We start from the raw sequence: 57,671 nt of genomic DNA, 5'->3' as shown, positions 1-57,671 counted from the left end.
GAACCATAACAATTTATCGGAGATAGCCCCAGAATTGAAAGCTGCTTATTACGAGCAGTTTTCTATTTTTTTGGCAGTGCTTAAACAAGCGAGGATAGAGCCTTTTTTAGTGCGCGCGTCGCGTTACCCTATTAGGAAGAGTGAGGACCGTATTTAATATAGTTCCAGAGTTCGTGGGTGGCCCCGGTGCGATGGATGCTTTTTACAACAATGAGGGTGACAGGCCCAAGCAGTAAACCTAAAAACCCGGCCAGCTGGAAACCACTGAACATGGCGATTAACAAAAATAAGGGGTGTAAACCAATTTGCTGGGAAAGCAGCTTGGGCTCGAGTAGTTGTCTCATGATTACGATGGTAAGATACAGAATGGCAATGCCGATGCAAAGCTCTTGCTCCCCGCTGAGAAACAGATAGCCGATCCAAGGTATAAAAATGATACCTGTCCCCAGATAAGGAATAATATCTACAACACCGGTCAACAATGCGATGGTTAAGCCATGGTTGACGTCTAATATCCATAACCCGATGACGACGAGACAAGCCGTAATCATTATGAGCAGAAACTGGGCCTTAGCATACCCTGAGGCTGTTTTTTTAAGGTCATTCACGACATGCTCAAGCGTCACAATCAGCTTCCCTGGAAAAAGAGACGTCATCCGGCTGTTGAATGTGTCCCAATCCTTGCTGATAAAAAATACGCCTAGCAACACAAACATGATAAATGTAAAGGAGGCGGGGAGCTGACTTAACAAAACAGGGATTTGTTCCAATACGTTCTTTAAGAAATTGGTGCCGGTTTCAGTCAAGCTCATGCCGAGTTGATCCATTTGTTTGAGGAATTGGGGGCTTTCTGTCCCGTTAAATCCGCCTAATTTTTGCGTGACTGAATTGATTAAATCTGTTACATGGGTCGATACAACCTGTCGTACAAAGTCAAGTGCCTGTCCAAAATGAGACGGGACGTAATGGGCTAAATAAGTGGTTCCGTTTATGATTTCGAGCATAGCGACCATGGAGAGACTGAACAAGAAAACAATGCATAAGCTTAGTGCGGTTATAACGGCTGTCCACCGTGGAAAATTCCACTTCCATTGCATTGTTTTCACAAGCGGATTAATAATCCACGCGATGAAAAATGCCCATAAAAAAGGATGAAGCAAGGGAAGTAAGGCATATATGGTCAAGCTGGCAACGACAGTCACCGTACATACGATAAATAAACGGGCCCACATCAACTCGTGTCGCAAAGTATCCCTTCTCCCTCTTTTAATAGTGAACGCGCCCTAACCCATTGTTTTAGGAGACAATTAATAACTCAATTATGTTTTAAAACAATCTAACTGGGATATTATTTTTGCAATATAGTTAAAAGAAGGGTGTTCCATTAGTCGTCAATTTTTTAATAGGATAGGGAGTTACTTACGGCAGAATGAAGCAAGGTAAAATAGACAACCGCTTAATGAGTCAATTGAATAAAAAAACGGGTCTTCAAGGTAGGTATGCGAAAGGTTATCAGACTACAGACAGTTCAACTTTGAGTGTCTTTCGTTATCGATTCATGCCAACGTGCATGTAAAAGGTACTTATGGGGTATGGTTATAGGTGGCCTCTTAAAGTATGAATGTTTTATGACCCGTCAGTGTGGTGTAAATATTAAGAAAAATATTTCACATTCTGTCAGTAATACTTTATAATTGTCGGTGGGGATGAATTCCTATGTAGAAAAAACATATATAATGTAAAGCGTTTACTTGGATTGGAAAAAGTTAACCTTGCAATTTTTTGGAAAAAGGAGAGAATTTACATGGCATCAACTAAAGGGTTGGAAGGCATTACAGCGACGGAATCATCAATCAGTTCAATCATTGATGATCAACTGACATACGTTGGTTATGACATTGATGACCTTGCTGAAAATTCAAGCTTTGAAGAAGTAATATACTTACTATGGAATAAGAGACTTCCTAAGTTGGACGAGTTGAATGAATTTAAACAAGAACTTGTTTCAAACATGGATATTCCAACTGAAGTGATCGATCATCTTAAATCCTATGATCTTTCCACGGTACATCCTATGGCTGCGCTCCGTACAACCGTATCGATGCTGGGTCTATACGATCCTGAATCAGATGTTATGGAAGAAACGGCAAATAAACGTAAAGCATTACGTCTGCAAGCCAAGATACCAACAGTTGTTACAGCCTTTGCCCGTATCCGCAAAGGAAAAGAACCTGTTTCTCCTAAGCGGGAATTGAGTTTCGCTGCTAATTTCCTCTATATGTTAAACGGTAAGGATCCGGAAGATATTGAAGTTGAAGCATTCAATAAAGCGCTTGTCCTTCATGCTGACCATGAACTTAACGCATCTACCTTTACAGCACGTGTATGTGTTGCGACTCTCTCTGATATTTATTCTGGTGTAACCGCTGCGATCGGTGCCTTGAAAGGGCCGCTGCATGGAGGTGCCAATGAACGCGTGATGGCGATGCTCACTGAAATTGGTGATGTTGAGAACGCTATTCCAGAAATCAAGAAAAAGCTTGAAAATAAAGAAAAGATTATGGGGATGGGCCACCGTGTTTACCAAAAAGGCGATCCTCGTGCCAAACATTTACGCGAAATGTCACGTGAACTGACTGAACTGACGGGACATTCCAAATATTATGATATGTCAATCAAAATAGAAGAGTTCATTAAAGAGAATAAAGGGCTCCCGGCAAATGTTGATTTTTATTCCGCTTCAGTTTACCACAGCCTCGGCATTGATCATGATATTTTTACGCCTATCTTTGCTGTAAGCCGCGTTTCCGGCTGGCTCGCTCATATTCTTGAGCAGTACGATGACAATCGGTTGATCAGACCGCGTGCGGAGTATGTGGGACCGAAAAATCAATCGTATACACCAATAGATGAACGCTGAAGCTCGAAGGCAGCTTCTTTGTAATTCATGCTTTTTATGACTGATAAATTAAAGTATGATGATAAGTGGACAAATATACCAACATGAATTAGGAGGTTTTACTTTGACACAATCAGCAAAAATTACAGAAGAAAACGGAAATTTGAATGTACCTAATCGTCCAATCATTCCTTACATTGAAGGCGATGGAATCGGACCGGACATTTGGGCTGCTGCCAGCCGCGTTATTGAAGCAGCAGTAGACAAAGCATACAATGGCGAGAAAAGCATTGAATGGAAAGAAGTATACGCTGGTCAGAAATCCTACGATAAGTTTGGAGAATGGCTTCCTAATGCTACCCTTGATACGATTCGTGATTACAAGATTGCGATAAAAGGACCTTTGACCACTCCAATCGGTGGAGGCATCCGTTCCTTGAATGTGGCTCTCCGCCAAGAGTTGGATTTATTCACATGCCTGCGTCCTGTGCGTTGGTTCGAAGGCGTACCTTCTCCGGTTAAACACCCTGAAGATACAGATATGGCTATCTTCCGTGAGAATACTGAAGATATCTACGCGGGAATCGAATGGCAAAAAGGGACGCCGGAAGTGAAGAAGGTCATTGATTTCCTTCAGGATGAAATGGGCGTGACCAATATCCGTTTCCCTGAAACGTCTGGGATTGGCATTAAGCCCGTTTCAGAAGAAGGGACAAAGCGCCTCGTACGCGCAGCAATCGACTATGCACTGAACGAAGGACGCAAAAACGTCACCCTCGTACACAAAGGAAATATCATGAAGTTTACAGAAGGTTCCTTTAAATCCTGGGGCTATGAAGTGGCGCAAGAAGAATACGGTGATAAAGTCTTCACATGGCTGGAGTATGATCGTATCGTTGAAGAACAAGGTAAAGATGCTGCGAATAAAGCTCAGGACGAAGCTGAAAACGCCGGCAAATTGATTGTGAAAGATGCTATTGCCGATATCTTCTTGCAGCAAATTCTTACGCGTCCAAAAGAATTTGATGTGGTAGCCACAATGAACTTGAACGGTGATTACATTTCAGATGCGCTTGCAGCCCAGGTCGGCGGCATTGGAATCGCTCCAGGTGCCAACATCAACTCTGAATCTGGCCATGCTATTTTTGAAGCGACGCATGGTACGGCTCCAAAATATGCAGGCATGGATAAAGTGAACCCATCTTCTGTTATCCTTTCAGGTGTCCTTATGCTTGAGCACTTGGGATGGAGAGAAGCCGCTAACCTTATTACACAATCCATGGATAAAACCATCGGCAGCAAAGTCGTGACGTATGACTTCGCCCGTATGATGGATGGAGCAACAGAAGTGAAATGCTCTGAATTTGGAGACGAACTGATCAAAAACATGGGTTGATGCACCGAAAGGAGAATAGGAATGGCGATCAAGCGTAAAAAGATTTCAGTAATTGGCGCTGGCTTTACGGGTGCAACGACTGCCTTGATGACAGCTCAAAAAGAGCTTGGTGATGTTGTACTTGTTGATGTGCCTGATATGGAAGATCCTACGAAAGGGAAAGCGCTGGATATGCAAGAAGCTGGACCTGTCCAAGGGTTTGATGCCAATGTTACCGGAACTTCTGATTATAAAGATACGGAAGGATCTGACCTTGTCATCATTACCGCAGGGATTGCCAGAAAGCCTGGGATGAGTCGTGATGATCTCGTCAGTACAAATTCAAAGATTATGAAATCTGTTACGAAAGAAATTGTAAAATATTCTCCGGATTGCTATGTTATTGTGCTGACCAACCCTGTTGACGCTATGACTTATAGTGTTTTCCAGGAAGCTGGCTTGCCGAAGAACCGTGTGATTGGTCAGTCCGGTATATTGGATACGTCTCGTTTCCGTACCTTTGTGGCTCAAGAGCTTAATCTTTCAGTGAAAGATATAACCGGATTTGTGCTAGGTGGTCACGGAGATGATATGGTGCCACTTATCCGCTATTCTTATGCAGGTGGCATTCCATTGGAGAAGCTTATCTCAAAAGAACGTTTAGACGCCATCGTTGAACGCACCCGTAAAGGCGGGGGAGAAATCGTAGGATTGCTTGGAAATGGCAGTGCCTATTACGCCCCGGCCGCTTCAATTGTCCAAATGGCTGAAGCGATTTTGAAGGATCAGCGCCGTGTTATTCCTTCAATTGCCTATCTTGAAGGAGAGTACGGTTATGAAGGTATTTATTTAGGTGTCCCTACCATTCTTGGCGGGGACGGTATTGAAGAGATCATTGAGCTTGACTTGACGGAAGAAGAACGCAAAGATTTAGATAAATCTGCTGATTCCGTAAAAGATGTACTCAACGTATTGAACTAAACGATGAGGATTCGGGGTTTTTCCTCGAATCCTCTTTCTTCACGGTTAGGAAATCGTTTTCAAAGAGGTGATCGTATGTTAGGAAAGCGCAGAAAACTGGGAAAGAAAGTCCATGAATTGGAAGTCGGTTCGAGCTACACGGCGTCAAATGTAATTGAAGATCGGGACTTACTGATGTATCTTGGATTGACGGACGATGCAAATCCGCTGTATATTCAGCATGATTATGCTTCCCAAACCCCTTATAAACAGCCTGTGGTGCCAGCAGTTATGTTGTTTGGAATGGTATCGTCCATCATTTCAATGCACCTGCCGGGTCCGGGGAGTCATATTCTTCAATCTCATATTCATTACCCCAAACCCGTTCACCATTACGATGAAGTCAAATTTACCGTTGAAATCACAGACATACAACATGAGGAGCACACCGTTTTGTGTGAGGCAACAGGGTTCGATACAGAAGGAGACGTCATTTTACAAGGCACTTTAACTGTTGCGCCTCCCTATGAGCCCCGTTCCATGACCGCAAGTTCACTGGAAAATTTCTATTAAAGTATGAGCATCTCTTCATTTTTTATATAGTGGGCTAATTCAACTAAAACCTCCCTATTGTGGAAGACTCAGTTGCGAGATTTTTGTGTATGCGGATGCTGGCTGGGAAAACGAATCGCTTTCCGTGGGCATGGGGTGAGCTTCCTCAGGCTACGCCTTGCGGGATCTCACCGCTCATGTTATTCCCACAGGCGTCTCACCGTTTTCCCATTCACCATACAATCATAAGGTGCTCGAAACGACCTTCCGTAACAGGAAGCTTTGACTGAAAAAGCTTTCATACGCGTGATTATATGTGCTATCGGTTCCCTATAGGTAGATGCGCAACCAAGTGATGTCGAGAGGCCTATATGGCAAGGGCCGATGGGGAAGGGTGAGACTCCCCTCTGAAAGCGGAGGTGTCTTGGTCAGCGGCGTATGGACTGGACTGAGCTGTAGGAGATAAAGGAAACACGAAGAACGACGTGATTCGATGTTGACTTATCGTACAGAAGCGAGGGAAGTCTCACTAGCCGCTAGACGCCGTAGCTGGATAGGTCAAATAAGGCAACCCTTTGATCTAGAGGGCAACCCCCTATAATTTAGAAGGAGCAAGGCAAGATCCCGGAAGGCGAATCCTGAAGAAGCTTGGCAGTTCCCCCGCAGGAAAGCGAATCCTTCCCCAACGGCCCTACACGCCTACAAACATCTCGAAATCGAGTCTTATAGAATTTTACCCTGTAGCGAAAGACTCCGTTTCGAGCTAACTATCCACTTCAAATATCAACAACAAACTTTACTGAGCCTTTCTTTATAATATGAGATGATAATATGGTTATTATTGGTTATGTTAAATGAGAGAGTCAACCCTCATTAAAATGCAGCAATGAGGGTTTGAGTCGCAATGTTTCAAGTTAGTAAGGTTTAATGGAAATCAGTAAATGTTTCAAATAATATGTCACGAAGGGCATGGCAATTGGATATCAAGACATTTATTAACATTGTGTAAAGATTTTAAGGAGCCGTGTTCAAATGTGCCGCTTCATTGTATGATGGAGATAACGCAAATTAGAGGTGATGGTTATGAAGCAGAACGTGCTGATTGTCGACGATGAAGAGTCCATAGTGACCTTATTAAAATACAATATTGAACAAGCTGGATTTGAAAGTGATGTGGCTTATACAGGAGCAGATGCCTTATCCAAGGCAGAAGTGACTAAATTTGATATGATCGTTCTTGATGTGATGCTTCCTGAAATGGATGGTATGGAAGTATGCAAACGTTTAAGGCAAAAACAAATCCACACCCCCATTTTGATGCTGACCGCAAAAGATGAAGAATTCGATAAAGTGCTCGGGTTAGAACTTGGCGCTGACGATTATTTGACTAAGCCCTTCAGTCCAAGGGAGGTTGTCGCGCGAATAAAAGCTATTTTGCGGAGAATCGATCGCGATCCTGAAGATACACATGATACTAAATTGACCATCGCAGATTTAGAGATTTACCCCGAACAGTATGAAGCATCCATTAAGCAAATTCCCTTAACGTTTACGCCAAAAGAATTCGAATTACTATGGTATCTGGCTAAGAACAAAGGGAGAGTCCTTTCCCGTGACCTTCTTCTTCAGAAGGTTTGGAATTATGATTTTGCCGGGGATACCCGAATTGTAGATGTTCATATCAGTCATTTGCGTGAAAAAATCGAGCCGGATACGAAGAAACCAGTGTACATCAAAACGATACGTGGACTTGGGTATAAAATGGAGGAGCCAAAGTAAATGAGGTCAAATACCCGACCACTGCTCATCTATACCATTCTAATCGTTGTGGTCATGGTCAGCTTAGGCATCTTATTAGCGCAATTGACACGAACCTACTTCATCAGTTTCTTTGAAGAACGGATTGAGCATGAGCATGCGTATTTTGTTGACTATCTGCAGGATTATGACTCACATGAACAATTGGATGAAGCCGAATTCTCCGACTTGAGTGAACAATTTAATTCTGCGATGTTCATTTTCAACCAAGACAATCAATTGGTGCTGGATACTTCAGATGTTTTGGATGAAGTGACCGAAGAGGAAAAGAATCAGATTACAGAGCAGGTGACAAATCAAAGTCACAATCAACGCGGTACTTTAATAGATGATGTGTTCTACTATCCTTCATCTATACAAATAGGTAATGAGACGGCTACTTTAGTACTCGCCTCACCCGTTCATTCGCTTGGGAATATTACAAAGAATATTTGGTTGTTGATCGGGGTGACCCTATTTTTCGGCATCCTTCTCATATATTTTATCGGCTATAATATATTTTCCAAATATATCAAACCGATTCGTTCAGCTTCTAGTGTGGCAAGTCGGCTTGCGCAAGGGGATTATAAAGCCCGTACATATGAAGGCTACTTTGGTGAAGCGGGCGAATTAAGTCAGTCAATTAATATTCTGGCTCGTAATTTGCAGGAAATGACCAGTGCTCAAGGTATGCAGGAGAACAGGTTGGAAGCGGTCATCAATAACATGGGGAGCGGACTTGTTCTAATTGATGAAAGAGGCTACATCTTATTAGTGAACCGGGCTTTTCTTGATAGCCTGGGTGGGGAAGAGCATGAGTACGTCAGTTATATATATTATGACGTAATCCCCTATGATGCGGTGCATCAAACTGTTCAAGATGTGTACATGTTTGAGGAAACGATCAGCCATACGTTTGTCGCACCCTTCCATATTCAACGGAAGCATTTAAATGTGACAGGTGCTCCTATATTCAGTGAGTCTCACAAATGGAAAGGCGTCGTACTCGTTTTTCATGACATTACAGAATTAAAACAGTTAGAACAAATGAGAAAAGATTTTGTGGCCAATGTCTCTCATGAATTGAAGACCCCCATCACTTCAATCAGAGGGTTTTCGGAAACGTTATTGGATGGGGCCATGAAAGATGAACAGATGCTGGATCAGTTCTTACGTATCATATTAAAGGAAAGCGGTCGTCTGCAATCATTGATCCAGGATTTATTAGAGCTCTCCAGGTTAGAGAAAGAGGATTTTCAACTTGATATCGAACGCTTCGATTTTGTGGAACTCGTAGAGGAAACGGTTCCCCTTATTGAGCAGCATGCCAAGCAGAAATCACTCAAGATTCAAAAGGACATTTCAGCAAGCGCCATGATTGAAGGAGATTCTGGCCGGTTAAAACAAGTCATTCTCAATCTGTTGACTAACGCTGTCAATTATACTCCTGAGCATGGAGAGATTGGCATACGTATTGTAGACGGTGAAGCAGATGTGACGTTATCGATTACAGATACAGGAGTTGGCATGCCTCAAGAAGAAATTTCCCGTATTTTCGAACGATTTTATCGCGTTGATAAAGCAAGAAGCCGAAATTCAGGCGGTACTGGACTGGGCTTGGCTATTGTTAAACATATCGTCGAGGCGCATCAAGGTTCTATTGAGGTGGTCAGTGCACCGGACGCTGGTACTACATTTCACATCACATTACCAAAGAAATTTACAGAACATTAATAATCCATTAATACCCTTTTTAAACATGGTTGGTAAACTATCTTTGAAACCCTTTCATCCAAGGTGTTTTCTTATGGGCGAGAGTTCTAGTAACTCTCGTCTTTTTTTGTCTGGGAAATGATAAAATTTGGGACCCCGTGGATAACACATACCTAATAAGCCACGCCGTCTCCAGCGCCTTTGTTCGTTGGCATGATCTCCTTTATTTCCCGTCATGTAATGAAGACTACGCTTTTTCCTTCTTGAGCTTAAACATGGTAGAATAAATGACAGACCAAGACGTTTTTTATTATGAAGGAGTGGAATCATGTCCGAAAAATTAGTGTTGATTGATGGAAACAGTATCGCATATCGCGCTTTTTTTGCGTTACCGCTATTAAATAATGATAAAGGCGTATATACCAACGCCATTTATGGTTTCACGACCATGCTGTTAAAGATTTTAGAGGAAGATCGCCCAACCCACATGCTGGTGGCTTTTGATGCTGGTAAAACGACATTCAGACATGAGACATATAAAGAATATAAAGGGGGGCGTCAAAAAACGCCGCCAGAATTATCAGAGCAGCTTCCATTACTAAAAGAACTTTTGGACGCCTTCAGTATACCCCATTATCAATTGGAACAATATGAAGCAGATGATATTATCGGTACGCTTGTTAAACAGGCCGAAGCATCAGGAATGGACACCAATGTCATTTCAGGGGATAAAGACTTGCTGCAGCTGGTTTCGGACAAAACGAGCGTCACGCTGACCAAAAAAGGAATAACGAACGTAGAGGCTTATGACCCTGCTTTCATGATGGAAAAAATGGAACTGCGGCCTGATCAGATTATTGATCTCAAGGCGCTAATGGGCGACAGTTCGGACAACATCCCTGGAATCCCTGGCGTAGGAGAAAAAACCGCCGTTAAATTACTTAAACAGTACGATACCATTGAAGCTATATTTGAACACATTGATCAGGTAAGCGGCAAGAAATTGAAAGAAAAACTTGAAAATCATCAAGGCGATGCTTACATGAGCAAAGAATTGGTGACGATTCAAACTCAGTCGCCCCTGGAGATTGGTTTGTCCGACTTAGAATTTAAAGGTTACGAAAGCTATAAAGTGAGCCACCATTTCAAAGATTTGGGCTTCCAATCCCTTTTAGGTCGTATTTCGTCGGATGAACAAGAAGCTGAGTCAGCTGAATCGCCTCATTTGCAAGAGCTAACGGTGGATTATCCTGAAGAGTTGCAGCAGCATCATTTTACTGGGGAGGATTCCTTAGTGATTGAAATGTTAGACGATAATTACCATTATGCACCGATTGAAGGGTTGGCCATTGTAAATGATACGGGGAAATACTTCATCCCGATCGAAAAGGCAGCTGCGTCTCCAGCCTTTAAACAATGGGCTGAGGATCGTGATCAGAAGAAGTCTGTTTTTGATGCGAAAGGAACGATTGTCGCTTTGCTCCGGAATGGAATCGAGATTCAGGGGATCGATTTCGATTTATTATTGGCCTCTTATCTTGTCAATCCTTCCGAAAATAACCATGACATCCCAGCTATCAGTCATCGACTGGGGGTTACGGGGGTTCAGTATGACGAAGAAGTGTATGGAAAAGGAGCTAAACTGAAGCGTCCGGATGATGAAACGCTCGCCCAGCACGTGGTGCGGAAGGCTTCGCTTTTGTATGAATTGAAACAGCAAATTGAAGAGCAGCTCAAGCAAAACGAACAATTTACCCTTTACGAAGAGCTTGAAATGCCGCTGGCAGTCATCCTTGGGAAAATGGAACATCTTGGTGTTAAAGTAGATGTTCAGAGACTACAGGAGATGCAGCAGGAGCTTCATGATCGATTAGAAGCTATTAAAGAAGACATCTATAAAATGGCCGGCACACAATTCAATTTGAATTCGCCTAAACAGCTCGGACCTATTTTATTTGAACAGCTCGGCTTACCTGTCATCAAAAAAACAAAGACGGGGTATTCGACGTCGGCGGATGTATTAGAGCAGTTGACAGACAAACACGAGATCATTCCCCACATCCTATTATACAGACAGCTGAGCAAGCTGCAGTCGACCTATATCGAAGGGTTGCTTAAAGTGGTCAATGAGGAAACGGGAAAAATACACACGCGATTCAATCAAGCCTTAACTCAAACCGGCCGTCTCAGTTCAACGGATCCGAATCTGCAGAATATACCGATCCGTCTAAAAGAAGGGCGGAAAATAAGGCAAGCGTTCATTCCTTCTCAACCGGGATGGGTGATCTTTGCAAGTGACTATTCACAGATTGAATTGCGCGTTTTAGCGCATATGTCGCAGGATGTAAAACTGATTGAAGCATTTAATTCAGGGCGGGATATTCACACCCAGACGGCAATGGAAGTATTCGGCGTCAAGGAAGATGAAATTGATGGGAACATGAGACGTCAAGCCAAAGCGGTCAACTTTGGAATTGTCTACGGCATCAGTGATTATGGGCTGTCTCAAAGTCTGTCCATTTCGCGTAAGGATGCCCAGGCTTTCATTGATCGGTATTTTGAAAGCTATCCGCAAGTCAAAGCCTACATGGATAACACGGTAAGAGAAGCAAAAGAAAAGGGTTTTGTGACTACCTTTATGAATCGCAGGCGTTATCTTCCGGATGTAACGAGCCGGAACTTTAATCGCCGGAGTGCAGCAGAACGGACTGCCATGAACACGCCGATTCAAGGTAGTGCAGCCGATATCATCAAAAAAGCGATGATTGATTTGAATGCGAAACTTGAAGCGGAAAATATGCAAGCGAATTTACTCTTGCAAGTCCATGACGAACTGATCCTGGAAGCCCCTGAAGACGAGATCGATCAATTGAAAACAATGGTCCAGTCTGTCATGGAGGGCACCATTTCTCTGGATGTGCCCTTAGAGGTCGATTACTCTTACGGCTCTACCTGGTTCGATGCTAAATAAGTAAGGAGAATGTCATCATGCCGGAGCTACCGGAAGTAGAAACAGTCAGACAAACGTTACGGGAACGGGTTATTGGCCAAACCATAGATGAGACCACAATCCTTTGGGACAATATCATTAAACGGCCAGGTGATCCGGATGAATTCAAAATGCTGCTGCAAGGGCAGACGATTCACGAGATCAACCGCAAAGGTAAATTTTTATTGTTTGACATGGATGATGTCACGCTGGTGTCCCACCTTCGTATGGAAGGTAAATATGCCGTCTATCCCAAGGAGGAAGTGGCGCTCCCCCACACCCACATTTTATTCCATTTTGCCAGCGGCACAGATCTCCGGTATCAAGACGTGCGAAAATTTGGGACGATGCACGTTTTTAATAAGGGAGATGCCTATGACAATAAACCGCTTAATACCTTAGGACCCGATCCTTTTGATCCAACGTTCACAGCATCTTATTTATTTGAGAAATTAAAGCATACTACGCGCCAAATAAAATCGGTGCTCTTAGATCAGACAGTAGTGGCAGGACTCGGCAATATTTATGTAGATGAAACATTATTCCGGTCTTACATCCACCCCGAAAGAACCGCACATACACTTACTTATTTGGAAGCTGAACGCGTGAGACAAGCTGCTATAGATACGTTGCAGGAAGCCTTGGCTCAAGGAGGCACAACGATCCGCAGCTATGTGAACAGTGAAGGTGCCAGCGGGTCGTTCCAAAAGGAATTGTTTGTCTACGGGCAGGAAGCATCACCTTGTAAACAGTGCGGAGAAGAAATCATTAAGATAAAGGTGAGTAATCGAGGGACTCATCTTTGCCCTGTGTGTCAGCAGTAACACACACCGACTGCCCATTCCCATATACTATCTCAAAACGTTACGGATAAAGGTGATGAGGTATGGGGATGGTGTTGTTTGCAGCTCTGCTTGTAATAGCTGTCAGTATAGACAGCTTTGGTGTGGGCATTGTGTTTGGGTTGAAGAACATTCAAATTTCTGCTTGGAACCTCTTTATTATTGCAACCTTATCAGGCTTTGTGTTTTATAGCTCTATGTTTGCTGCTTCATTTTTAAAAGGGATGTTCCCTGCTCATTTAAGTGAGAGCATTGGGGCTTACATTCTCATTGCTGTAGGTGTCTATTTACTCGTCCAAATCGTCATTCCATTAAAAGGCAATGAGGAAAGCTACAAGGAAAAATCTCAGGAAGTCCCTCATTTAGCTCATATTCTAAAAGATCCGCAAAAAGCCGATATGGATGACTCGGGAGCGATACGGGGGAAAGAGGTCATCGTGCTCGCACTGGCTCTATCTTTAGATACTGTCGGGGCTGGCATCAGTGCTGCATTCATAGGAATTCATCACTTTGCTACCTCTGTTTGTATCGGCGCAGCAACAAGCGGTATGCTGTTTATCGGGGCACATCTAGGTCGTCGACTACGGCACGTCAAGTGGATCGATAATATGAGCCTATTGCCGGCCATTTTGCTTATCACGATTGGCATTTTAAAATTGGTATAAATAAGGGGGATTCGTATGACAGTTGTAATCGGATTAACAGGAAGCATTGCCACAGGTAAAAGCACCATCTCTCACATGTTCAGCGAATTCGATATCCCCGTGATCGATGCGGATCAGCTTTCTAGAGAAGTGGTCGAACCTGGAGAGAAGGCTTACGAGTCGATTATCGACACGTTTGGCAACCACATTCTGCATGAGGATGGGACACTCGACCGTAAAGCACTGGGGAGTATCGTGTTTAAAGACGAGAGCAAACGAGAAACCTTGAATGGCATTGTTCACCCGGCTGTGCGTGAGCGGATGATTGCAAAACGAGATCAGTATAAAGCTGAACACTATCCTGCTGTCGTATTGGACATCCCACTACTCTTTGAAAGCAAGCTATCTCATTATGTCGATAAAATTATTGTCGTATATGTAGATGAGACGATTCAGCTTGAACGTTTGATGCACCGCGACAAGTCGTCACAAGCAGAAGCGATGGAGCGTATTCAGGCGCAAATTCCAGTGAAGGAAAAAGCTGAGATGGCCCACGAAATCATTGATAATTCCCAAAGCAGAGAATCGTCCTATCATCAATTGAAACATATTTTATCGAAATGGAATATCCTGTAATGTCATCTAATGTCTTGTATATCAATGCAAGGCATTTTTTGATGCACGAGCCGGGTTCAGACTTTTTGGGCGATAAGCTTGTAGGGATAAGCCTGAATTCGTTTTTTTGCAACTCTTATACACCAAAAGCGCTTCCAATGTGTTATACTATTTACACCTACTTATATAAAAGTATATCATAATTGGGGGTTATTCCTTATGTCAAAATCACGTATTGCGATTAATGGGCTGGGACGAATCGGGCGAATGGTGTTTAGAAAAGCTGTAACTGAAGAAGATGTTGAGATTGTAGCAATCAATGCGAGTTATCCAGCTGAAACGTTAGCCCACATGCTCAAGTATGACAGCGTCCACGGTCAATTCAAATATGATATTAAACCGATAGAAGACAGCCTTGAAGTAAATGGTAAACGAATTAAAGTGTGTTCAACTCGGAATCCCGAAGAACTGCCGTGGGATGAGTTGGACGTTGATATTGTGATTGAAGCAACTGGGAAATTCCGCACGAAAGAGGAAGCGGGACTTCACATCGAAGCGGGCGCTAAAAAAGTGATCATTACCGCCCCGGGCAAGCAAGTAGACGCCACGATCGTCATGGGAGTAAACGAAGCAGATTATGATCCGGAAGACCACCACGTTATTTCGAATGCTTCGTGTACAACAAATTGCCTGGCTCCGGTGGTGAAAGTGATAGATGAGCAGTTTGGCATCGAGAATGGGTTGATGACCACGGTCCATGCGTTTACAAATGATCAGCAGAATCTCGATAATCCGCATAAGGATTTACGCCGGGCCCGTGGGTGTACGCAATCTATTATCCCGACGTCCACTGGCGCCGCTAAAGCGTTAGGAGAAGTCCTTCCGAATATGCAAGGTAAACTACATGGTATGGCGCTCAGAGTGCCAACGCCGAATGTATCGTTGGTGGATTTGGTCGTTGACTTGAAAACTGACGTTACTGCTGAACAAATAAATGAAGCTTTCAGACGAGCTGAAGAAGATAAGATGAAAGGCATCATTCAATACAGTGATGAACCTTTAGTTTCAGTCGATTATACAACATCTGAATACTCAGCGATTGTTGATGGATTATCCACCATTGTTATGGAAGATCGTAAGGTGAAAGTATTAGCCTGGTATGATAATGAATGGGGTTATTCCTGCCGTGTAGTCGATCTAGCCAAGTATGTGGGAAGCAAGTTATTGGAAACCGAAGAAATGAGAGTGTCTTAATGAGTAGCCACTTGACCATCTTGTATCCTATAATAGATATACGGTTGCCATCCTTTGACAATTATTTGCAGCTGATGCTTGCCAAAACGGGGTAAAACGTATATACTTTTTTTAGCTTTAGAATTCTAGCAAGCCATAGGCTACTCAAAGGGTTAGGACCTCTCAGGACTAACTTTCCCCCGTGGTAGTTATGACAACGTAGTGAGAGGTTTTATTGCACCTGTTAAAGGGGGATATTTTGTATTGGATACGATGGGCAGACACGTTATTGCAGAACTTTGGAACTGTAATGAAGCTAAGTTGAACGATATAAATTTTATTGAAAAGGTATTTGTAGATGCTGCTCTTAAATCAGGAGCCGAAGTCCGGGAAGTAGCTTTCCATAAATTTGCTCCACATGGTGTCAGTGGTGTGGTCATTATTTCAGAATCACATTTGACCATTCATAGTTTCCCTGAACATGGTTATGCCAGTATTGATGTATACACGTGTGGCGACCGGATCGATCCGAATATTGCAGCTGGCTTTATTGTTGAAGCTTTAGAAGCGCAAACGAATGAAACGGTCGAAGTTCCGCGTGGAATGGGACCGGTTGAAATTAAAGCATCACGGGCATTATAAATTTTACTGAATTGAATGCAGGATGAAGAGGTCGAATCGAACTATGATTTGGCCTCTTTTTGTATGATAATTGAATCGGATAGGAACACTAACGCCCATGCATCCCATTCGTTTCCGGTCAGTTTTTTTGATTTCCTTTATGTTCATGACGAAAAACATGTTAAAATGACAAGTAGTATATGTACATAGCGAAGGAGTTAACCTAGTGAAGAAATTTATTTCGACATATTTAAGCAACCACTCTGAAACTGCCGAGAACCACTGGGATCCGAAGCTTGAAACCCACTATTTTAAAACGACGAAAGATAAAGCGTTCAGTGCAGTGGAAACGATGCTTAATCGTTCCCCTTCCCGCGTGATTTCTGTTTCCAAAGAACATGGCGAGATTAACGTTCATTATCAAGGGAAACGAAAGGCTTTCATTGTCGCGAGTGTCATAATGGTACGTCCTTTTCGTACTGCAGTAGATTTTTCTGTAACGACTGAATCTGGTGGGCCTGTTGATTTTGGCTTCAGTAAGAAGCTGATCAGCCAGTTTTACGAGCAGTTAAATAAAGAGCTTCCTCGCGTCGAGTATAAAAATGACCCTCTCGAGTGAAAGATGACTATTATGTGGAGATGATTGACAGTGAAATGTCCAAATTGCCAATATAAGAGCACCAGAGTGTTGGATTCACGCCCGATCGAAGAAGGACGTGCTATTCGTCGGAGACGTGAATGTGAGGCGTGTGATTTTCGCTTCACGACATTTGAGCGCATTGAAGAAGTGCCCTTGATTGTGGTGAAAAAAGAAGGGACCAGAGAAGAATTCAGTCGCGAAAAGCTGATGCGCGGGTTGATCAAGGCGTGTGAAAAACGTCCTGTGGCACTTGAGGAGTTAGAAACGATTACGCTTGAGGTTGAAAAAGAACTGCGCAATCGAGGTGTTTCAGAAGTCCAGAGTGAAGATATCGGAGAAATGGTGATGCAGCATCTTTCGAAAGTCGATGAGGTTGCCTATGTTCGTTTTGCTTCAGTCTATCGTCAATTTAAAGATATTAATGTATTCATAGACGAATTGAAGGATTTAATAAAACGAGAGGATTAATGCTTGAATGAGCTCCCTTGAGCTCATTTTCTATTTAATAGCCTCTGTTAAAGGGAAGTGTGGGTTAGGCAAGTGGATGGAGCGCTTCAATCTCCCTAATCATCCAAAATTGAGGTTTAACCGCGCTTATTACTACACGGAAAGGGGGAAATGGAATGGAACCATTTATTGGGAAACTGTTGCCGGTAGATGGATTTTATATTCATTTGAACGGTTCTGTGCCACGCGACTATCACCAGTCGTTAACGCATCTCTATCAACCGCTTATCGGTGTCTTAAGCATGTCTCTGTATCAGACATTGCTGAGCGATTGTGAAGGACCCTCAAACGCTGAATTGCAATCCCACCATGCGCTAATGAATTACTTATCTTCCCCTCTGGACCAAATATATAAATCTCGTATCAAACTTGAAGCGATCGGCTTGTTGCAAACGTATCGATCGAAACAAGATGACCACACCATTTATCTTTACGAGCTTCAGCCACCTTTTTCCCCTAAGCAGTTTTTTCGAGATGACATGCTTGCCTTAATGCTTCATCATGAGATAGGTGAGGACAAGTATCGCAAGCTGCAGAACCGATTCGACTCCAACAAGTGGGAAATGAATGCGTATCATAATATCACCGCGACATTTGACGAGGTTTTCCATGACTCGGTAACAAGGTCCGCTAACGCTCAGTCCACCGTTGAGGCAGGGGCCCAGGATACGAATCATTCTGCTAACGGCCCCCCGATTGAATCGGATCGGCTCGATTTCGATTGGTTGACTCACGTGTTAACACAACGTATGTATCCAGCTGATAAAATATTGACGGGAGATAATCGGCGTTTAATGCACCAGCTTGCATCGTTGTATAACTTAAATTCCCAAGACTTAGAGAAAGCGATGTTGTGGGCGTTGAATGACGAAAATCGTCTAATCGGTCAAGAATTGAAAGAAGCTTGCCACGATATTGCCCAATCGAAACCTAAAGTCAAACAAGATACTGAGGCACCAAAAGAAGCGTCTTCAGACAATGAAGCTCTCAGTCAATCAAATAATAAAGAGGATCAATTCATTGCCATGTTAGCAAGCATTTCACCTAAAGAACTACTAGAGGATCTTGGAGGGCAACATGCTTCTTCCCAGGACTTAAAAATGATCCGGGATGTCATGACTGAACAAGGGCTTCCTACAGGTGTCATGAATGTATTGGTTCATTATGTGTTACTGAAAACAGATATGAAACTATCAAAAGCTTATATGGAAAAAATAGCTAGTCATTGGTCCCGGAAAAATGTGACAACAGTCAGGCAAGCCATGAATCTAGCTAAAGCTGAACATCAAAAGTACCAGCAATGGGGCAAACAGAAGCAATCACGCCAACAAAAAGGAAAAAAAGAGGTCATCCCGGATTGGTTTGAACAGAATCAACAGGAAACTTACAAACGTGAAAAGGATAAGACCCTCCCGTTCAATCGTCAGGAAATGGCTGAACGCATTCGAAATTTAACGAACAAATAACGGATAGAGGTGAAAGCAACGATGGAGCCGATAAAATCTTCCTTAAAAAAATGGATGAACGATAATAAGGGATTTCAAGAGAGGTTCAATACGATAAAAGAAGAAGTGCTCGCTTCACCTGAAATTAAAGAGTTGCAAAAACAACATCCGCAATTAGGGCCGAAAGCAATGGAACGCCAGTTGATTAAGCTTCATGAATATCAGGATCAATCCAAAAAGTGTGAAAAATGTCCTTCTCTAGACGAGTGTGTCAACATTCTACCTGGGTTCGCCCCCCTGGTCTCCGTGGAGGGGGAAGACATAAAGCTGACATATGAGAAATGCCCTAAGAAAGTTCAACATGACCAAATCAGGAAGCAGCAATCGCTGGTCCAGAGCCTCCATATGCCGAAAGAGATATTAGAAGCCACATTTGAGCGAATGGATTGGGAAGATCCAGAGCGAGCCCAGGCCGTACAAGAGGTGGTTAGCTATATGGAAACAGTGGAGGAAGAACTCCCGAATCGAGGTCTTTACCTTCACGGGCCGTTTGGCGTCGGCAAAACGTATATTCTTGGCGCTTTAGCCAATGGACTAAGTCAAAAAAATATCGCTTCCATGATCGTTTATATGCCGGAGTTTGTTCGTGAGATAAAAGCGTCTATCAAAGATGATACGATCAACCAAAAGGTAGAAGCTTTCAAGACTATCCCTATTCTTATGCTTGACGATATTGGGGCAGAATCACAGTCTGCCTGGTTCCGTGATGAAGTATTAGGCTCCATCCTGCAATATCGCATGATGGAACGTCTGCCTGTCTTTTTCACCTCCAACTATAATCTCAACGAACTCGAACAAATCTTTACAACCAGTAACCGGGGGGACGTCGAACAAGTCAAAGCGCGTCGCATTACAGAACGCATTCGTCAGGTCAGTCAAATTATACCGTTGCAAGGTGAAAATCGTCGCGGCTAACACGATGAAATTAAATGCCCAGGCTTGAGCAACTGATTGCTCAGCTTGGGCATTTTTTATAAGGGGGAGCCATATATATAACATTGCATAAGTCGTTTGTGAGGGGGAGTTGTGTTGGCATGTTTTTACTTTGGGGAACGGAAGGAAGCTTTATACTTTTGCGATGTATTAACTGAAAAAAGTCCCGGCGTACAAATAAACTGGAAAGGGACAAGCCATTTTGGCAATGAAATCACGTTATTAGGGACGAGCGACAACAATGTAGAGGTCGTTATTAAAGAAATTCTCATCGATATGCTTTATATGTTCCGGATGAATAATTGGAACCGGGACATTGTAGAACACACCTATTATTTTCACGATGAACATGAAATCAGACGCTTGCTGGAGATAAGAGAGGAGTTTGATACAGACCCTCCCCGAGGCGTTCGCCTGCCTGCCATCCGTAGTGATATGGGAGCGTATATTCAAACATTTATCGAAAATGCAGACGTCATTCATTTTCAGGAGTTAGCTAGTCGTTGTTTTCGCGCGGTCAAATCATCTTTAGAAGATTACATCGGCTGCACGATTGACGAATACAAACGGGAAGAAGATTATCAATTGTGGTTGGATTCATTACGGCTTTATATTAATCAAGGACAGACGGAGATTGAAGAATTGATGCTGTACCATCGTCACCGGAAGTTTACTTACTATCATCAAAATGGTTTGAAGCTATCCCAAACGGACGTGCAGGAGCAATTGAAACATCACCCCCTTGTGATGTTAAATGAAGGTTATTATGACTGGCAAATGACGCCTGCTCTAGCTTTTGCGCCGAGAAAACTGACCATTTATACGGATGATAGGGGCGATGCCAAAATTCAAACGCTGGCTAATATTTTTCAAGAGAAAGCGCGTTATCAATCAATCCAACAGTTTCCTTTTGCCCGGATATGATTTACACTTGATTTATCACCTGACAATCGCTATAATACGTACATAATATGATGAATCAAACGGTAATGATAAGGTTACGGACATTTGGAGACGGATTAGCAGAGAGGGAAGTCACGGGCTGTAAGCTTCCTATTTACGTCCAATCGTTCACCCCCTTTAAACCCTGTCTTCGAACGATGAGAGTAAAAGACAGCGCATGACCAGCGTTAACAGGTAATGAAGCCGTCCTATGACGGAAATTTGGGTGGAACCACGTGTTTTTAGATGAACTCGTCCCTTTGCAAATGATGCAGAGGGACGAGTTTTTTTGATTGGTAAACTGATAAAGGAGTGGTAAGGATGACTGATCACATTAATATTACATTTCCTGATGGAGCTACGAAAAGTTTTCCGGAGGGTACGACAGGGGAAGACATTGCGCATTCCATTTCTCCAGGATTAAGAAAACAAGCGCTGGCGATAACACTAGATGGTGAATTGTATGATTTACGACGCCCGATCGAACAAGACGGATCGATCGAAATCGTCACGTATAAGCATCCTGAAGGGCTTAATGTGCTTCGTCACTCGACTGCCCATTTAATGGCTCAAGCACTCAAACGTTTATATGGCCATGTCAAATTAGGCGTTGGCCCTGTTATCGAGAGCGGTTTCTATTATGATATCGATATGGAGCATACGCTTACCCCGGAAGATTTACCGGTCATTGAAAAAGAAATGCAGAAGATCGTCAACGAAAATCTTGAAATAGAACGTGTTGAGTTGTCCCGTGAAGAAGCAAAAGAGAAATATCGTGAAATAGGAGATGACCTTAAGCTTGAATTGATTGATGATATTCCAGAAGGCGAAGACGTCACCATTTATCGCCAGGGTGAATTTTTTGATTTGTGCCGCGGTGTTCATGTTCCTCAAACAAGCAAAATCAAAATCTTTAAGCTATTGAGTATTTCCGGTGCATACTGGCGCGGAGACAGTGATAATAAAATGTTGCAGCGTATATATGGGACAGCCTTTGAGAAACAAGCTGAACTGGATGAGTATTTGCATATGCTTGAAGAAGCAAAAGAACGTGATCATCGAAAACTTGGCAAAGAGTTGGAGATCTTTTCAGTCAACCAAAAGGTGGGACAGGGATTGCCGCTTTGGCTGCCAAAAGGGGCTACAATCCGCCGTACGATCGAGCGCTATATTGTAGACATTGAAGAACGACTGGGGTACGACCACGTTTATACTCCTGTATTAGGTAGTACAGAGTTGTATAAAACAAGTGGCCACTGGGATCATTACCAGGATGACATGTTTCCGGTAATGGAAATGGACAATGAAGACCTGGTGTTAAGGCCGATGAACTGCCCCCATCATATGATGGTATATAAGAATCAACTTCATAGTTACCGGAACCTCCCGCTTCGGATTGCTGAATTGGGAACGATGCACCGTCATGAAATGTCCGGGGCGTTAGCAGGTCTGCAGCGCGTGCGTGCGATGACGTTGAATGATGCTCATATATTTGCACGACCGGATCAGTTGAAAGATGAATTCAAACGTGTGGTGCACCTCGTCCAGGCTGTTTACCATGATTTTGGCATCACTGATTATTATTTCCGTTTGTCCTATAGGGATCCCGAAGACAAAACAAAATATGTCGACAATGACCAGATGTGGGAGCAGGCTCAAGCCATGCTTAAGGAAACCATGGAAGATATGGAGCTTGAATACGTAGAAGCAGAAGGAGAAGCTGCTTTCTATGGCCCGAAGCTAGATGTGCAAGTGAAGACGGCTTTAGGGAAAGACGAGACGCTCTCTACCGTCCAATTGGATTTCCACTTACCCGAACGATTTGATTTGACGTATGTAGGCGAGGATGGCAAAGACCACCGACCTGTTGTGATTCACCGCGGAGTCGTCTCGACGATGGAACGGTTCGTTGCTTTCTTAATCGAAGAATACAAAGGAGCATTTCCGACCTGGCTGGCACCGACCCAGGCTCGTATTCTCCCAGTCTCAGCAGATGCGCATCTGGACTACGCCACTAAACTGGCCGATGAGCTCAGAGCAGCAGGTGTGCGGACAGAAGTAGACGAAAGAGACGAAAAAATCGGCTATAAGATTCGCGAAGCACAGACTAAGAAAATACCGTTTGCCCTCGTGGTCGGTGACCGCGAAGCGGAAGGCCATGATGTTAACGTGAGACGGTATGGTGAAAAAGATTCCGAAACAAAATCGGTCGACCTGTTCATATCTGAAATCCGCAATGAAATCGACCAAAAGTTACTCAGGCGTTAGAGTGTTGCAATTAAGCTGTCTGGCATGCGCCGGACAGCTTTTATTCTCTGTTTTAACAAGAGGGAAACCGTGAGACTTCCGCCTATGCTCACGTTATATGGCGGACAAGCACCACTGACTTTCATAAAAAGTATTGATTAATTTGGGCCCGTCTATTATGATAGTAAAGGCATCAATTTGACACTCATTTGTTGGTGTGCTATTCTTTCATGAGTAAGCTTAATAGACGGATCTGAGACAAGTAGAAGCACCCGCTTCTCACCTGAACGACGCGAGAGCAGTTGTCAGGTCACGAATCCTTTTGTTTTTTAGGAATTGTGTGGGTGCAGTATGTGTACCGGCACTTTTTTTATGGCTTAAATTAACTTGTCGATGATAAGTCTTTAATAAGTTCTTTTAAAATCTTATGGAGGTGTATGGTTATTAGCAAAGATATGAACGTTAATGAAAAGATTCGCGCCAGAGAGGTGCGTCTCATTGATGTGAATGGAGATCAACTGGGCGTCAAATCAAGACAAGAAGCATTGGATATTGCCGAGAATGCCAATCTTGATCTAGTCATGGTTGCTCCAAATGCAAAACCGCCCGTCTGCCGAGTTATGGATTACGGTAAGTATCGCTTTGAACAGCAAAAGAAAGAGAAAGAAGCGCGTAAAAAGCAGACAACGATTAAAGTTAAAGAAGTGCGTTTAAGCCCTGGAATTGGCGAACACGACTTTAACACCAAGCTTCGTAATGCCCGCAAGTTCTTAGGCAATGGGGACAAAGTCAAAGTCGCCGTCCGTTTCCGCGGTCGCGCCATTACCCACAAAGAATTGGGCCGTGAAGTATTGGATCGTATGGCAGATGAATGCAAAGATGTCTCTCAAGTTGAGACGAAGCCCAAAATGGAAGGGCGAAACATGTTTATGATGCTTGCCCCAATTGCTGAAAAGCAAGCATAATCGATTATTTAAAGGAGGAACAATCTCATGCCAAAAATGAAAACCCATAAAGGGTCTCAAAAACGTTTCAAACGCGTAGGAAATGGTAAAGTGAAGCGCTCCCATGCTTTCACGAGCCACTTGTTCGCTAACAAATCCCAAAAGCAAAAGCGTAAGTTGCGTAAAGATACGCTTGTATCAAAAGGCGACCTTAACCGCATCGATCAAATGCTTCCGAAAAAATAATGCGTGATTAATCTAAATCAATAGGAGGGAACTATTATGCCACGTGTAAAAGGTGGAACAGTGACACGTAAACGTCGTAACCGTGTCCTTAAACTAGCAAAAGGTTATTATGGTTCAAAGCATAGCTTGTTCAAGCAAGCTAAGCAGCAAGTAATGAAATCCGGTCAATACGCTTATCGCGACCGTCGTCAAAGAAAACGTGACTTCCGTAAGCTATGGATCGCCCGTATTAACGCTGCAGCACGTACCAATGACATTTCTTACAGCCGTTTGATGCATGGTTTGAAATTGGCAGGCGTTGATGTTAACCGCAAAATGTTGGCAGACCTTGCGATTCACGATGAAAAAGGATTCGCGAGTCTTGCTGAACAGGCGAAAACTGCGTTAAGTAAATAAGTGATCAAAAAGCCATTTCCGTACGGTGGGAAATGGTTTTTTTATGGATTGGATACATATCACTGTTTGTCATGTTAACAAGTGCGGGCGCCACCCTCTTGCAGAGAACAGACAAGCATGCTTGAGGAATTCCTGTAGGCTTGCCTTATGATTCGAAGACTTAACCATTTTTCATCATTCATATAGGAAGGGGGGATAATGGGTGAATGCGATCGATATTCTTTGGCTGTATATTGTGATCATCAACCTTACACTATGTTTGATAATGATCAGGGATAAATATAAGGCTCGGCGCAATCAATGGCGGACGCGTGAAAGAACACTGTGGACGTTAGCCCTTTTGGGTGGAGCCATAGGAGGATGGGTGGCAATGGTGTTAAGTCGCCATAAAACCAATCATCGGTTATTCGCGGTCGGGTTTGCCCTGCTCGCTATGGTGCAAAGCGTTGCGCTTATCTGGTTGTTAAGCATGGTTCTAATATAACGGAAGCGCTCATAGTGTGAGTAGAGGAGGGGTTAGAGATGTCTGAAACCTCTATGGCAGCTATTGACTGGCTGCAAAGAAGTGGCAGTTTAGCTCCACTGTTGTTCATTCTGATTCATTTACTCCGCTCCTTTCTTTTTATCCCCGTCATGGTATTATGTATTTCCGGGGGCATCCTGTTTGGGATCGTCGCAGGAACGGTTTATTCTATTATTGGAATAATGCTGTCGAGTTTATTGTTTTACCGGTTCATCGGGCATCTTCCGTCCGTGTTTCACAGGCTGCAAAAGGTGTATCAGAAGCTGTCGAAACGAGGAAGCATCCTTACGGTCAAACAAGTAACGGTACTGAGATTAATCCCCTTTATCCACTTTCATCTGCTTTCCTTCTGCTTGATTGAGATTTCAGCTGATTTCAGAGAATACACCAAAGCATCGCTTATCTCCAACTTTCCTCTAGCTATCGTATATACATCGTTAGGTCAATCGTTAAGTGGCCTTCATTGGCCGATCGTGTTTGGGCTGATTCTGGCATTGGTTGCCCTTTGTATGATGTTACGCTCTCAGAGTTCGAGTTTTACGATTCAGGAATTTATTGCACGTAAATCGCTCACTTAACTGCACGACGATTTCAAAAGCTGATAACAAAAACAGGCTGTCGAGAAATGATCGACAGCCTTTAGCGTGTTTGTTTAATACCGTTGTAACGTGATTTATTCATGGTGGTCATCCAAGGGGTGGATGATCAAACGGTTAATGGGATATTTCCATTCGATCGATGCAAAAGGGTAGTGAATCAGAATTTCCTCTTCCAGAAAGTAGAGGTCATTACGATCAAGCCCTCTAAGCTCATGAGGGTTCTTCGCTGACACACTGATATTAAGCACTTCAAATGAGTCTTCTGTTGTGCCTAAATATTTTTCACCTTCGAACACAAACCCTTTATACGTCAGAATAAAATTCTGCTTTGTATTGGAGGGATCGTCATGAAAATAAAAAGCCTTATTTTCTTTGGCAAGTTCCAGTTTTCGCTTGGGATTGATCATATATTTATAAGCTGTGTATATCAGAAATATGATTGCAATGAGAATCAGCAGTCGAAACAGTATGACGATCATGCGAATCTTCTCCCTCTTTTCTCGAGTGGTTGCCTAGTTTTACGTACAGGGCTGCCGTTAAGTTTCAATAAATGATACATTTATTATAGAAAAAAATAAGAGAGGAGCAAAGCACCATGAATTGGGACGAGCTGTTTCACATGCAAAAAGAGCTGGATACGTATATCGAGAACCACAATAACCTTACTGGAGAAGCCTTATTTAAGCGAAAAGTGCTGGCGCTGATGGTTGAACTAGGGGAGCTCGCTAATGAAACCCGCTGCTTTAAGTTTTGGAGTGCCAAACCAGCTAGTGCACGAGCTGTCATACTGGAAGAATATGTGGATGGCCTTCATTTTATTTTGTCCCTGGGTATTGAGATAGAAGCTGGAATGGGGACTGAAGACTATGAGGAATATGCTGATTTGACTAATGGGTTTCTAAAGGTTTATGAGGAGGTCAATCGCTTCAGTACTTCTCCCTGCCAGGAAACGTATCAGGCTTTGTTTACATCGTATTTGACATTGGGAAGAACGATCGGTTTCAGTGAACAAGACGTTCAAGACGCTTATTTGGCTAAAAATAAAGTGAATTATGAACGACAGGATAAAGGTTATTGAACAAAATAGGAAATTTTTTGTGAATTCTTACAAAAAACGATATAATTAATACGGATTACAATAAAAGGAGGAGAATTACATAATGGCAAAGAAAGATGAAACATTACAAATGCTCAAAGATCTCACAGACGCCAAAGGGATTCCCGGTAACGAAAAAGAAGCTCGGGATGTTATGAAACAATATCTCGAACCGTACGCTGATGAAGTCTATTCAGACAATTTAGGCAGCTTGATCGGCAAAAAAATCGGTGATAAAAAAGGCCCGAAAATCATGGTCGCCGGCCACTTAGACGAAGTGGGCTTCATGGTTACCCGGATTGATGATAAGGGATTTGTTTACTTTCAAACTGTAGGAGGCTGGTGGAGCCAAGTGATGCTGGCTCAGCGTGTGACGCTTATGACAAAAGAAGGGGAACTGACAGGTGTCATCGGTTCCAAACCACCTCATATTCTTTCACCGGAAGCCAGGAAAAAGCCGGTGGAAATCAAAGACATGTTCATCGACATAGGTGCTTCTAGTAAAGAAGAAGCGAAAGAATTTGGCGTACGTCCCGGGGACTCCGTCGTTCCATATTTCGAATTTACCCAAATGAAAAATGACAAAATGCTTCTAGCTAAAGCGTGGGATAACCGGATTGGCTGTGCCATAGCGATTGAAGTGTTGAAACAGTTGAAGAAAGAGAAACACCCTAATATCGTTTATGGGGTCGGAACAGTACAGGAAGAAGTAGGATTGCGCGGTGCCCGGACATCGGCTCATGCGATCAACCCTGATATCGCTTTCGGTGTGGACGTAGGAATTGCTGGGGATACACCTGGCGTCAGTGAGAAGGAAGCGCTAAGTAAAATGGGGGACGGCCCACAAATCATCCTTTATGACGCTTCTATGATTTCCCATAAAGGTGTACGTGATTTTGTCGTGGATACTGCTGATGAAAATGAGATACCTTATCAATTTGATTCGCTTGCCGCTGGCGGGACGGACTCAGGTTCCATCCACTTAAGCCATAACGGCGTTCCTGCTTTATCCATTACAGTTGCAACGCGTTATATTCATTCTCATGCCGCAATGCTGCATCGTGATGATTTTGAAAATGCAGTAAGATTGATTGTAGAAGTCATTAAGAAACTTGATCATAACGCTGTGGAAAATATTACATTCAATTAATAACAGAAAAGTTGCATCGTAGCTAGTCTGAGGTGAATTATACGAAATAGCCAATTAATGAACAGACCAAATCGCTTAAGATTTGGTCTGTTCTCATTCAAACAATAAGTTGCCGAGGTCATCGATTGCAAAGCCATTTAGTGCGATTGTTTTTCGTTTTTAATACCTTGTTCTAAAGCTGAGAGCATTTCTTCTTTTTCTTGCTCATTCGCTTCTTTCCAAATCAGTTCAAACATGACGCCAAGGCCGGGAAGCATCTTTTCTTCACCTTTTTGTACAGCATCCACGATCGTTGCTTCAAGCTGAGAGGTATCATGGTCTGAAACGTTAGATAGGATGGCTGCTCGCAAGTTTAAATTCATCATTATCCCTCCATCATCAGAAATTCTTCATTTTAGTTTGACCCATGGCGCGCGTTCTATGTATGATAATAGGGAACACTTAACGAATGCTCTGTAAAAACGCAGGGTCAACTTGATACATACTAACGTTATAAAAAAAGAAGGGATCGGCATGCTGACTTCTACCCAAAATACAAAAGTAAAAGATTGGAAAAAACTTCACCAACGGAAGTATCGCAAACAATCCCAATCGTTCCTGGTGGAAGGCTTTCATCTAGTTGAAGAAGCTGTAACGAGTGATTGGGTTGTCCGAGAGATTATCATCAACGAACATACAGAGCTACCGGATTGGGCAGCCTCACTTCAGGTGAGCCGCGTCTCAACGTCGGTGTTTTATGCGATTGCCGAAACGAAAAGCCCACAAGGCATAGCCGCGGTCGTGGAAATGAAACACGTTCCCTGGCGCTCATATGACCGTGTCATCATGCTAGATGGTGTTCAAGATCCAGGCAACGCGGGCACGATTATCCGAACAGCAGATGCTGCCGGTTTTGATGCGGTCGTCCTTGGCACAGGAAGCGTTGATTTATACAATGATAAAGTCGTTCGCTCAACTCAAGGGTCGCTCTTTCATCTGGATATGTTTGAAGGGACACTAAGCGACTACATTCAATCCGCAAAAGAAATGAGCAGTGAAATATGGGGGGCAGCCCTTGAAGGTGCGGCTCCCTATAAAACATGCCCTGTTCCAGACAAATTGACACTGGTACTGGGGAATGAAGGCTCGGGATTACAACCTGATGTAGCGGATATGACAGATCAGCTCGTTACCATTCCGATACTGGGTAAAGCAGAATCGTTGAATGTTTCCACTGCTTCAGCTATCCTTATGTATTATATCCAATATTAAAGGTTGCGTCTGCGCTTAACTTTTTCTATAATATATAATCAGAATAAAGTCAAAAGCTTGGAAAGAGCAAAGTAGCTGATCATCATCAAGGTGCAGGGAGAAAGTGTCTAGACTGGAAACACTTTTACCGGGATGATCAATGAAATTTCACTCTGGAGCTGGCATCAGGTCATGATGCCCCGGATTAAGGCCGTTATCCTGATGAGTGGACACGAATCTGTGTCAACTAGGGTGGTACCGCGAACCGAAATATAAGTCTCGTCCCTTTTTAGGGCGGGGCTTTTTTTATGATATAGGCTGGACAAACATAAAAGGAGGAAGCTGATCATGAAAGAACGTTTGCTTGAACTGAAGGAAGAAGCTCTACGCAAAGTGGAGGAAGCTGAAGATACGAAAAGCCTGCAAGACATTCGTGTGTCGTACCTAGGTAAAAAGGGCCCGATTACGGAAATGCTGCGCGGCATGGGAAAACTCTCAGCTGAGGAACGCCCGGTCATCGGTCAATTGGCAAACGACGTCCGTGAAGAAATCGCCAATGCTCTTGATGCAAAAATGAAGAAATTAGAAGACATTGCCTTAGAACGTCGAATGGCAGAAGAAACGATTGATGTTACATTGCCCGGACGACCTGTAGAAGTTGGCGGTCCTCATTTGTTGACCAGCATCCTTGAAGAGATCGAAGACCTGTTCATTGGAATGGGCTTTGAAATCAAGGAAGGGCCTGAAGTCGAGACGGATTATTACAACTTTGAGGCCTTGAATCTTCCGAAGGGACATCCGGCTCGCGATATGCAGGATTCCTTTTATATAACGGAAGAGCTCCTGCTCCGCACTCATACATCGCCTGTGCAAGCCCGAACGATGGGGGCGAAAGATGGCAGTGAACCCGTCAAAATGATCTGTCCTGGTAAAGTGTACCGACGTGATACAGATGATGCGACTCATTCGCATCAGTTCACCCAAGTGGAAGGCCTGCTGGTCGATGAAAACGTGCGCATGAGCGATTTGAAGGGTGTCCTAAATAAGTTTGCGAAGCAAATGTTCGGTTCAGACCGTGAAATTCGCTTGCGTCCGAGCTTTTTCCCTTTCACGGAACCTTCCGTGGAAATGGATATTTCCTGCAAAATGTGTAACGGTGCAGGGTGTTCGGTATGTAAAGGGACCGGTTGGATTGAAATTTTAGGTGCAGGCATGGTGCATCCGAATGTACTCAGAATGGCTGGCTATGACCCTGAAACATATTCTGGTTTCGCCTTTGGCATGGGACCGGAGCGGATTGCCATGTTGAAATACGGAATCGATGATATTCGTCATTTTTACACGAACGATATCCGTTTCTTGAAGCAATATCACAAGGTATAAGGAGGAGTCATCATGTTAGTATCACTGAATTGGTTAAAACAGTACGTTGACATAAGCGACCATGAACCGAATGAACTGGCTGAATTGATTACAAAAACGGGAATCGAAGTCGAAAGTGTAGCTTCCATCGCTGAGAATATAACCGGCGTTGTCGTTGGTTTTGTAGAAGCGTGCAGTCCGCATCCCAATGCTGATAAATTAAGCGTATGCCAGGTGAACACGGGCCAAGAAACCTATCAGATCGTTTGTGGCGCTCCAAACATTGCCAGTGGCCAAAAAGTAGCAGTAGCTCTTCCTGATACGACACTTCCGGGAAATTTTAAAATCAAACAAACTGAATTGCGCGGGGTAACGTCCAATGGCATGATTTGTTCGCTCCAGGAATTAGGGGTGGCAGAAAAAGATGTTCCGAAAGCTTTTGTTGATGGCATTTTTGTATTTCCTGACGATGTGGAAACGGGCGCAAATGCCTGTAAGCTATTAAATTTGGATGATGTCATTTTAGAATTGGGGTTGACCCCTAATCGATCTGATTGCTTAAGTATGATCGGCGTGGCGTATGAAGTTGCGGCCATTTTGGATCAAGATTTTAAACCTGAAGCACCACGTGTAAGTACTAAGGAAGAGTCTGCAGCGGATCGTATTCAAGTTCAAGTCGAAGACCCTGAAGCAAATCCTTATTATGGGGCTTTCGTCATTGATAACATTAATGTCGCTCCGTCCCCTTTATGGATGCGCAATCGTTTAACAGCAGCTGGAATTCGGCCGATTAATAATGTTGTTGATATTACGAACTATGTCCTGCTTGAGTACGGCCAGCCCCTTCATGCTTTTGATTACGACCGCTTCGGTTCAAAAGAAGTCGTCGTTCTCAGAGCACAAGATCAAGAAACCATTACAACTTTAGATGGGCAAGAACGCACCTTGAACGCTGATCATCTGTTGATTACAAACGGCAAAGAGCCTATGGCATTAGCAGGTGTAATGGGCGGGGCAGATACAGAAGTACAGGAGGACACAACGACTATTTTGTTGGAGTCTGCTTATTTTGCCCCTTCTATCGTACGTCAATCATCTAAGGATCACGGTTTGCGCAGTGAATCGAGCATACGTTTTGAAAAAGGGGTCGATCCGAATCGTGTGAAACAGGCGGGAATGAAAGCCTGTGAACTTCTGCAAACCTATGCAGGCGGTCAGGTTATTGATGGTGCAGCAGAATTTGATCACTTGGATCGTAGTGAACGCACCGTGCAAGTCGAGCTTACCCACGTGAATAACCGCCTTGGAACACATCTGCAAGAAGATGAAATAGAACATATTTTGCGTCGGCTTCAATTTCAATTTGAAAAAGACGGAGATCTTTACACTGTAAGTGTGCCAACACGTCGCGGGGATATTGAGTTGTTTGAAGATATGTTGGAGGAATTTGCCCGCTTACATGGATACGATCAATTACCATATACCTTACCGGGTGGAGCTGCTCAGGCTGGCGGCCTTACGCTATACCAACAATTGAAACGTAACGTCAAAACGTACTTTGAAGGCGCAGGCCTAGACGAAACCATTACGTACTCCTTAACGACTGAATCGAGATCCGACCAATTAGTCAGTCCAGATGTGAGAGCGAGAGGTGATCATCCTGTCAGGTTGTCTATGCCAATGAGTGAGGAGCACAGTCATCTCCGTTTGAGCATGCTGCCTGAAATGCTGGCCTCCTTGACGTATAACGTTGCGAGAAAGCAGCACGATTTAGCTTATTTTGAACTGGGGAGCGTGTTTATCAATGATGAAGCGACCCTCTCCAAACAGCCTTATGAACAATTGAGAGCAGCCGGGGCCATCACGGGGAAATGGAATAGCCACGATTGGCAGCAAGAAAACAAGCCGGTGGATTTCTTTGTAGTGAAGGGCATCATTGAGGGGCTTGAAGATTTATTAGATATTACCCTGAATTATGAGCAAGCCAAGCTTCCCGATATGCATCCGGGCCGCACGGCAGTAATCTCCTACAAGAACGAAACGATTGGCTTTGTCGGACAGATTCATCCAAACCTTCAAGCAGAACTGGACTTGAAAGAAACGTTCGTATTTGATTTGAATGCGGAAGCCTTAATCGCCAACTATGAGAAAGAGGAAACGTTCCAAACAATCCCGCGTTATCCATCTGTAAGTCGCGATATTGCGCTGGTTGTTGATGAATCCGCCGCAGCTTCTCATATTGCTGCAACCATTTTTGCAACCGGGCGTCCTTTAATCCGGGATGTCCGCGTGTTTGATGTCTATCAAGGAGAGCATCTGCCTGAAGGTAAGAAGTCTTTGGCATTTAATCTCTTGTACTTGGACCCGAACCGAACACTTAAAGACAAAGAAGTTGAGGAAGCCCATCAACGTATTCTAGAAGCAGTCAAAGGTGAGCATCAAGCTGAACTAAGGTCATAAAAAATTTATTACGTAACTTCTAATGCTTGCGGAAAACTTCTGTTTTCCGCAAGCTATTTTTCTTACTGCTTATCGCAAGCACAGCATTTATCGTCACTCCTCGCTTTATCATCGGTTATCCTGCCCTTATCGTCGCTTCGGCCCCGCTTATCATCGTTCCGAGCCAGATTATCATCGCTAGCCCAGGCTTTATCGTCGCTCCTCCGCTCGTTATCGTCGGTTCGCGCTCCCATATCATCGCTTCGAGCCAGATTATCATCGCTAGCTCAGGCTTTATCGTCGCTCCTCGCTTTCTCGTCGTTTCTCCGCACCTTATCGTCAGTTCGCGCTCCATTATCATCGCTCCGAGCCAGGTTATCATCGCATGCCCAGCATTACCGTCGCTGCGCCCTTTATCATCGTTCCTCCACTCACCCTGAAACACAAAACCCCCGGATGACTTCTAACGAAATCGTCCAGGGGCTCTCAAGGTTCATAGTAATTTTCTAGCTTTGGAAGTGGTACTGAAATGAGTCTTAGCAATCTCATCAAGTTTAGCTTCGCCATATGTTTCGATTACTTGGGCCGCTGCCTGGTCAACACTCGAGGAAGCTCCTTTAGGGATGGGAAGACCAGTGGCTTCAGCTATATCATCCATCGCTTTTACAAAACTCGACCTGGCTAAGATCGATGCTGAAGCTACAGCCAGCGAATAGCTTTCAGCTTTAGTCATGAAGTAAACGTCCTCTTGCAATGTTTTCCCTTCACTTTTCAGATGTTTTTGATAAACCTCAGGCTGAGAAAATTGGTCAATCAAAATGCCATCAGGTCGATCTGGTGCAATCTTCTCTAATAAGCCATCAAGGGCACGATGGTGAAGCATGGTTTTCATTTTACCCTGTGTCCATCCACTTGCTTGCAGCTCGTTGTATTTTTTATTGTTAAGTTTAAGCAGCGTATAAGGGATTTTCATATGAACTATTTTCTTAACAAGTTGTTTGATTTGCTGGTCGCTTAAGTGCTTGGAATCTTTGACCCCTGCTTCTTTCAAATACGCAAGTTGATCGTGTTTGAGATAGACAGCAGCGACGGTTATAGGGCCGAAGAAATCGCCTGTGCCGGCTTCGTCTGATCCTGCGTGAGAACTGGTGAATAACCAGGCGGGTGGTTGTTTAGAATGTTGAGAGGAGGCGCTCTGCTTTTGGTTACTCTCACCCTTAGGATGTGCCGGCTTGCCCCAACGTTCAGCTTCCTGGTGAGGGTTTTTTCCTTGGAATAAAACTTTTCCAGATTGGTATGCGGTAATCGAACAATCATCCGTTTTAGCTGCAAATGCAGCCCCAGGAGGGATTTTAGCCTTTGATTGTTTAGCGTAATGGGATTTCATTTTTTGGATGGTTTGCTTATTTAACTGCAGTACAACTTGTGACATAAGTCTTCCTTTCTATTACTATGGGTCTGTTAAGTATATCAATACTGAGGCAAGATGACGAAAGGCTTAAGAACCTGAAATATAATCAAACCTGAAATTTAACAGAGCCGTTGTAGTGGTTTTATTATAGCAGAGGAGAGGGAGTTTACGAACAATTTCTATTATTAATCGGATTGCTTTCACTATTGTAAAACTTCGTGTTAATATTAAGTTTAGGATTTAGAATTGAGGGGGGTATGGACATGGCCCGATCTGATGAAGATAAAAAACGAATCACGGTAGAAATTCATAACCGTTCTTATACAATTATCGGTCAAGAAGAACCTCATCATATCCGTATGGTGGCCAGTCTTGTCGATCAAAAGATGAGCGAAATCCATGAGGCCAACCCAAGATTAGACACAGCAAAGTTAGCTGTGCTTTCAGCTGTAAACACAATGAATGATTACATAAAGCTGAAAGAAGAGTATTCAGAACTGCTCGACTATATAAAAAAGAAAGAGGAAGAGGACCGGTAACGTCATGCTTGATTTACTAATCATTATCATATTAGTCATTGGAATATTAAACGGATTACGCAGAGGGTTCATTTTACAATTGTTTCATCTCATTGGTTTTATTGCAGCTTTTATTGTTGCTGTTTTATACTACGATGATTTAGCGCCGAAGTTAAAACTCTGGATTCCTTATCCTGAACTGCCCGAAGGCCAAACGTGGGCTTTGTTTCTAGAGTCATTACCGTTGGAGCAAGCATTCTATAATGCTATTGCATTTGCCATCCTATTTTTTGGCGTGAAGATCATATTGCATATCATTGCATCCATGCTTGATTTTGTTTCTGAATTACCGATTTTAAGTACAGTCAATGGTTTGCTTGGCGCCATATTAGGTTTTGTTGAGAATTATTTGATCCTATTCGTCTTGCTTTATATCGGTGCTTTGGTCCCTATGGCGATGATTCAAAATGCGGTAGATGGATCGTTCCTTGGCCAGTTGATCATTGAACATACCCCGGTGTTTTCTGCGCAATTAAAAGCAATGTGGATTGAACATGTGGGTGCGATCCTGTAAACTTCTCTGATCCAAGAGAAGTTTTTTCTTTAGTTGTGCCCTTTGTCAGATGCAGCAAAATTGATTTAAGCACGCGTACTTTTATAGACAGGAGTTGATGTCCATCATGTCAATTGATAAAAAACAAGTGATTCAGCTGTTGGAGAAAGTTGCCGTCTATATGGAACTGAAAGGTGAGAACGCTTTTAGAACGTCAGCTTACCGCAAAGCGGCCCAAGCTTTAGAGCAAGATGATCGCTCTCTTGACGAAATGGACGACTTTACTGAGATCAGCGGAATTGGTCAAGGTACAGCGTCTGTCATTGAAGAGTATATCGAGAATGGGAGCTCAGACACGCTTGCTCAGCTCCAGGAAGAGATCCCGAAAGGTTTGATTCCTTTACTTGACCTTCCGGGGCTTGGTGGCAAAAAGCTTTCTAAATTGTATCAAGAACTTGGAGTGAAGGATGCTCAGACGTTGAAAGAAGCATGTGAAAAGGGTGATGCCGAGGCCTTGAGTGGGTTCGGCAAGAAATCAGCCGAAAAAATCCTAAAAGCACTTGAGGAGGCCGGTGCACGGCCTGAAAGACTGCCGATAGCGGTTATGCTGCCGTTAGCGGAAAAAATTGAAGCCCATCTGGACACAATAACTGCGATTAAGCGCTTTTCCCGGGCAGGCAGTCTGAGAAGAATGAAAGAAACGATTAAAGATATTGACTTCATTATAGCTTCAAAAGAAGGTGAAGCGACGAGAGATGCCCTTTTGGAATACCCTGATATCAAAGATATAATCGCCTCAGGAGAGACGAAAGTATCGGTGGTTATTGAAGAAGGTTATGATATCAATGTGGATTTCCGTATTGTTCACCCTGATGAGTATTATAATGCGCTTCATCATTTTACAGGTTCCAAAGATCACAATGTAGCGATGCGGCAGCTGGCAAAAGAACAGAATGAGAAAATTAACGAGTATGGCATCGAGCATATCGAAAGTGAAGAAGTTATGACAAGTTCGAGTGAAGAAGCGTTTTATAAGCATTTCGGCTTGAACTATATACCTCCGGAAGTACGGGAGAATCAAGGTGAGTTAGAATACTTCAAGGAGAGCGTTCCCTTAATCGAACTGTCTGATATTCGCGGTGACCTTCATATGCACTCAACATGGAGTGATGGCGCACAATCAATAAAAGAAATGGCGCTTCGTGCTCAAGAACATGGGTATGATTACATCGCGATTACGGATCATTCCAAATATCTGCAGGTAGCCAATGGTTTAAATGAAGAACGGCTGCGCAAACAGCGTAAGGAGATTGATAAACTCAATCAAGAGATGAACAATTTTCATATATTTGCGGGAATTGAAATGGATATACGGCCTGATGCTACGCTCGACTTTTCCGACCAATTCCTATCTGAAATGGATTTTGTCATCGCATCGATTCATTCAAGTTTTAATCAATCTCAGGAGAAAATCATGGCACGCCTCAATGCTGCTTTAGAAAATCCTTACGTGACCATGATTGCTCACCCAAGCGGACGCCTAATTGGCAGACGTGAAGGGTATCGGGTCGATCATGAAGAACTGATAAACAAAGCTTCAAAGACCGGGACTGTATTAGAATTGAACGCCAACCCGAACCGGCTTGATTTAAGTTGGGAATGGGTGCGAGAAGCCCAGAATAACGGTGTTCGTCTGGCTGTTAATACAGACGCTCATAACTATGCCATGCTTGATCATATGAAAATAGGGGTCGGCACAGCCAGGAAAGGGTGGCTGGAAAAGGAGACCGTAATCAATACGTGGAATAAGAACGACCTTATGAAGCTTTTCAATGATCATAAGTGATAAAGGAGAATAGCACGAATGGACTCACGCATCCTGGATGTTTTAGAATATAAGAAAATTATTGAACGACTTAGCCAACAGACGGCAACCTCCCTCGGGAGTGAACAGGTGAAGGCATTACGTCCTTCAACAGACTTGCAGGAAGTCCAACTTTGGCAGGCCGAAACTGACGAAGCTGCTCATGTTCTGCGTCTCAAAGGACAAGCGCCACTTGGCGGCATTGTTGATATTAAACCGAGTCTGAAGCGGACAACGATCGGGGGGATATTAAGTCCGTACGAGTGCCTCGAGATTGCGAGTACAATCTATGGTGGGAAACAGCTGAAGCGATTCATTGAAGATGCCGAAGAGCCTGAGATGCCTATGTTGCGTGAGCTGGCGGGCAATATTGTTTCGCTCAATGAATTAGAACGGCATATCCGAAATTGCATTGATGATCATGGGGTCGTCATGGACGGGGCCTCATCTCAACTGCGTTCAATACGTTCTCGGATTCGGACATATGAAAGTCGAATTCGAGATAAAATGGATGCCTATACAAAATCAAAGTCTAAGATGTTATCGGATGCTATCGTGACGATCCGCAATGAACGCTATGTTCTACCTGTGAAACAAGAATATAGAAGTGCCATCGGCGGGATCGTCCATGATCAATCCTCCAGTGGTGCTACATTGTTTATTGAACCGCAAGCGATCGTCGATTTGAATAACCAATTGCAGGAATCAAAAGTTCAGGAAAAGAATGAAATCGAGAAAATATTAAAGGAATTATCGGAAGCGATAGCGGCTGATGAAACGTATTTGTATGAAAATGTGAAACGTTTAGGGCATATTGATTTCATGTTTGCGCGGGCTAAACTGGCTCAGACCATGAAAGCCTCTAAACCGACGATGAATGATCATGGGGTCATCAATATGAGACAAGCGCGTCACCCTTTGATCGCAGCCGAAGAAGTGGTCCCAAACGACGTTGAGCTCGGAAAAGACTATACGTCGATTGTCATTACAGGACCGAATACCGGGGGGAAAACCGTCACGTTGAAAATGGTAGGCCTCTGTACGCTGATGGCGCAGTCCGGATTACAAATTCCTGCAATGGACGGGCTGGAAATGGCGGTTTTTGAAAATGTCTTCGCTGATATTGGCGACGAACAGTCCATTGAACAAAGTTTGAGTACCTTTTCGTCACATATGACGAACATTGTAGATATCCTTTCGCGTGTCGACGATAAGTCGCTCGTTTTATTTGATGAACTGGGGGCGGGGACAGATCCTCAAGAAGGGGCAGCTCTTGCCATGTCCATTTTAGACGAAGTGGTCAGTCGACATGCGCGTGTGATTGCTACGACCCACTATCCAGAATTAAAAGCTTACGGCTATAATCGTAACGAGGTCACGAATGCGTCAGTAGAATTCGATATTGATACGTTAAAGCCCACCTATCGTTTGCTTATTGGCGTGCCGGGGCGGAGTAATGCCTTTGAAATATCAAGGCGACTCGGGCTGGATGAAAGTGTCATTACTTCTGCTAAACAACATGTGGGCAGAGATTCTGAAAGTGTCGAGAATATGATCGCTTCACTTGAACAGTCAAAACGTGAAGCTGAACGAGACTATGAACATGCTGAGGAGCTATTAGAAGAAGCAGAAGAACTTCGCAATCAATTAAAGAAACAATGGGATCAATTTGAACACCAAAAAGAGAAATTATATGAAAAAGCGGAGCAAAAAGCGGAGAAATCTCTGCAGAAAGCACGTCAGGATGCCGAGGATATCGTAAACGAACTGCGCCAAATGAAACATGATACGGGGTTGAAAGAGCATGAGTGGATTGAGGCTCGTAAACAGCTCGATGAAGCACAACCGGCGTTGACACAACATCAAAGTAAGACCAAATCTGTACAGACAAGCGCAGAATCCAAAGAACTAAAACCTGGCGATGAAGTGAAATTGCTTACGCTCAATCAAAATGGTACGATCATTGAAAAAGTAAGTGCAAAAGAATATCACGTCCAAGTTGGTGTGATGAAAGTAAAAGCAAAACGAAAAGACATCGAATTTATACAGTCCGAACAGCCTGTTCAAGAAAGGCCGATGGCTACGGTGAAAGGAAAAAGCCATCACGTGAAAACAGAATTGGACTTACGCGGTGAACGATACGAGGAAGCTCTGAATCATTTGGAAAAATATGTGGATGATGCTGTACTGGCAGGGTATCCACGCGTATCAATTATTCATGGAAAAGGGAGCGGCGCCCTTAGAACCGGGGTACAAAATTTTGCCAAAACGCATCGCTCAGTGGATACGTACCGGGCCGGCGGTATGAATGAAGGCGGTAGTGGTGTCACAATCTTGGAACTACGTTAGATCAGATTTTTTGGAGGGGACGTTATGACAGGGTTTTGGGAAAACGTTTTAGTCGAGGCTGCCGCTCGCTATAGTGTGGTCGTCTTATGTCTTGTTTTATTTATGGCGATATTTGAACTTGTTACAACGTATAACAATTGGAAAGAAATCAAGAACGGGAATATGGCAGTGGCCCTGGCGACTGGCGGTAAAATATTCGGTATCGCCAATATTTTCCGATTTTCCATTGAACATAATGACTCCATCATCGAAACGATGGGCTGGGGGTTATTCGGCTTTTTGTTATTATTGTTCGGGTACTTTATCTTTGAATTTTTAACACCCTCCTTTAAAATTGATGATGAAATTAAACAGGATAATCGGGCGGTCGGCTTTATATCGCTTGTTATTTCGATTGGTCTTTCTTATGTTATCGGGGCGAATATCATTTAATACAGGTTAGCAGGTGAGGTTTTGGAAACGTTAGCAAAAATTCTTGGTGTTATAGCAGTTTTGTTCGTGGTGACTGGTATCATTTATTTATTATTTTATTGATTTTGTCTGTATAATGGACGGTATAAAGGTCATTTGTCCTATAATCGCCTTAACAATATTCAAAAAATTAGAAATTGTATTTTCTATTTCGTGAATAAATCGGTATAATAAAAGTAACGAAACTGAAGGAGGCGTTTTGATGACCAAGGCATTTGACCGTCCATGGCACAAACAATATCCCGTGGAAATTGCACCCTCATTCGAATATGATCAAAAACCGCTACACCAGTATTTAATTGAAAGTGGTGACGTATACGCTGATGTGAAAGCGCTTCATTTTATGGGGAAGGAAATGACATACAGTGAAGTGCTTTACGAGACGAAACAGTTCGCGGAATATGTGCAGCAGCTTGGCCTTAATAAAGGAGATCGTGTTGCCATTATGCTGCCAAATACGCCCCAGTCCGTTATAGCTTATTACGGTGTCTTAATGGCTGGAGGGATCGTTGTTCAAACCAATCCGCTCTATATGGAAAGGGAGTTAGCTTATCAGCTGAATGACTCCGGAGCCAAAATGATTGTCTGCCTTGATATTTTATATCCTAAAGTGGCAAGCGTTAAAAGCGAGACCGAACTGGAGCACGTCATTATTACAGGCATTAAAGATTATTTACCCTTCCCCAAAAACCTTCTGTACCCCATCATACAAAAAAGACAATATGCTATGGTTGTGAAGCCGGAGCAATCCCATGATACGCATTTATGGCATCATATTTTACAACATTCAAGTGGAGATTTTACACCAGTGGATATCGACCCGATGGAAGATCTGGCTTTATTGCAATATACGGGTGGAACGACAGGTTATCCAAAAGGGGTAATGCTCACGCACTATAACCTCGTGGCCAATACCCAGATGGCTAATAATTGGCTGTATAAGTCCAAGAAAGGTGAACAGAGTGTGTTGGGCATTCTGCCATTTTTCCATGTGTACGGAATGACGGCAGTGATGAACCTTTCTGTTATGATGGGCACTAAGATGATCCTGCTTCCCAAGTTTGAACCGATTGATGTCCTGAAAACGATTGATAAACAGAAGCCAACATTATTTCCCGGGGCACCGACGATTTATATTGCATTGCTCAACCATCCTAAACTCAAAAACTACGACCTTTCCTCAATAGAAGCATGTTTAAGCGGCTCTGCTCCATTGCCGGTGGACGTTCAGGAAAAATTCGAAAAAGTCACGGGTGGCAAACTCGTAGAAGGCTACGGTTTAACCGAAACATCGCCGGTTACACATTCCAATCTTGTTTGGGGCAAACGCGTGAGTGGAAGCATCGGTATCCCTTATCCTGACACAGATGCCAAGATCGTCAATTTAGAAGACAATGATACGGCAGTGATAGGAGAGATTGGAGAGATCGCTATTAAAGGCCCGCAGGTCATGAAGGGTTACTGGAACCGTGAAGATGATACGGCAGACGTGTTAAGTGAGGATGGATGGTTCCGTACAGGAGATATCGGATATATGGATGAAGACGGTTACTTTTATGTCGTTGATCGAAAAAAAGACATGATTATTGCTGGGGGTTTCAATATTTATCCTCGTGAAGTAGAAGAGGTCTTATACGAGCTTGATGCCATTCAGGAAGTAGTGGTGGCAGGCATCCCCGATCCATATCGTGGTGAAACGGTCAAAGCATACATCGTCAAGAGGCAGGATCATGAGATTTCTGAGGAAGAGCTTGATGCGTTTTGCCGAAAAAATATGGCTGCGTATAAAGTGCCGCGCAAGTATGAATTCAGAAACGAACTGCCTAAGACGGCTGTCGGGAAAATTCTTCGACGTGCCCTCGTTGATGAAGAAAAGAAAAAACAGTCGGAAAAAGAGCCCGTCTAATTGTTGACAGTCAGAAAACCTGTGTGTAAAATAAACTATGAATGATTGTTCATTCATTTTCGCGACATGGAGCAGAGGAGACCTTACATGAAGAAAAATAAGCCGAAATACAAGCAAATCATTGATGCCGCTGTCGAAGTGATTGCTGAAAATGGATACCACTCCTCGCAGGTTTCCAGGATAGCAAAAAAAGCGGGAGTGGCTGATGGAACGATTTATCTTTACTTTAAGAACAAAGAGGATATTCTGGTTTCGTTGTTTCAGAACAAGATGGGGCAATTCGTGGAAAAAATTGAAGAGGAGACCACGGCACAGGACAATGCCAGTGACAAACTACGCAGTTTGATTGACATGCATTTTAGCCAGCTTTCAGCTGATCACCATCTTGCTATCGTCACCCAGCTTGAGCTGCGACAATCCAATAAAGAGCTCAGACAAAAGATTAATGATGTGCTCAAACGTTACCTTGCTGTTATTGATGCTATTGTTCAAGAAGGCATTGATGAGCAGATTTTTCGGGATGATCTCGACCGGAGGCTTGTCCGACAGATGATTTTCGGTACCATGGACGAGACGGTTACCAATTGGGTGATGAAGGATGAACGCTATAACTTGGTGAAACAATCTGCTGAGGTGCATAGAATGCTGGTGAATGGCCTGGCTCGCAACACTGTATAAGGGAGCGGAAGATACATGAGTACGATTACTTACACAATTGATGAAAATGTCGCAACGTTCACCATTCAAAGCCCTCCAGCTAACGCATTATCAAGCACATTGCTGTCTGATTTAGCAGGGCGCCTGGATGAAATTGAAAACGATTCATCTGTCAAGGCGGTAGTCATACGAGGGGAAGGTAAATTCTTTTCAGCTGGCGCTGATATTAAAGAATTTACTTCGCTTCAAAATGAATCCGATTACAAAATGTTAGCTGCAAAAGGGCAGCGTTTATTTGATCGACTTGAACGATTCCATATTCCTGTAATTGCCGCCATCCATGGTGCCGCTTTGGGTGGAGGTTTGGAACTTGCTATGGCGTGTCATCTTCGATACGTGACAGCTGATGCAACGCTAGGCTTACCAGAGCTTTCGCTCGGCATCATCCCAGGTTTTGCAGGAACACAACGTTTGCCACGTTATGTAGGGGCGGCCAAAGCTTATGAAATGATTTTGTCTGCTGAGCCCATCACCGGCAAGGAAGCAGTAGAAGCTGGTCTGGCTACGCGTTATTTTGAAGGGGAGGGCGAGCTTTTTGAATCGGCAGGGCAGTTTGCTCGTAAAGCGAGTGCCAAGAGCGGACCTTCCATTCATAAAGTGATGCAACTTATTCCTTACAGTCATAATGCTCAGTATGAGGAAGGGGTTTCAGCTGAAGGTGACGCCTTTGCTGCGATTTTTGGAACTGAAGATGCTAAAGAGGGTGTCCAGGCCTTTATAGAAAAAAGAAAACCAGCGTTTAAGGATCAATAGAATAGGAGGCAGAACCATATGAACATTTTTGTCTTATTGAAACGTACGTTTGACACTGAAGAGAAGATTGTAATTAAAAACGGCCAGATTGAAGATGATGGAGCAGAATACATCATCAACCCTTATGATGAATATGCCGTGGAAGAAGCCATTAATCTTCGCGATGAGCATGGAGGCGAAGTCACGGTGGTAACCGTTGGAGAGGAAGACTCCGAAAAACAACTCCGGACTGCGCTTGCGATGGGAGCAGACAAATCGGTGTTGATCAATACCGAAGACGACCTTGAGGAAGGCGATCAGTATACGACCGTTAAAATTCTGGAGGCTTTCTTTGCGGACAAAGAAGCCGATATCATTTTGGCGGGGAATGTAGCGATTGATGAAGCAAGCGGTCAAGTAGGCCCGAGACTTGCAGAACGACTGGACATTCCATGTATCACGACGATCACTGATATTAAAGTCGATGGCGAAAATGTCAATATTGAACGGGATGTTGAGGGGGATGTAGAGAAAATTGAAACATCTCTACCGTTACTCGTAACCTGTCAACAAGGGCTCAATGAACCACGTTATCCTTCCTTACCCGGCATTATGAAAGCAAAGAAAAAGCCTTTGGAAGAATTAGAATTGGATGATCTCGATTTGGAAGAAGATGACGTCGAACAAAAATCCAGAACGACTGAAATCTTTTTACCTCCAGAAAAAGAAGCTGGTAAAGTGCTCGAAGGTGAGTCCGATGAGCAGGTAAAGGAGCTTGTATCCTTATTAAAAACCGAAGCAAAAGTACTGTAGAATAGATCGCTTGAAAGGAGAATCGCTATGAGTAAAAAAATGTTAGTCATTGGTGAAGCGAGAGAAGGCGCACTGCGCAATGTAACGTTTGAAGCCATTGCGGCAGCCAGCAAAATCGGCGGTGGGGGCGAAATTGTCGGCGTTTTGTGTGGAGACGGCAATCTTGAAAGTTTAGGTCAGGAGATGATTTATCAAGGCGCTGACCGTGTTGTCACTGTCTCAGATGAAAAATTGAAGACATATACGCCGGAAGGATATGGCCAGGCGGTACAGGCGGTCATCGATAACGAGTCTCCTGAGGGGATTGTCATGGGGCATACCTCTATTGGTAAAGATATCACGCCTAAAATCGCCAGCAGACTTGAGTCCGGACTCATTTCTGATGTAACTGAAATTGATACAGATGGCGGCGAGATAGTATTTACCCGCCCAATTTACTCCGGGAAAGCTTTCGAGAAAAAAGTAATCACAGACGGGTTGACCTTTATTACGATCCGGCCAAACAACATTGCTTCTTTGGAACGTGATGAATCCCGCTCTGGTGAGGTATCCAGTAGTGATGTTGCCATAAACGATCTGCGTACGATTGTAACCGATATCATTCGGAAATCTTCGGAAGGTGTCGATTTGTCTGAAGCTAAAGTCATTGTTGCGGGTGGCCGCGGGGTGAAAAGTTCTGAGGGCTTTGAGCCGTTGGAACAATTGGCCAATGCGCTTGGCGGCACAGTTGGAGCTTCGCGTGGTGCTTGTGACGCAGGTTATTGTGATTATTCATTGCAAATTGGTCAGACAGGTAAAGTGGTCACACCCGATTTATATATCGCCTGTGGCATTTCTGGAGCCATACAGCACTTAGCCGGCATGTCCAATTCCAAGGTCATCGTTGCAATAAATAAAGATCCGGAAGCAAATATTTTTAATGTCGCCGATTACGGTATTGTAGGAGATTTGTTTGATGTCGTGCCGAAGTTGATTGAAGAAATCAAGCAAGCAAACGTAAATGCATAGACCGAAAAAAGTGCTGGGGCTACCCGGCACTTTTGTTTAATCTCAAGGCAGTTCGTGGTATAAACAAAGTATTAGCCACTAAAAATATTAAGTGATATACTCTTATCAGAATTTGAAAATGAACGAGGAGGAATAATATATGTCAATTGTTAAAGCTAGCGACCAAAACTTTGCTGAAGAAACCAATCAAGGGTTAGTCCTTGCTGATTTTTGGGCACCGTGGTGCGGCCCTTGTAAAATGATAGCACCAGTTCTAGAAGAACTGGATGAAGAAATGAGCGATCAAGTCAAAATCGTTAAGCTTGATGTAGATGAAAATCAGGATACCGCAGGAAAACATGGTGTCATGAGCATCCCGACCCTGCTCTTGTTCAAGGATGGCAAGGTCGTCGATCAAGTGGTTGGTTTTCAACCTAAAGAAGCGCTAGTAGAGTTGATCAATAAGCATTCTTAATGAAATCGTCATGTGGTAAAAGTGATGACAGAAAGCCGCGTTACATCGTAACGCGGCTTTCTGTTGAATAAATGGTAAATCGGCTTTTAAACACTAAAACATGGAGTGAAGCAATCTTGAATCAACAGATAAAAGAAAAATTGTCTGTTCTTCCCGATCAGCCTGGTTGCTACTTAATGAAAGATAAGAACGGCACTATTATATATGTAGGTAAGTCGAAAGTATTAAAAAACAGAGTCCGCTCCTATTTTACCGGCGCTCACGATGGGAAAACGCAGCGTCTTGTGCGGGAAATCATCGATTTTGAATACATCGTGACCTCATCTGAAATTGAAGCACTGATCCTGGAAATGAACATGATAAAAAAGTATGACCCCAAATACAATGTCATGTTGAAGGATGACAAAACGTATCCGTATTTAAAGGTGACAGCTGAAAAACAGCCGCGTCTCATCGTTACGCGAAATGTAAAGAAAGACAAAGGTAAATATTTCGGCCCTTATCCCAACGTCATAGCAGCACGAGAAACGAAAAAGCTGCTTGATCGTCTGTATCCATTAAGAAAATGTAATACAATGCCTGATCGTGTGTGTCTTTATTATCACATGAACCAGTGCCTTGGGCCATGTGAATTTCCCGTGAGCCAAGAGACGAATCGGGATATTGTTCAAAGCATTACGTCATTCTTAAATGGGGGCCACAAAGCTATAAAAAAAGATTTACAAACAAGAATGTACGAAGCATCTGAAGAGATGGATTTTGAGCGGGCGAAAGAGCTTCGCGATCAAATTGAGCATATCGAATCGGTTATGGAACAGCAAAAAATGACCCTGAATGATCAAGTCGACCGCGATATCTTCGGTTACGCTTACGATAAAGGATGGATGTGTGTCCAAGTTTTCTTTGTCCGTCAAGGCAAGCTGATCGAGCGTGACGTGGCCCTGTTCCCGTTTTTTGATGACCCGGAAGAGACGTTCCACAGCTATATTGGTCGGTTTTATCTTCACCAGAATCACCCCTACCCTAAGCAAGTTCTTGTGCCAGTTACAACGAATGTGGAACTCCTTGAAGAATTGCTTGAGACCAAAGTTCACACACCTATAAGAGGTAGGAAGAAAGAATTGGTGGAGCTGGCCATGAAGAACGCTGACATTGCGCTTAAAGAAAAATTTGCTTTGATTGAACAGGATGAAGAGCGGACCATCCGTGCAGTCGAGAAATTGGGTGAGCAACTGAATATCGAGACGCCCCATCGCATCGAGGCGTTTGATAATTCAAACATCCAAGGAACCGATCCAGTTTCTGCGATGGCTGTGTTCGTTGATGGCAAACCATATAAAAATGCCTATAGGAAATACAAGATACGTGAGGTTGAAGGGCCGGATGATTACGACACAATGCGTGAAGTGATTCGCAGAAGATACAAACGCGTGCTGAAAGATGAACTTCCGCTTCCAGATCTTATCATGGTAGATGGGGCGAAAGGTCAGATGAGTGCGGCTGTTGAGGTGTTAGAAAATGAGTTGGGGCTTGATATTCCATTGTGCGGTTTGGCGAAGGATGACAAGCATAAGACGAGTGAACTTTTGTATGGGAACCCTCCTCAGACCGTTGAATTGGATCGCAATTCCCAGGAATTTTATCTGGTTCAGCGGATTCAGGACGAGGTGCACAGGTTTGCCCTCTCCTTTCATCGGCAGTTACGTGGAAAAGGAGCGATCCAATCAGAATTGGATAATATCCCCGGGGTCGGTGAAAAAAGAAGAAGGTTACTTTTGCGTCACTTTAAATCCGTAACGGAAATTAAACAAGCTGCCTCTCAGGATATTGCGAATTTGGGCATCCCGCTTCCTGTAGCGGAAGAGATTTTACGTTACTTGAATAATTCTGAGGAGCCTGCTCAAGAATAGGAGCAGGCTCCTCTCATGACTTTATGGCCGTGATCCATATTTTGTTTGCTTTTTTGTCAATCTCTTCGACACATTCATATGTATGTTGGGGATCCATCAGTTGCAAAGCTTCTGCTATAAAGCCGGCTTCGAGACGGAAATCGACTTCTACCAGCGACTGTTGCAGCCTTTTCTCAATAACATGGCCGTGTACTTCGTATAAGCTTTCTTTCTTTTTTGTTTTGACAGTTGTTAGTTCACCCCAGCCTGAGTACTGAAAGAAGCGGATGAGGTCATCCATATGAGAAATACCGAATTTTCTCGCCATGTTTTTGCCCATATAGTACAGCACAAACATCGCTTCATTTCCAAGAAAATCAGGCAGCGTATAATAGCGGAGCAAATCGAACCCGGCACCTGTTGTGACTAAAGATTGTAAGTCTTGTTCATTAAGACTGTTGCTTTGATTCTTCATGGCTGTCCGTCCTTTCTACACTTATTATTATGGCGTGAAAATCAAGATTAAGCAACCAAGAAAAATAAATAATCAACCAAAAAAACCCATTAGTTTCTCTACTTTTATGACGGTGTTTTCTTGACGGTCATACATGATAGAAGTACAATAAACGTGTCACAAAATGTACATTTGTCAGTTTATGAGGAATGAGGGGGATTTTCCAAGAAAAGATTTTGTTAGGCTGCTTGCTAAAAGCGCTTAAATGTCTGGATAATGTACATCATATAAGACGTTATTTTTTGAGGGGGGTAAACATGGCAGGAACTCGAGGGTATTTTAACAGAAGACTTCATTCATTACTTGGGGTCGTTCCAATCGGCATATTCCTGATTCAACATTTGACAGTTAACTTTTTTGCTACACGCGGTCCGGAAGCATTCAACCAGGCGGCTCATTTTATGGAGAGCTTGCCTTATCGCTTCGTACTGGAGATTTTCATCATTTTCCTTCCTATTCTCTTTCATGGAATCTATGGTGTTTATATTGCGTTTACAGCTCGTTATAACGTGTCGAATTATGGATATTTCAGGAACTGGATGTTCTTATTACAGCGTTTAACAGGCGTCATAACGCTCATTTTTATTGCCTGGCACGTGTGGGAAACACGTATCGCTATTGGGTTCGGTTGGTCCGAGCTTAATTATCAATTGATGGAAAGTATATTGACGGATCCGTTTTTCTTTTGGTTCTACATAGTTGGAGTTGTTTCAACGACTTTCCACTTCTCGAATGGCTTGTGGTCTTTCTGCGTAAGCTGGGGTCTGACGATTACACCTCGTTCGCAGCGTTTGTTGACGTATGCTACCTTAGTTGTATTTGTGGCGATCTCTTACGTTGGTGTAAGAACGCTTATTCAATTCGCTTACGGTAGTTAAACGATTTATAGCAGACATTTTATATTAGTAAGGTTAAAGGGGTGAGCTAGAATCATGAGTGATAAAAATATTATTGTTGTCGGCGGCGGCCTGGCTGGTTTGATGGCAACGATCAAAGCTGCAGAGGCTGGCGTGCACGTTGATTTACTTTCTATAGTTCCAGTTAAACGTTCTCACTCCGTTTGCGCGCAAGGTGGTATTAACGGAGCGGTCAATACAAAAGGGGAAGGGGACTCCCCTTGGGAACACTTTGATGATACAGTTTACGGTGGTGACTTCCTTGCTAACCAACCGCCTGTAAAAGCTATGTGTGATGCAGCACCAAGCATCATTCACCTCTTGGATCGTATGGGGGTAATGTTCAACCGAACGCCAGAAGGGCTGCTTGATTTTAGACGTTTTGGAGGCACACAGCATCACCGGACTGCCTATGCTGGTGCGACCACAGGACAGCAGCTTCTCTACGCCCTGGATGAACAGGTGCGTCGTCATGAGGTGAACGGTCTTGTAACAAAATATGAAAGCTGGGAATTCCTATCTGCCATCGTCGATGATGACGGAATAGGCCGTGGCGTTGTCGCACAAGACATGCACAGCCATGAGGTCAGATCCTTTCCAGCGGATGCTGTTATTATGGCAACAGGCGGCCCAGGGATTATCTTTGGTAAATCAACGAATTCGGTGATCAATACTGGTTCGGCTGCAGGTGCACTTTATCAACAAGGCGTTCGTTATGGTAATGGAGAATTCATACAAATTCACCCGACAGCTATCCCGGGGGATGACAAGCTTCGCTTAATGAGTGAGTCCGCACGTGGTGAAGGTGGTCGCGTTTGGACTTATAAAGATGGGGAGCCGTGGTACTTCCTCGAGGAAAAATACCCTGCGTACGGGAATCTTGTTCCGAGAGATATTGCCACACGTGAAATATTTGATGTGTGTGTGAATCAAAAACTCGGTATCAACGGAGAAAACATGGTCTATCTCGACCTTTCCCACAAAGATTCTGAGGAACTGGATGTAAAATTGGGCGGAATCATAGAAATCTATGAAAAATTTGTGGGTGAAGACCCACGGAAAGTACCAATGAAAATTTTCCCGGCTGTCCACTACTCAATGGGCGGTATGTATGTTGATTATAATCAAATGACGCATATCCCTGGTGTTTTTGCCGCGGGTGAATGCGACTATACGCAGCACGGGGCGAACCGCTTAGGAGCAAATTCGCTGCTCTCGTCCATTTTTGGTGGAATGGAAGCAGGTCCGAATGCCGTGAAATACATTGAAGGGCTCGAATCTCTGGCCGACGATATGAGTGCTGAGTTATTCGATCGTAAACGAAAAGAAGAAGAAGAGAAATTCGAAGAAATCATGAATATGGATGGCGATGAGAACGCATATCAAATCCATAAAGAACTTGGTGAGTGGATGACTGATTATGTCACAGTTGTCCGGGATAATGAAAATCTATTAAAAACAGACGAAAAGATACAGGAATTGATGGAGCGGTATAAGCGCATCAATATCAACGATACGAGCCGTTGGACGAACCAAGGCGCGATGTTTACCCGTCAATTGTGGAATATGTTACAATTGGCTCGAGTCATTACACTTGGAGCTTATAACCGTAACGAAAGCCGCGGAGCCCATTATAAGCCCGATTACCCTGAGCGTAATGATGAAGAATGGTTGAAAACCACTCTAGCGTCATATGATCCAGTCGAGAACAAACCTGTTTTCACGTATGAAGATGTAGATACATCATTAATAGAACCGCGGAAGCGCGACTACTCTAAAGGTAAAGGGGGTAACAAATGATGAGTGACACAGCAACTCAGAACAAGACGGTCACGTTCATCATCACACGACAGGACGACCCTGAATCTGCACCATATGAAGAGACATTTGAACTTCCCTACCGAGAAAATATGAATGTTATCTCAGGTTTGATGGAGATTCGCCGTAACCCTGTCAATGCTAATGGAGAGAAAACGTCTCCTGTATTCTGGGATATGAACTGCCTGGAAGAAGTTTGTGGGGCTTGCTCGATGTATGTCAACGGCAAAGCTCGGCAATCTTGCACGGCTCTAGTCGATCAACTTGAGCAGCCAATCCGCCTGGCTCCCATGACGACGTTTCCAATTACGAGGGATTTAGCCGTTGATCGCAGCCGGATGTTTGATTCACTTAAAAAAGTGAAAGGCTGGATTCCGATTGATGGCACACACGACTTAGGGCCAGGGCCAAAAATGGCCGAAAGCAAACGCCAATGGGCTTATGAATTGTCCAAATGTATGACGTGCGGTGTTTGTTTAGAAGCTTGTCCGAACGTCAATGACAAATCTGATTTCATTGGTCCAGCCGCTCTGTCTCAGGTTCGCTTGTTTAATAGTCATCCAACAGGTGAAATGAACAAGAGTGAACGTCTGGAAACCATAATGGATGAAGAAGGCATTATGGGGTGCGGGAACGCACAGAACTGTGTAGAATCATGTCCGAAGGGGATTCCACTGACGACCTCATTGGCTGCACTTTACCGTGACACTGCCATCGAGTCATTCAAAAGCTTCTTTGGAAGTGACAATCGCACATAAGGAATGAGAGAGCCTCTCCATGATGGGGAGGCTTTTTACATATTCAATGGAAATGGAGAGGGAAATTGTGAAGCATGTATCTTACATAAATGATGAAAAAAATTGGAGAGAAGAGTTTGAATTTACTATTCCAGTTCATGTTCGGTTCTCAGAAACGGATATGTTTGGTCATATGAATAATACGATTCCGTTCATTTATTTTGAAGAAGCTCGGATCGCTTTTTTGAAACACCATCAGGTATTTTCAGACTTGCAACATGAAAGTCATGTCATGCCGGTCGTCGCCGATTTGCAATGTGATTTTCATCAACAGGTTTACTTTGATGAGAAGTTGAAGCTGTTTGTAAAGGTCGACCAGATTGGACGCACCTCATGTGATCTTCATTATCTGGCAACAAAAGAGAATGGAACATTGGCTTTTACCGGGAGAGGGCGCATGGTGCAAATTTCCACAGATACAGGTGAACCATATCCATGGACACATGAAGTCCAGCATCGCCTTGATGCCTCCCGTGTTCAAATCGAATGTTCCTGAAATAAGAGGGTCTGTTTGTAGAGTAGCCATATAATAAATTATTTCAAAGAAGGGGGCGCTGTCGTCGCCTTCGTTTTGAGGGAGTAACTTATCATGAAATCTTTAAAAAGCCGCCATATTGCCGTACTGTTATTTTTTGTGGCATCCATTGTCTATCTGATGGTTTTATCGGTAACGTCTCCTTATATGGGGGTTGAGTTAAGATACGAAAGTGGAGATTATTTCATAGAAGAAAGAAAATCAAACGGATGGGCAGACAGTCATGGTGTGCCGCTGGGCTCGGAGCTCGTGAGGGTAAATGGTCAGGATCCTGATACTCATATGTCGGTAAATGCCTTTCATGAACTTGAAAGAGTGTCATCGTTTACTGTTCAGGAAGGTCATGACACCTTCATCTATCAAGATATACGCGGGTTGAGCCTGCAGCATTGGCTGCTATATATCGTAGTGCCCGGGCTATTTTTTCTGGGGATTCTTGCTATAGCGGCTTTGCTTTATAAAAAAGTACCAAGTCGGTACTCATCCGAACAATTAATCATCTTTTTTTTGACGATTGCATTAGGTTATATGAGCAATACAGGCGCTATTCGTAATGATTTATATGGCACATTCTTAAATACATCGATGTTCTTAGTTGCGCCAGTTCTCCTCACGCATTATTTGTATAAATACTTCGCTGAATTAAATGTGTACTGGTTTTCGAAGCGTATGTACCAACTTTTTTATGGTATTGCTGTTGGCATGTCTCTTTTGGAATTATACTTTTTGTTGAAGCCTGGTTACCCAGGTTGGTTCAGAGCGGTTCCGGCCCTCACCTTATTAGGATTGATCTCAGCGTTATTCTTGATTATTATTCGCGGATACAAACAGCATAAGTATTCCTCGTCCGGTCCTATTTTCAAGTATGTCAATGTTGGCATGGGCATTGCATTCATTCCGTATGTCCTGTTTTATTTACTTCCGAGTCTCATCTTTGGCTTTTACATTATGCCTCTCGAAGTGGTGGCGTGCTTCTTGATTGCGCTGCCGGTTACATTCTTATATTTAGTGACACGAGAGCAATTGATCGATATTACGTTTGTGATGGGCCGGATCAGATATAATACATTGATTTCTGCCATTCCAAGCGTGGTCATGACCGCCATTACCGCCATGGTTTTAAATACGGGCCTTACGGTGCTGACGTTGTTTCAAATTTATTTAGCTGTCCACCTTCTCTTAATCATTTTCTTATCCTTAAAGGAAACCTTGGATTTCAGACTGCAGCGTTACCTTTTTGCTGCGAAATACAGTTATCAGGAAAGTATGCATAGGTTATCACAAGATATGAAACAGCAGTCCAACGCAGTCGATTTAATGAAGACCATGCGAAACGAAGTGAAAAACGTACTCGATGTCCGGGAGATCTACATTTACTCGAAACATAATCAACGCAATATTTACTGTGTCTATGATCGGATCCCTACTCAAATTTTAGATCATTTTACTCACGACTTAGAAATGAGTAAACCTGAAATTGGCTCAGTTATTGAAACAACTGAAGGTTTTGGGGTTGTCGTAGGCTATTCTTTATCTAAAGTCACCATGATGTGGTGTTCAGGAAAAAAAGATTTTACAACGTTGAATCGTGACGAAAAATTGTACCTCCAGACCATTGCTCATAATGCGAATATCGCGATAGAGAATATGAACTTGATTGAAGATCTGTTGAAAGAATTGCAGACGCTAAAGAATGACCACACCCAACGGTACCCCGCCTGGCTTTCGAGGTTATTGTTTTCAATCGCTGAAAACCAGCGGAAACAGTTATCGATCGATCTTCATGATACCGTGTTGCAAGAACAATTGTATTTGTATCGGCGAATGGATGACATGTTAGAAAATCGGTCTGACCTGCCAGACTCATTACATGAAGAACTGATAAGGTTTAGGGAATCTTTGTTAGATGGTATTCACTTAATAAGAGAAACGTGTAATGAATTGAGACCTGCTTTCATTGAAGAATTAGGACTCGTACAATCATTGAAGAATTTGATTCAGCAATATCAATTACGATCAAATTTCACTGTGTATTTCCACCATCATGAATTTGACGTTCAGCTGGATCAGGAACATGTGTTAGCCACATACCGTATTGTACAGGAATTATTATCGAACGCTATGAAACATTCGAAAGCGAACACTGTGACATTGCTGTTGTCGAATGATAATCAAATGACCCGTTTATATTATGCCGATAATGGAATTGGCATGGATTACTCGGAAAGCCGGGATTTATTCTCCCATATCGGGCTTTCAGGCATTGAACAGCGTGTCAATGGACTACATGGCAGTATCGATATTAGAACAGCCCACCAAAAAGGGTTTACAGCTGAAATTATTTTTCCGCATGTGATTTACCGGGAGGTGTCTCCGTGAAACGCGTATTAATTGTCGATGATCATCCCGCAGTGGGTGAAGGAACCAAAACGATGCTTGAACAAGAAAACGATATACAAGTGGAAGTGATCGAGGAGAGTTCCCGTACCGAGGAGATGGTTGAGCACTATAACTTTAATGTCCTGCTTCTGGATCTTTACATGCCAGGGATAAATGGGATTGAACTGGCGAAAAAATTAAGGAAAAATTATCCGGATCTTACTATTTTAATTTATACAGGCTTTGATTTGAGCACGCATTTCAACATGCTTGTGGAAGCAGATATTTCAGGGTTTGTAAGTAAAACGGCTTCGAAGGAACAATTAGTTACCGCTATCCGATGTGCCCTCCGTGATGAGGTCGTCATCCCCCTCCATTTGTTTAAACAGTTGCGGCGCTCCGAAGCAAGTGCTAATTCTGATGAGGATGCCTCTGAAGGAACGACGCTGGTGTCGTTAAATGAAAAAGAACAGGCCATCCTTCAGGAAGTGGCCTCCGGTCTCACGAACCGCGAAATTGCGCATAGTCTGCATATGTCACAGCGCAGTGTTGAATATACATTGACGGGTATATTCAATAAATTAGGGGTGAGATCCAGAACGGAAGCGTTATTTAAAGCACAAGAGCTTGGTCTTGTATCAAAATCTTAAAGTGAGAGAAGCACAGAAGGCTCCGTTTTCTCATAAGATACCTTGACTAGATAATCCCCTTTGGCCAGTTCAGAACAGCAAGGAGGGGTACATTTGTGAAGGAGGACGGCTATCGCCCGAAACAGATTCTGACCAAACGTGAGAGGGAAGTGTTTGAGCTTCTGGTTCAGGATAAAACTACAAAAGAGATTGCCAAAGAATTATTTATATCTGAAAAGACCGTTCGCAATCATATTTCAAATGCGATGCAGAAACTTGGTGTCAAAGGACGGTCGCAGGCAGTCGTCGAATTGCTTCGCATGGGGGAACTTGAGTTGTAGATTTTGTCCCTGTTAGAGAATGGTGGACGAAAACGCATGATCTTCCCGCCAATTTTTGACCCTTTCAAGGAGGTTGAGCTATAGTGGCTTATGAATCCTGAAAGGGTTTTTTGATGACCTAAAACGTTTTTTCTTGAATTTTTCGCCGGAAACCACGAGAATGATAGACAACGAAACATTGTGATAGGAGTGCTGAAGGTGTCCAATACACAAACGCCATCTAAGATTGGCAACGTTGAGAAAGAACTGCGTTACATATCAGGCATCATCAAACAAAAGGGTCGAGAAATCTTGCACCATTACCCGATTACGGCTCCTCAGTTTGTGGCTTTGCAATGGTTGATGGACTCAGGCGACATGACGATAGGGGAGCTTTCAAATAAGATTCATCTGGCATGCAGCACCACCACAGACTTAGTGGACCGCATGGAAAAAAATCAACTGGTTGAGCGTGTCCGCGATCCCGATGATCGTCGGGTGGTTCAAATACATGCTTTGCATAAAGGGAAAGAAATCATCGATGAAGTAATCGAGAAGCGCAAGGATTATTTGCATGATGTGTTAAGCGAAGTATCAGAGGAAGAGGTAGAAACGTTGAATAATCTCCTTAACCTCCTTCATAACAAAATGGTGGATGCTGACCATAAAACAGACTAGACAACAGAGAAAAAGAGGGATTATACATGTCAAAACCTATAGGTGTCATTGATTCTGGGGTAGGGGGACTTACGGTGGCCAGGGAGTTGATTAGACAGCTTCCTAAAGAGCGCATGATTTATCTCGGTGATACATTGCGCTGTCCTTATGGCCCGAGACCAAAAGAAGAAGTCAGAACTTTCACGTGGCAGATGGTCAATTATCTCTTAGATAAAGATATAAAACTCCTTGTCATAGCGTGTAATACGGCGACAGCTTTTACATTGGATGAGCTCCAGGATACACTCGATATCCCAGTTATTGGGGTCATTGAACCTGGTGCGCGGGCGGCGATTAAGGTCAGCCGCAATAAACGCATTGGCGTCATCGGAACAGAGGGGACTGTCAGTTCTCAAGCCTATCCGAATACATTAAAAGCCATTGACCAGCAAATCAAGGTCAACGATTTGTCATGTCCCGCTTTTGTACCTATGGTGGAAGACGGTATGTTTGACGGGACAGAGGCTGAAGAGATTGTTGCCCATACACTGCGCCCGTTAAAAGAAAAGAATCATATCGATACACTGATTTTAGGCTGTACGCACTATCCTTTGATTCGAGACTTGATCCAGCAGGAAATGGGCGAGCATATCCAAGTGATTTGTTCAGGTGAGGAAACAGCGAGAGAAGCAAGCTTTATTCTCGCTTATAACGATCAATTGTATAATGGCTCTACCCCTCCCAAACACGAATTTTACAGCACAGGGGATCTTGAAAAGTTCGAAAAAGTAGCGAATGGCTGGTTTAATGAGCCGGTATCCTTTTTAAAACAAATTGAATTATCCTTAAACTCTAGCCGCACTTCTTAAGGTGCGGTTATTTTTATGCTCTCCTGCAAACGGTTGGTCTAAATAGCTTAGCGGCTCGTATATATAATAGTACAAACCATCACAGGAGGGAATAGCATGAAAAAATGCGTTATTAAACCCTTATCAATAGCGGCACTGGCGAGTCTTTTTGTATTGTCAGGTTGCTTTTTTGAAGGAGAACAGTCTCTAGAAGAAATGGATGTACCGGAAGAAGTTACGAATGTAGATCCTGAAAATGAACAGCCAGATGATTCTGCAGATGATTCTGGTGAAGCCCCAGAGGAAGCTGAAGGCGAACAAGAAGAAACATCAAATGAAACGGTGAAGCGGCAACTTTATTTACTTGACGCGAATGGGATGGTCGTCCCTCAAACGTTAGATTTGCCGAAAATATCATCTAAAGAAGTGGCGACTCAGTCGTTAGAATATTTGGTGAAGGGCGGTCCTGTAACTGAACTGCTGCCGGAAGGATTTCAAGCCGTACTTCCCCAGGGAACTGAGATTAAAGGTTTGAATTTAAAAGAAGACGGTACGTTAGTTGTGGATGTGTCAAAAGAGTTTGCAGATTATCGA

The 57,671-nt window shown here is 43.4% G+C and carries 57 protein-coding genes and 2 other annotated features (2 of these 59 cut by a window edge); of the genes, 51 read left to right on the top strand and 6 right to left on the bottom strand.

Going from position 1 to position 57,671, the window contains the following annotated elements; genetic code table 11:
• On the top strand, window positions 1–26 hold the final stretch of the coding sequence (locus HOP45_RS13380) for an FxsA family protein (RefSeq protein WP_181349819.1). It extends 367 nt beyond the left edge of the window; only the last 26 of its 393 coding nucleotides appear in the window; its start codon lies beyond the left edge, outside the window; it ends in the stop codon at window positions 24–26.
• 105 nt (window positions 27–131) lie between these two features.
• Here HOP45_RS13380 and ytvI read toward each other — a convergent pair whose 3' ends face one another.
• Window positions 132–1,247, bottom strand: coding sequence for a sporulation integral membrane protein YtvI (ytvI, locus tag HOP45_RS13375; protein WP_181349817.1), 1,116 nt, complete (start codon window positions 1,245–1,247; stop codon window positions 132–134).
• Between the two features lie 557 nt (window positions 1,248–1,804).
• On the opposite strand from ytvI, the gene citZ reads away from it, so the two are divergent.
• From citZ to HOP45_RS13260, 23 genes are all read left to right on the top strand, one after another.
• The gene (gene citZ / locus HOP45_RS13370) at window positions 1,805–2,920 is read left to right on the top strand and encodes a citrate synthase (RefSeq protein ID WP_181349815.1); all 1,116 of its coding nucleotides are present in this window, start codon (window positions 1,805–1,807) and stop codon (window positions 2,918–2,920) included.
• Window positions 2,921–3,023: 103 nt separating this feature from the next.
• Complete coding sequence (icd, locus tag HOP45_RS13365; RefSeq protein WP_181349813.1) at window positions 3,024–4,295, top strand: NADP-dependent isocitrate dehydrogenase; 1,272 nt, start codon at window positions 3,024–3,026, stop codon at window positions 4,293–4,295.
• Between the two features lie 21 nt (window positions 4,296–4,316).
• Window positions 4,317–5,255 (top strand): malate dehydrogenase, encoded by a 939-nt coding sequence (mdh, locus tag HOP45_RS13360; RefSeq protein WP_181349811.1) that lies wholly within the window; start codon window positions 4,317–4,319, stop codon window positions 5,253–5,255.
• Window positions 5,256–5,330: 75 nt separating this feature from the next.
• Window positions 5,331–5,807, top strand: a complete 477-nt coding sequence (locus HOP45_RS13355; RefSeq protein ID WP_181349809.1) for a MaoC/PaaZ C-terminal domain-containing protein — start codon at window positions 5,331–5,333, stop codon at window positions 5,805–5,807.
• 1,062 nt (window positions 5,808–6,869) lie between these two features.
• Window positions 6,870–7,565, top strand: coding sequence for a response regulator transcription factor (locus HOP45_RS13350; protein WP_181349807.1), 696 nt, complete (start codon window positions 6,870–6,872; stop codon window positions 7,563–7,565).
• On the top strand, window positions 7,566–9,317 hold the full coding sequence (gene pnpS, locus HOP45_RS13345) for a two-component system histidine kinase PnpS (RefSeq protein ID WP_181349805.1): 1,752 nt from the start codon (window positions 7,566–7,568) through the stop codon (window positions 9,315–9,317).
• 307 nt (window positions 9,318–9,624) lie between these two features.
• Window positions 9,625–12,267, top strand: a complete 2,643-nt coding sequence (gene polA, locus HOP45_RS13340; protein WP_181349803.1) for a DNA polymerase I — start codon at window positions 9,625–9,627, stop codon at window positions 12,265–12,267.
• Between the two features lie 17 nt (window positions 12,268–12,284).
• On the top strand, window positions 12,285–13,109 hold the full coding sequence (mutM, locus tag HOP45_RS13335) for a DNA-formamidopyrimidine glycosylase (protein WP_181349801.1): 825 nt from the start codon (window positions 12,285–12,287) through the stop codon (window positions 13,107–13,109).
• A gap of 62 nt (window positions 13,110–13,171) precedes the next feature.
• Window positions 13,172–13,792, top strand: coding sequence for a sporulation membrane protein YtaF (ytaF, locus tag HOP45_RS13330; RefSeq protein ID WP_181349799.1), 621 nt, complete (start codon window positions 13,172–13,174; stop codon window positions 13,790–13,792).
• 15 nt (window positions 13,793–13,807) lie between these two features.
• Window positions 13,808–14,407, top strand: coding sequence for a dephospho-CoA kinase (gene coaE, locus HOP45_RS13325; protein WP_181349797.1), 600 nt, complete (start codon window positions 13,808–13,810; stop codon window positions 14,405–14,407).
• 198 nt (window positions 14,408–14,605) lie between these two features.
• A complete protein-coding gene (locus HOP45_RS13320) occupies window positions 14,606–15,640 on the top strand; it encodes a glyceraldehyde-3-phosphate dehydrogenase (protein ID WP_181349796.1) in 1,035 nt (344 codons plus the stop codon).
• A 243-nt stretch (window positions 15,641–15,883) separates the two neighbouring features.
• On the top strand, window positions 15,884–16,261 hold the full coding sequence (speD, locus tag HOP45_RS13315) for an adenosylmethionine decarboxylase (protein WP_181349795.1): 378 nt from the start codon (window positions 15,884–15,886) through the stop codon (window positions 16,259–16,261).
• A gap of 205 nt (window positions 16,262–16,466) precedes the next feature.
• The gene (locus tag HOP45_RS13310; RefSeq protein ID WP_181349794.1) at window positions 16,467–16,859 is read left to right on the top strand and encodes a cytosolic protein; all 393 of its coding nucleotides are present in this window, start codon (window positions 16,467–16,469) and stop codon (window positions 16,857–16,859) included.
• A gap of 30 nt (window positions 16,860–16,889) precedes the next feature.
• Window positions 16,890–17,348, top strand: a complete 459-nt coding sequence (nrdR, locus tag HOP45_RS13305) for a transcriptional regulator NrdR (RefSeq protein ID WP_181349793.1) — start codon at window positions 16,890–16,892, stop codon at window positions 17,346–17,348.
• Between the two features lie 155 nt (window positions 17,349–17,503).
• Entirely contained in the window at window positions 17,504–18,853 is a 1,350-nt protein-coding gene (locus HOP45_RS13300) for a replication initiation and membrane attachment family protein (RefSeq protein ID WP_181349792.1), read from the top strand.
• 21 nt (window positions 18,854–18,874) lie between these two features.
• Complete coding sequence (gene dnaI / locus HOP45_RS13295; RefSeq protein WP_181349791.1) at window positions 18,875–19,807, top strand: primosomal protein DnaI; 933 nt, start codon at window positions 18,875–18,877, stop codon at window positions 19,805–19,807.
• 114 nt (window positions 19,808–19,921) lie between these two features.
• Window positions 19,922–20,749 (top strand): sporulation protein YtxC, encoded by an 828-nt coding sequence (gene ytxC, locus HOP45_RS13290; RefSeq protein WP_181349790.1) that lies wholly within the window; start codon window positions 19,922–19,924, stop codon window positions 20,747–20,749.
• 339 nt (window positions 20,750–21,088) lie between these two features.
• Entirely contained in the window at window positions 21,089–23,035 is a 1,947-nt protein-coding gene (thrS, locus tag HOP45_RS13285) for a threonine--tRNA ligase (protein WP_181349789.1), read from the top strand.
• 233 nt (window positions 23,036–23,268) lie between these two features.
• Window positions 23,269–23,391 (top strand) — a sequence feature (ribosomal protein L20 leader region).
• 78 nt (window positions 23,392–23,469) lie between these two features.
• Window positions 23,470–23,979, top strand: coding sequence for a translation initiation factor IF-3 (gene infC, locus HOP45_RS13280; protein WP_181349965.1), 510 nt, complete (start codon window positions 23,470–23,472; stop codon window positions 23,977–23,979).
• 27 nt (window positions 23,980–24,006) lie between these two features.
• Window positions 24,007–24,204, top strand: a complete 198-nt coding sequence (gene rpmI / locus HOP45_RS13275; RefSeq protein ID WP_181349788.1) for a 50S ribosomal protein L35 — start codon at window positions 24,007–24,009, stop codon at window positions 24,202–24,204.
• A gap of 36 nt (window positions 24,205–24,240) precedes the next feature.
• On the top strand, window positions 24,241–24,600 hold the full coding sequence (gene rplT / locus HOP45_RS13270) for a 50S ribosomal protein L20 (protein ID WP_181349787.1): 360 nt from the start codon (window positions 24,241–24,243) through the stop codon (window positions 24,598–24,600).
• Window positions 24,601–24,802: 202 nt separating this feature from the next.
• On the top strand, window positions 24,803–25,084 hold the full coding sequence (locus HOP45_RS13265; RefSeq protein WP_370458024.1) for a DUF1294 domain-containing protein: 282 nt from the start codon (window positions 24,803–24,805) through the stop codon (window positions 25,082–25,084).
• Window positions 25,085–25,122: 38 nt separating this feature from the next.
• Complete coding sequence (locus tag HOP45_RS13260) at window positions 25,123–25,701, top strand: TVP38/TMEM64 family protein (protein ID WP_181349786.1); 579 nt, start codon at window positions 25,123–25,125, stop codon at window positions 25,699–25,701.
• 95 nt (window positions 25,702–25,796) lie between these two features.
• On the opposite strand, the gene HOP45_RS13255 is transcribed toward HOP45_RS13260, so the two are convergent.
• Window positions 25,797–26,201, bottom strand: coding sequence for a sigma-w pathway protein ysdB (locus tag HOP45_RS13255; protein WP_181349785.1), 405 nt, complete (start codon window positions 26,199–26,201; stop codon window positions 25,797–25,799).
• A gap of 116 nt (window positions 26,202–26,317) precedes the next feature.
• On the opposite strand from HOP45_RS13255, the gene HOP45_RS13250 reads away from it, so the two are divergent.
• Both HOP45_RS13250 and HOP45_RS13245 read left to right on the top strand, forming a co-directional pair.
• Window positions 26,318–26,800: a dUTP diphosphatase gene (locus HOP45_RS13250; RefSeq protein WP_181349784.1), complete on the top strand. Its 483-nt coding sequence runs from the start codon at window positions 26,318–26,320 to the stop codon at window positions 26,798–26,800.
• 82 nt (window positions 26,801–26,882) lie between these two features.
• Window positions 26,883–27,968 (top strand): M42 family metallopeptidase, encoded by a 1,086-nt coding sequence (locus tag HOP45_RS13245; protein WP_181349783.1) that lies wholly within the window; start codon window positions 26,883–26,885, stop codon window positions 27,966–27,968.
• Between the two features lie 137 nt (window positions 27,969–28,105).
• On the opposite strand, the gene sspI is transcribed toward HOP45_RS13245, so the two are convergent.
• Window positions 28,106–28,330, bottom strand: coding sequence for a small acid-soluble spore protein SspI (gene sspI / locus HOP45_RS13240; RefSeq protein ID WP_181349782.1), 225 nt, complete (start codon window positions 28,328–28,330; stop codon window positions 28,106–28,108).
• Between the two features lie 151 nt (window positions 28,331–28,481).
• On the opposite strand from sspI, the gene HOP45_RS13235 reads away from it, so the two are divergent.
• The 3 genes from HOP45_RS13235 (at window position 28,482) to pheT (ending at window position 33,020) form a co-directional block, all read left to right on the top strand.
• A complete protein-coding gene (locus tag HOP45_RS13235) occupies window positions 28,482–29,219 on the top strand; it encodes a TrmH family RNA methyltransferase (protein ID WP_181349781.1) in 738 nt (245 codons plus the stop codon).
• Between the two features lie 49 nt (window positions 29,220–29,268).
• Window positions 29,269–29,488 (top strand) — a binding site (T-box leader).
• Between the two features lie 58 nt (window positions 29,489–29,546).
• Window positions 29,547–30,581 carry a phenylalanine--tRNA ligase subunit alpha gene (gene pheS, locus HOP45_RS13230; RefSeq protein ID WP_181349780.1) on the top strand — a complete coding sequence of 345 codons (1,035 nt, stop codon included), beginning with the start codon at window positions 29,547–29,549 and terminating at the stop codon, window positions 30,579–30,581.
• 12 nt (window positions 30,582–30,593) lie between these two features.
• Window positions 30,594–33,020 (top strand): phenylalanine--tRNA ligase subunit beta, encoded by a 2,427-nt coding sequence (gene pheT / locus HOP45_RS13225; protein ID WP_181349779.1) that lies wholly within the window; start codon window positions 30,594–30,596, stop codon window positions 33,018–33,020.
• Between the two features lie 115 nt (window positions 33,021–33,135).
• On the opposite strand, the gene HOP45_RS13220 is transcribed toward pheT, so the two are convergent.
• Window positions 33,136–33,354: a hypothetical protein gene (locus HOP45_RS13220; RefSeq protein ID WP_181349778.1), complete on the bottom strand. Its 219-nt coding sequence runs from the start codon at window positions 33,352–33,354 to the stop codon at window positions 33,136–33,138.
• Window positions 33,355–33,492: 138 nt separating this feature from the next.
• The gene (gene rnhC, locus HOP45_RS13215; protein ID WP_181349777.1) at window positions 33,493–34,431 is read right to left on the bottom strand and encodes a ribonuclease HIII; all 939 of its coding nucleotides are present in this window, start codon (window positions 34,429–34,431) and stop codon (window positions 33,493–33,495) included.
• A gap of 242 nt (window positions 34,432–34,673) precedes the next feature.
• Here rnhC and zapA point away from each other — a divergent pair, with 242 nt between their 5' ends.
• From zapA to uvrC, 12 genes are all read left to right on the top strand, one after another.
• Complete coding sequence (gene zapA / locus HOP45_RS13210; protein WP_181349776.1) at window positions 34,674–34,949, top strand: cell division protein ZapA; 276 nt, start codon at window positions 34,674–34,676, stop codon at window positions 34,947–34,949.
• A 4-nt stretch (window positions 34,950–34,953) separates the two neighbouring features.
• Complete coding sequence (locus tag HOP45_RS13205) at window positions 34,954–35,502, top strand: CvpA family protein (RefSeq protein ID WP_181349775.1); 549 nt, start codon at window positions 34,954–34,956, stop codon at window positions 35,500–35,502.
• Between the two features lie 106 nt (window positions 35,503–35,608).
• Window positions 35,609–37,327 carry a DNA polymerase/3'-5' exonuclease PolX gene (gene polX / locus HOP45_RS13200; protein ID WP_181349774.1) on the top strand — a complete coding sequence of 573 codons (1,719 nt, stop codon included), beginning with the start codon at window positions 35,609–35,611 and terminating at the stop codon, window positions 37,325–37,327.
• Window positions 37,328–37,345: 18 nt separating this feature from the next.
• The gene (locus tag HOP45_RS13195) at window positions 37,346–39,694 is read left to right on the top strand and encodes an endonuclease MutS2 (protein ID WP_181349773.1); all 2,349 of its coding nucleotides are present in this window, start codon (window positions 37,346–37,348) and stop codon (window positions 39,692–39,694) included.
• A 24-nt stretch (window positions 39,695–39,718) separates the two neighbouring features.
• Window positions 39,719–40,126 (top strand): DUF350 domain-containing protein, encoded by a 408-nt coding sequence (locus tag HOP45_RS13190; protein WP_181349772.1) that lies wholly within the window; start codon window positions 39,719–39,721, stop codon window positions 40,124–40,126.
• Window positions 40,127–40,367: 241 nt separating this feature from the next.
• Complete coding sequence (locus HOP45_RS13185) at window positions 40,368–42,071, top strand: AMP-binding protein (RefSeq protein WP_181349771.1); 1,704 nt, start codon at window positions 40,368–40,370, stop codon at window positions 42,069–42,071.
• 87 nt (window positions 42,072–42,158) lie between these two features.
• Window positions 42,159–42,749: a fatty acid metabolism transcriptional regulator FadR gene (locus HOP45_RS13180; RefSeq protein WP_181349770.1), complete on the top strand. Its 591-nt coding sequence runs from the start codon at window positions 42,159–42,161 to the stop codon at window positions 42,747–42,749.
• A 15-nt stretch (window positions 42,750–42,764) separates the two neighbouring features.
• A complete protein-coding gene (locus tag HOP45_RS13175; protein ID WP_181349769.1) occupies window positions 42,765–43,541 on the top strand; it encodes an enoyl-CoA hydratase in 777 nt (258 codons plus the stop codon).
• Between the two features lie 18 nt (window positions 43,542–43,559).
• Window positions 43,560–44,333 carry an electron transfer flavoprotein subunit beta/FixA family protein gene (locus HOP45_RS13170; RefSeq protein WP_181349768.1) on the top strand — a complete coding sequence of 258 codons (774 nt, stop codon included), beginning with the start codon at window positions 43,560–43,562 and terminating at the stop codon, window positions 44,331–44,333.
• 27 nt (window positions 44,334–44,360) lie between these two features.
• Window positions 44,361–45,341 carry an electron transfer flavoprotein subunit alpha/FixB family protein gene (locus HOP45_RS13165; RefSeq protein ID WP_181349767.1) on the top strand — a complete coding sequence of 327 codons (981 nt, stop codon included), beginning with the start codon at window positions 44,361–44,363 and terminating at the stop codon, window positions 45,339–45,341.
• 139 nt (window positions 45,342–45,480) lie between these two features.
• Complete coding sequence (gene trxA / locus HOP45_RS13160) at window positions 45,481–45,795, top strand: thioredoxin (RefSeq protein WP_181349766.1); 315 nt, start codon at window positions 45,481–45,483, stop codon at window positions 45,793–45,795.
• 116 nt (window positions 45,796–45,911) lie between these two features.
• Complete coding sequence (gene uvrC / locus HOP45_RS13155; protein WP_181349765.1) at window positions 45,912–47,705, top strand: excinuclease ABC subunit UvrC; 1,794 nt, start codon at window positions 45,912–45,914, stop codon at window positions 47,703–47,705.
• A gap of 13 nt (window positions 47,706–47,718) precedes the next feature.
• Here uvrC and HOP45_RS13150 read toward each other — a convergent pair whose 3' ends face one another.
• A complete protein-coding gene (locus HOP45_RS13150) occupies window positions 47,719–48,159 on the bottom strand; it encodes a YslB family protein (protein WP_181349764.1) in 441 nt (146 codons plus the stop codon).
• A gap of 296 nt (window positions 48,160–48,455) precedes the next feature.
• Here HOP45_RS13150 and HOP45_RS13145 point away from each other — a divergent pair, with 296 nt between their 5' ends.
• The 10 genes from HOP45_RS13145 to HOP45_RS13100 form a co-directional block, all read left to right on the top strand.
• Entirely contained in the window at window positions 48,456–49,076 is a 621-nt protein-coding gene (locus HOP45_RS13145) for a succinate dehydrogenase cytochrome b558 subunit (protein ID WP_181349763.1), read from the top strand.
• A 54-nt stretch (window positions 49,077–49,130) separates the two neighbouring features.
• On the top strand, window positions 49,131–50,894 hold the full coding sequence (sdhA, locus tag HOP45_RS13140; RefSeq protein WP_181349762.1) for a succinate dehydrogenase flavoprotein subunit: 1,764 nt from the start codon (window positions 49,131–49,133) through the stop codon (window positions 50,892–50,894).
• Complete coding sequence (gene sdhB / locus HOP45_RS13135) at window positions 50,894–51,670, top strand: succinate dehydrogenase iron-sulfur subunit (RefSeq protein ID WP_181349761.1); 777 nt, start codon at window positions 50,894–50,896, stop codon at window positions 51,668–51,670. Before sdhA ends, sdhB begins: the two co-directional genes overlap by 1 nt.
• Window positions 51,671–51,722: 52 nt before the next feature.
• Complete coding sequence (locus tag HOP45_RS13130; RefSeq protein ID WP_181349961.1) at window positions 51,723–52,205, top strand: acyl-CoA thioesterase; 483 nt, start codon at window positions 51,723–51,725, stop codon at window positions 52,203–52,205.
• 93 nt (window positions 52,206–52,298) lie between these two features.
• Window positions 52,299–54,623 carry a sensor histidine kinase gene (locus HOP45_RS13125; RefSeq protein WP_181349760.1) on the top strand — a complete coding sequence of 775 codons (2,325 nt, stop codon included), beginning with the start codon at window positions 52,299–52,301 and terminating at the stop codon, window positions 54,621–54,623.
• Window positions 54,620–55,273: a response regulator transcription factor gene (locus HOP45_RS13120; protein ID WP_181349759.1), complete on the top strand. Its 654-nt coding sequence runs from the start codon at window positions 54,620–54,622 to the stop codon at window positions 55,271–55,273. The genes HOP45_RS13125 and HOP45_RS13120 overlap by 4 nt, the downstream gene beginning before the upstream one ends.
• 95 nt (window positions 55,274–55,368) lie before the next feature.
• Entirely contained in the window at window positions 55,369–55,593 is a 225-nt protein-coding gene (locus HOP45_RS13115) for a helix-turn-helix domain-containing protein (protein ID WP_181349758.1), read from the top strand.
• 198 nt (window positions 55,594–55,791) lie between these two features.
• Window positions 55,792–56,250: a MarR family winged helix-turn-helix transcriptional regulator gene (locus HOP45_RS13110; protein ID WP_181349757.1), complete on the top strand. Its 459-nt coding sequence runs from the start codon at window positions 55,792–55,794 to the stop codon at window positions 56,248–56,250.
• Between the two features lie 26 nt (window positions 56,251–56,276).
• Entirely contained in the window at window positions 56,277–57,098 is an 822-nt protein-coding gene (gene racE / locus HOP45_RS13105; protein ID WP_181349756.1) for a glutamate racemase, read from the top strand.
• 96 nt (window positions 57,099–57,194) lie between these two features.
• Window positions 57,195–57,671, top strand: the 5' portion of a protein-coding gene (locus HOP45_RS13100; protein WP_181349755.1) for a GerMN domain-containing protein. The gene runs 621 nt beyond the window's last position; the window shows 477 of its 1,098 coding nt (coding positions 1–477); it begins with the start codon at window positions 57,195–57,197; its stop codon lies beyond the right edge, outside the window.

The organism is Thalassobacillus sp. CUG 92003 (genome assembly GCF_013618635.1).
Classification (GTDB): Bacteria; Bacillota; Bacilli; order Bacillales; family Halobacillaceae; genus CUG-92003.
The sequence above is the reverse complement of the archived record's forward strand: the minus strand, read 5'-3'. Positions and strand labels throughout refer to the sequence as shown.

Excerpts from the sequence above, each read along its gene's own strand:
- citZ (WP_181349815.1), top strand. The coding sequence starts at position 1,805 with ATGGCATCAACTAAAGGGTTGGAAGGCATTACAGCGACGGAATCATCA.
- mdh (WP_181349811.1), top strand. The coding sequence starts at position 4,317 with ATGGCGATCAAGCGTAAAAAGATTTCAGTAATTGGCGCTGGCTTTACG.
- HOP45_RS13355 (WP_181349809.1), top strand. The coding sequence starts at position 5,331 with ATGTTAGGAAAGCGCAGAAAACTGGGAAAGAAAGTCCATGAATTGGAA.
- HOP45_RS13350 (WP_181349807.1), top strand. The coding sequence starts at position 6,870 with ATGAAGCAGAACGTGCTGATTGTCGACGATGAAGAGTCCATAGTGACC.
- pnpS (WP_181349805.1), top strand. The coding sequence starts at position 7,566 with ATGAGGTCAAATACCCGACCACTGCTCATCTATACCATTCTAATCGTT.
- polA (WP_181349803.1), top strand. The coding sequence starts at position 9,625 with ATGTCCGAAAAATTAGTGTTGATTGATGGAAACAGTATCGCATATCGC.
- mutM (WP_181349801.1), top strand. The coding sequence starts at position 12,285 with ATGCCGGAGCTACCGGAAGTAGAAACAGTCAGACAAACGTTACGGGAA.
- ytaF (WP_181349799.1), top strand. The coding sequence starts at position 13,172 with ATGGGGATGGTGTTGTTTGCAGCTCTGCTTGTAATAGCTGTCAGTATA.
- coaE (WP_181349797.1), top strand. The coding sequence starts at position 13,808 with ATGACAGTTGTAATCGGATTAACAGGAAGCATTGCCACAGGTAAAAGC.
- HOP45_RS13320 (WP_181349796.1), top strand. The coding sequence starts at position 14,606 with ATGTCAAAATCACGTATTGCGATTAATGGGCTGGGACGAATCGGGCGA.
- HOP45_RS13300 (WP_181349792.1), top strand. The coding sequence starts at position 17,504 with ATGGAACCATTTATTGGGAAACTGTTGCCGGTAGATGGATTTTATATT.
- dnaI (WP_181349791.1), top strand. The coding sequence starts at position 18,875 with ATGGAGCCGATAAAATCTTCCTTAAAAAAATGGATGAACGATAATAAG.
- thrS (WP_181349789.1), top strand. The coding sequence starts at position 21,089 with ATGACTGATCACATTAATATTACATTTCCTGATGGAGCTACGAAAAGT.
- infC (WP_181349965.1), top strand. The coding sequence starts at position 23,470 with ATGAACGTTAATGAAAAGATTCGCGCCAGAGAGGTGCGTCTCATTGAT.
- rpmI (WP_181349788.1), top strand. The coding sequence starts at position 24,007 with ATGCCAAAAATGAAAACCCATAAAGGGTCTCAAAAACGTTTCAAACGC.
- rplT (WP_181349787.1), top strand. The coding sequence starts at position 24,241 with ATGCCACGTGTAAAAGGTGGAACAGTGACACGTAAACGTCGTAACCGT.
- HOP45_RS13260 (WP_181349786.1), top strand. The coding sequence starts at position 25,123 with ATGTCTGAAACCTCTATGGCAGCTATTGACTGGCTGCAAAGAAGTGGC.
- HOP45_RS13255 (WP_181349785.1), bottom strand. The coding sequence starts at position 26,201 with ATGATCGTCATACTGTTTCGACTGCTGATTCTCATTGCAATCATATTT.
- HOP45_RS13250 (WP_181349784.1), top strand. The coding sequence starts at position 26,318 with ATGAATTGGGACGAGCTGTTTCACATGCAAAAAGAGCTGGATACGTAT.
- HOP45_RS13245 (WP_181349783.1), top strand. The coding sequence starts at position 26,883 with ATGGCAAAGAAAGATGAAACATTACAAATGCTCAAAGATCTCACAGAC.
- sspI (WP_181349782.1), bottom strand. The coding sequence starts at position 28,330 with ATGAATTTAAACTTGCGAGCAGCCATCCTATCTAACGTTTCAGACCAT.
- HOP45_RS13235 (WP_181349781.1), top strand. The coding sequence starts at position 28,482 with ATGCTGACTTCTACCCAAAATACAAAAGTAAAAGATTGGAAAAAACTT.
- pheS (WP_181349780.1), top strand. The coding sequence starts at position 29,547 with ATGAAAGAACGTTTGCTTGAACTGAAGGAAGAAGCTCTACGCAAAGTG.
- pheT (WP_181349779.1), top strand. The coding sequence starts at position 30,594 with ATGTTAGTATCACTGAATTGGTTAAAACAGTACGTTGACATAAGCGAC.
- HOP45_RS13220 (WP_181349778.1), bottom strand. The coding sequence starts at position 33,354 with ATGGAGCGCGAACTGACGATAAGGTGCGGAGAAACGACGAGAAAGCGA.
- rnhC (WP_181349777.1), bottom strand. The coding sequence starts at position 34,431 with ATGTCACAAGTTGTACTGCAGTTAAATAAGCAAACCATCCAAAAAATG.
- zapA (WP_181349776.1), top strand. The coding sequence starts at position 34,674 with ATGGCCCGATCTGATGAAGATAAAAAACGAATCACGGTAGAAATTCAT.
- HOP45_RS13205 (WP_181349775.1), top strand. The coding sequence starts at position 34,954 with ATGCTTGATTTACTAATCATTATCATATTAGTCATTGGAATATTAAAC.
- polX (WP_181349774.1), top strand. The coding sequence starts at position 35,609 with ATGTCAATTGATAAAAAACAAGTGATTCAGCTGTTGGAGAAAGTTGCC.
- HOP45_RS13195 (WP_181349773.1), top strand. The coding sequence starts at position 37,346 with ATGGACTCACGCATCCTGGATGTTTTAGAATATAAGAAAATTATTGAA.
- HOP45_RS13190 (WP_181349772.1), top strand. The coding sequence starts at position 39,719 with ATGACAGGGTTTTGGGAAAACGTTTTAGTCGAGGCTGCCGCTCGCTAT.
- HOP45_RS13185 (WP_181349771.1), top strand. The coding sequence starts at position 40,368 with ATGACCAAGGCATTTGACCGTCCATGGCACAAACAATATCCCGTGGAA.
- HOP45_RS13180 (WP_181349770.1), top strand. The coding sequence starts at position 42,159 with ATGAAGAAAAATAAGCCGAAATACAAGCAAATCATTGATGCCGCTGTC.
- HOP45_RS13175 (WP_181349769.1), top strand. The coding sequence starts at position 42,765 with ATGAGTACGATTACTTACACAATTGATGAAAATGTCGCAACGTTCACC.
- HOP45_RS13170 (WP_181349768.1), top strand. The coding sequence starts at position 43,560 with ATGAACATTTTTGTCTTATTGAAACGTACGTTTGACACTGAAGAGAAG.
- HOP45_RS13165 (WP_181349767.1), top strand. The coding sequence starts at position 44,361 with ATGAGTAAAAAAATGTTAGTCATTGGTGAAGCGAGAGAAGGCGCACTG.
- trxA (WP_181349766.1), top strand. The coding sequence starts at position 45,481 with ATGTCAATTGTTAAAGCTAGCGACCAAAACTTTGCTGAAGAAACCAAT.
- HOP45_RS13150 (WP_181349764.1), bottom strand. The coding sequence starts at position 48,159 with ATGAAGAATCAAAGCAACAGTCTTAATGAACAAGACTTACAATCTTTA.
- HOP45_RS13145 (WP_181349763.1), top strand. The coding sequence starts at position 48,456 with ATGGCAGGAACTCGAGGGTATTTTAACAGAAGACTTCATTCATTACTT.
- sdhA (WP_181349762.1), top strand. The coding sequence starts at position 49,131 with ATGAGTGATAAAAATATTATTGTTGTCGGCGGCGGCCTGGCTGGTTTG.
- sdhB (WP_181349761.1), top strand. The coding sequence starts at position 50,894 with ATGAGTGACACAGCAACTCAGAACAAGACGGTCACGTTCATCATCACA.
- HOP45_RS13130 (WP_181349961.1), top strand. The coding sequence starts at position 51,723 with ATGGAGAGGGAAATTGTGAAGCATGTATCTTACATAAATGATGAAAAA.
- HOP45_RS13125 (WP_181349760.1), top strand. The coding sequence starts at position 52,299 with ATGAAATCTTTAAAAAGCCGCCATATTGCCGTACTGTTATTTTTTGTG.
- racE (WP_181349756.1), top strand. The coding sequence starts at position 56,277 with ATGTCAAAACCTATAGGTGTCATTGATTCTGGGGTAGGGGGACTTACG.